We start from the raw sequence: 57,671 nt of genomic DNA on the forward strand, positions 1-57,671 counted from the left end.
TTCCCTCGGCGTGTCCTGCACCGGTGAGAGGGGCGTACGCGTCGTCACGAACGTTGGGTGCGGGATGCGATGGACGCCTTGGCATCAACTGACGAGTGATGCGCAGGCGGACGGCGAAGTCGTGTGGTCCTGATGCCCCGACGCTGGCATCAAGTTCGCGGGTAGTGACCCGCTGACGACGGTGGCAAGAAAGCCCGGTCACCGGGGAGAGCACGAAGGAAGCCGTTAAAACCAATCGCGCAGGGAAGGCCGGACTGTTTCGGTTGAACCTGTGGTGACTAACTCGTGTGCTTTTTAATTGCGCACGAGGCCGCGGGTGCAATCGGCACCTGGCTTTCCCTGCGCCCTCCACGACGAGGGACATGAAAGATGCAGGACCCGGACGCGACGAGCGCCGCGGGAATGCGAAGTCGCGCGCCCTGTCGACGTGATTGCGCGGGACGCCGCCGCGCGGAGCCGGGGAGCTCGCAATGACTGACCAGGGCTACAAATCGAAGCCGAAAGAATGGTCCAGATAGTAGCCGCGGTGCCTGCGGTCGCGCCGCGGCGGATAGGCTCTGGCGCCGGCGAAATAGGGGTTGACGATGCATTGCGCGGCGCGACCGGACGCCGAGAGGTTACATTGCGGCATCGACGTGTAGCGGCATTCGTAATAGTTCAGCGGGCCCCAGACCTGCAGGCAGATCGGATAGTTCGGGCCGTAGGTCTGCGCGCTGGCCGGCGCAGCCGCGCCAAGCGTCGCGATCACGGGAACGGCGAGGGCGAGGATGCGCATGAGAATCTCCTGGGACAAAGCTTTGACGGCACCTCAACCGCCCCGGAGGTCTTGCGTCAACTCACGTTCATGCGGGGCCGCGGGCGCTCAAGAGCGTGGAAGGGGCGGGTCGCGGGGCGCGGGCCGCGAAAGGCCGTGGTTTCCACGGACGTCCGGATCGTCGTTCTCGCCGATGAAACAGGGCTGCGGATGCGGGAGAAAAGACACTCCCGTACCGTACCGCGACCCGATTTAACCATGAACGCGGGCGCCTCCGAAGCCCGTCTCAGCCTCGCTTGACTCTTGGAACAAAATAAGAACAATGTTCTCTCTATGTTCTAGTCCGAGGAGGCGTTCATGTTGAGGGTTTTCGTGGAAGAGGCGGCTGCACTGACTTCGCTGGCGCTGTTCGTCGGGATGATCGCGGTCTGGGCCCAGCTCATCACCCAGCTCTGATCAGGGCGCCCGGCCGGGGCTGGGGAAAAGCCGGAGGAGGCGCGCCAGGGGCGCCCCTCGCGTGGACACCCAGGCTACAAGGCGGCAGCATTGCGGGTGCGAGTCGGGTTCCTCCGGCAGCTTCCGCAGCCTAGAGCCCGCCCACCTTCCAGTCATTCAGCGTGCCCATGTCCAGCGCCGGTTTCGTCCATCTCCACGTCCATTCCGCCTATTCGCTGCTGAAGGGCTCGATCAAGATCGCCAAGCTCGGCGAGCTCGCGAAGGCCGACCGCCAGCCGGCGCTGGCGCTCACCGACACCGACAACATGTTCGGGGCGCTGGAATTCTCCGACAAGATGGCCGGCTACGGCATCCAGCCGATCGTCGGCTGCGAGCTCGCGATCGATTTCGGCGACCAGGACCCGAACGCGAGGAATGCGCATTCAGCTGCGCCGGCCCACGTCGTGCTGCTGGCGGCGCGCGAGATCGGCTACCGCAATCTGATGCGCTTGAACTCGCGGGCGTTCCTGGAAACGCCGGTGCATCAGGCGCCGCACATCAAGGTCGATTGGCTGAAAGACAATGCGGAGGGGCTGATCGCCCTGACCGGCGGCCCGGACGGGCCGCTCGCGCTGGCGCTGCGCGCCGGCCATGACGCGCTGGCCGCCGCGCGCTGCGAGCAGCTCGCCGGGGTGTTCGGAGACCGCCTCTATATCGAATTGCAGCGCCACGGGCTGGACAAGGAGCGCCGCGTCGAGGGCGGGCTGATCGATCTCGCCTATGCCAGGGGCCTGCCGCTGGTCGCGACCAACGAACCCTATTTCGCCAGCAACGACGATTATGAAGCGCATGATGCGCTGCTCTGCATCGCCGGCGGCCATCTGATCGCCGAGACCGAGCGCACCCAGCTCACCACCGACCACCGCTTCAAGACCCGGGCCGAGATGGCCGTGCTGTTCGCCGACATCCCGGAGGCGCTCGCGTCCACGATCGAGATTGCCGAGCGTTGCGCTTACCGGCCGATGACCCGCAAGCCGATCCTGCCGCGCTTCACGGTCGGCGCAGGCGCAAGCGCCGCCGACGCGCAGGCCGAGGAGGCGGCCGAGCTGCGCCGCCAGGCCGAGGAGGGGCTCGCGCGGCGGTTGAAGGTGCACGGCCTGTCGCCTTCGACCACGGAGGAGGACTACAGCAAGCGGCTCGCCTTCGAGCTCGACGTCATCACCCGCATGAACTATGCGGGCTACTTCCTGATCGTTTCCGACTTCATCAAATGGGCGAAGGCGCACGGCATTCCGGTCGGTCCGGGCCGCGGCTCCGGCGCCGGCTCGCTGGTCGCCTGGTCGCTCACCATCACCGATCTCGATCCGATTCGTTTCGGGCTGCTGTTCGAGCGCTTCCTCAATCCCGAGCGCGTCTCGATGCCGGACTTCGACATCGACTTCTGCCAGGACCGGCGCGGCGAGGTGATTGAATATGTTCAGCAGCGCTACGGCCGCGACCAGGTCGCCCAGATCATCACCTTCGGCACGCTGCAGGCGCGCGGCGTGCTGCGCGACGTCGGCCGCGTGCTGCAGATGCCCTATGGCCAGGTCGACAAGCTGACCAAACTGGTGCCGCAGAATCCGGCAGCGCCGGTGACGCTCGCGGCCGCGATTGCCAGCGAGCCGAAGCTGCAGGCTTTCCGCGACGAGGATCCCGTGGTGGCGCGGGCCTTCGACATCGCGCAGCGGCTCGAAGGCCTGACGCGGCACGCCTCCACCCATGCCGCCGGCATCGTGATCGGTGACCGACCCTTGAGCGAGCTCGTGCCGCTCTACCGCGATCCGAAGTCCGACATGCCGGTGACCCAGTTCAACATGAAATGGGTCGAGCCGGCGGGCCTCGTCAAATTCGACTTCCTCGGGCTGAAGACGCTCACCGTGCTCGATGTCGCGGTGAAGCTGTTGAAGCAGCGCGACGTCGACGTCGAGCTTGCGACCCTGCCGATCGACGACGCGCCGAGCTACCAGATGCTGGCGCGGGGCGATGTGGTCGGCGTGTTCCAGGTGGAAAGCCAGGGCATGCGGCGGGCGCTGATCGACATGCGCCCGGACCGCTTCGAGGACATCATCGCGCTGGTTGCGCTCTATCGCCCCGGCCCGATGGCCAACATCCCGACCTATTGCGCGCGCAAGCACGGCGACGAGGAGCCGGAATACCTGCATCCGATCCTGGAGCCGATCCTCAAGGAGACCTTCGGCGTCATCATCTACCAGGAGCAGGTGATGCAGATCGCGCAGCAGATGGCGGGCTACTCGCTCGGCCAGGCCGACCTGCTGCGCCGCGCGATGGGCAAGAAGATCCGCGCCGAGATGGAGAAGCAGCGCGAGGTTTTCGTCGCCGGCTCGGTGAAGAACGGCGTGCCGAAGGGGCAGGCCGACACCATCTTCGAGCTTCTCGCCAAGTTCGCCGACTACGGCTTCAACAAGAGCCATGCCGCGGCCTACGCGCTGGTGTCCTACCACACCGCCTACATGAAGGCGCATTATCCGGTGGAGTTCATCGCGGCGTCGATGACGCTCGACCTCAACAACACCGACAAGCTCAGCGAATTCAGGGCCGAGGCGCAGCGGCTCGGCATCAAGGTTGAAGCCCCGAACATCAACCGGTCCGGCGCCACCTTCGAGGTCGGCGACAACACCATCTACTATGCGCTTGCCGCGCTGAAGGGGGTGGGCTTGCAGGCGGTCGAGCAGATCGTGGAGGCGCGCAAGAGTAAGGGCGCCTTCACTTCGCTCGCGGACTTCGCCGCCCGCGTCAATCCGCGCGCCATCAACAAGCGCATCATCGAGAGCCTCGCCGCCGCCGGCGCGTTCGACACGCTCGAGCCCAACCGCGCCCGGGTCTTCGCAGGGGCGGATGCGGTCCTCGCCGCCTGCCAGCGCGCGCATGAGGCCGCGACCATCGGCCAGAACGACATGTTCGGCAATGCGGCTGATGCCCCGACCATCATGCTGCCGCAGATCGAGCCGTGGCTGCCGGCCGAGCGGCTGCGCCGGGAATATGACGCGATCGGCTTCTTCCTTTCAGGTCATCCGCTCGACGATTACGCGACCGTGCTGAAGCGGCTGCGCGTGCAGTCCTGGGCGGAATTTTCCCGCGCGGTGAAGACCGGCGTCACCGCGGGAAAGGTGGCCGCGACCGTGGTGTCGCGGATGGAGCGGCGCACCAAGACCGGCAACAAGATGGGCATCATCGGCCTGTCCGATCCGACCGGCCATTTCGAGGCGGTGTTGTTCTCGGAGGGGCTCGCGCAGTACCGCGAGCTGCTGGAGCCGGGCGCCGCCGTGCTGTTGCAGCTCGGCGCCGAATTGCAGGGCGAGGACATCCGCGCCCGCGTGCTGCATGCCGAGCCGCTGGACGATGCCGCCGCCAAGACCCAGAAGGGCCTGCGCATCTTCCTGCGCGACACCAAGCCGCTGGACTCGATCGCCAGGCGGCTCAACATGCCGGAGAGCCAGCCGGCGGCCGGAGCCGCTGCCGCTCGCGGAACGCCGGCCAAGCCGGCAGCGCCGCCGCCTGCGGGAGCCGACGGCGAGGTGTCGCTCGTGCTCATGCTGGATCTCGAGACCGAGATCGAGATGAAGCTGCCGGGTCGCTTCAAGGTCTCGCCGCAGATCGCCGGCGCGCTGAAGGCGGTCTCGGGCGTCGTCGACGTGCAGACGCTCTGATGCCCTGAACTCCAGGCGGGCTGGCGCGTTATTCCCGGGCGCCTCGCCAGCGCGCCGGTCTTTTGCCGGGCTGCCATGCGCCCTGCCTTGTTGGCAACGTATTTCGTTCAAAGGATGTTCAGACAGCACGGCTCTGAATGCCCAAAACCCGTGTTCCCAAGCAACAAGGCGGAACGCCCATGCGACTGGTCAAGATCCTCTCATTCTGTTCCGTTTGTCTGCTCGTGCTTTCGGGATCGCTGAGCCCGGCCGCCGCCCAGCAACAGGAAAAGCGCATCGCGCTCGTCGTTGGCAACGGCGCCTATGCCAAGTCGCCGCTCGCGACCGCGGCCAATGACGCCGGCCTGATCGCCCAGAGCTTGCAGGCCGCTGGCTTCGACGTGGTCGGGGCGCGCGACCTCGACGCCGATTCGCTGCGCAAGACGTTCCGCGACTTCATGCAGAAAGTGGAGAGCGATCCCGCCAACACGGTCGCGATGGTGTATCTCGCCGGTTACGGCGTGCAGCTCGCCGGCGAGAACTACTTCATTCCGGTCGATGCCACTGTTAACCGCGACACCGATATTCCGATCGAGGGGCTGCGGGTCAGCGACTACACGCGCGAATTCGCCTCGGCGCCTTTGAAAGCCAGTGTCTTCGTGCTCGATGCCGCGCGGCAGCAGCCCTTCATCGAAGGCGGAAACTCGATCGCGAGCGGCCTTGCCCTCGTTGATCCCGCGCCGAACTCGCTGATCGCGTTCAACGCCGCGCCCGGCACCGTCGCGCCGACGGAGCCTGGTCCCTACGGCGCCTATGCCCAAGCGCTGGCTGAAATGATCCGCACCGGCGGATTGTCGCTGCCGGAGGTTTTCGATCGCGTGCGCCTGCGTGTCAGCGAGAACACCAAGGGCGCGCAAATCCCCTGGGATGCCCAGAAGATCCAGGCGCAGTTCGCCTTCTTCGATCGCGCGCCGGACGCACCGCCCGTGCAGGGCACGCCCGATCAGGTCGCCGCGATCCGCGAGCGGCCGATGCGCGATCTCGGCGCGCAGGAGGCGTTCACCGCGGCCCTCGCACGCGACACGATGCAGGGCTACGAGGATTTTCTCGTCGCCTATCCCGGCGATCCCCTGGCAAAGCGGGTGAGGGCGATCGTCGCCGCGCGCCGTGAGGCCATTACGTGGCGCCGCACCTATCTCGCCGATACGCCGGACGCCTATTGGTCCTATTTGCGGCGCTATCCGCGCGGGCCCCATGCGTGGGATGCGCGGCGACGCCTGACGATCCTGTCCGCGGCGCTGGAGCCACCGCCGTCATTTGCGATGATCGACTACGACCTGCCGCCGCCGCCGCCGGACGAGATCGTCTATGTCGACCGTCCGGTGCTCTATTTCGGCGATCCGGATTTCGACTTCGCGCCGCCGCCCCCGCCGCCGGTCTTCTTCCTGCCGCCGCCGCCGCCGGATTTCGTGGTGCTGACGCCGCCATACGCGCCGGTCGGGTTGTTCATCCTGCCGCAGCCGGTTTTCGTGCCGATTCCGGTGTTCTGCCAGCCGCCGGTCTATGTCGCGCCGCCGCCGAACAACATCATCTACAACAACATCCACAACACGACGATCATCAACAACACCATCAACGTTGCGCCGACGACGCAGAACAATATCGTGACCGCTGCCGCCAACAATCAGACCGGCGCGGCGCCGCCGATATCGAAGTCGCTGCAGATGAAAGCCGCGGCGATCAACTCGGGCCAGGCGCCGGTACCCCAGCACGCGCTCATCAACACGAACGCAAAGACCTCGACCAAGGCGGTCTTTCCGACCAATGCGACGTCCACGACCGCCACCACGACGCCGCCGCCGCAGGTAGCCGTGACGAAGCCGGGAACCGCGACCCAGCAGGGAATGGGCACCCGGCCTGCCATCGGGACCCAACAGGGAACGGCGAACCTCAAGCCAGGCAATGCTCTGCCTGGCAGCCCGAGCGGAACGGCGCTTCCTGTTCAGGCCGGCAAGGGCAATGAGGCGAGCAAGGGCGGCGCGCCGGGGACGACCGGCCCCGGCGGATTGACGCCCAACACGAAGCTGGGCACGACGCAGCCGGGTGCTCCGGGGACGGGTTCGAATACGGCGAACCCCAACCGGCCCGGGGGAACGTCGACAACGCCTGGCGTCAACGCCAAGTCCGATGCCAAGTCCGGCGTCTCGCCGCCGGCCAATGCCAAGCTCACGCCTCAGACGACGACGCCGACCACCACGTCGCCCACGGCGGCGCACTCGAACGCTCAGGAGCGCGCCAACACGGTCAATCCGGCGAATACGGCCAATACGGCCCCGGCAAAGCCCGGCGAGACCAAGTTGACGCCGCCTTCGCAGTCGCCTTCGCAGTCGCACGCCAATGTGCAGCCGGCCCAGCGCGAGAAGCTGACGCCTCCGGTGCAATCGAGGCCGGTGACCCCGGCAATGCGGCCGGCCGCCCAGCCGCAGATCAGGCCTGAGGCGAGGCGGGTCGCTCCGCCACCGCCTCCGCCGCCCCCCGTTCGCCAGCCCCAGGTGACCCGGGTCGCCCCGCCGCCCCCGCCGCCACGGGCGGCCGCGCCGCCGCCCCCGCCGCGTCCGGCGCCCCAGATCGCGCGGCCGGCGCCACCTCCGCCGCCCCGGCCGGCGCCACCTCCGCCGCCGCGCCCGGCCGCGCCGGCTGCCGCGAAGAAATGCCCGCCGAACGTCGCCAAATGCTAGGTGATCGGCCGGTCAGGCCCCCGATTCCGACGGCCTGACCGGCGCCCGGCGGGGTCTCGATCAGGCCGTATTTCCTTGCTTCCTGGGAAAATACCGCTATATAGCCGGCCATCTCACACGGAAACTTGGCTGAAAAGGCCGTCCGGTGGCAACCGGGCCGAAAAGGCTCGTTTGCTCACACGTTTCCGGAGGAACCAACCGGAGAATTAGACCATGGCGCTACCCGACTTCACTATGCGTCAGCTGCTCGAGGCTGGCGTGCACTTCGGCCATCAGGCCCACCGCTGGAATCCGAAAATGGCGGAGTACATTTTCGGTGCCCGCAACAATATCCACATCATCGACCTCGCCCAGACCGTGCCGATGCTGCACCGGGCGCTGCAGGCTGTCAGCGACACCGTTTCCAAGGGCGGCCGCATCCTGTTCGTGGGCACCAAGCGCCAGGCGCAGGACGGCGTCGCCGATGCGGCCAAGCGTTCGGCGCAGTATTTCGTCAATTCGCGCTGGCTCGGCGGCACGCTCACCAACTGGAAGACGGTTTCCGCCTCGATCAAGCGGCTGCGCCAGCTCGAGGAGATGCTTTCGTCCGGCGAAGGCGCCCAGTACACCAAGAAGGAGCGGCTGACGCTGCAGCGCGAGCGCGACAAGCTCGACCGCTCGCTCGGCGGCATCAAGGACATGGGCGGTCTTCCCGACATGATCTTCGTGATCGACACCAACAAGGAAGACATCGCGATTGCGGAGGCGCGGCGGCTCAACATCCCGGTCGCCGCCATCGTCGACACCAACTCCGATCCGAAGGGCATCACCTATGTGGTGCCGGGCAATGACGACGCCGGCCGCGCCATTTCGCTCTATTGCGACCTCGTGGCGCGTGCTGCGATCGACGGTATTTCCCGCGGCCAGGGCGATGCTGGCATCGATATCGGCGCTGCCGCCCAGCCGATGCGGGAGGATCTGCCGGCGGTATCGACCGCCTCGGGCTTCCAGGGGCTGGCGGGTCCGCGCGGCACCGCCGACGACCTCAAGAAGCTGCCTGGTGTTTCGGGCGCGATCGAGAAGAAGTTCAACGACCTCGGCATCTTCCACTACTGGCAGCTCGCCGAGCTCAACCACGATACCGCCCACAAGATCGGCGAAGAGGTCGGTCTTCCGAGCCGGGCCGATGCCTGGGTGGCCAAGGCCAAGGCGCTCACGGCCGAAGCCGAATAGATTTGCGCGAATGGCCGGACCGGTTCCGGCCTTCACCCTGTTTTGCATTTCCCGATGGCAGGCGTTGCGGCGATTCCTGATCCCGCGACGCGGCCGGCCAGCGGGCATAGAGGACATTCACGATGGCTACGATCACTGCAGCGATGGTCAAGGACCTGCGCGAATCCACCGGCGCGGGCATGATGGATTGCAAGGCGGCGCTCACCGAAACCGGTGGCGACATGCAGGCCGCCCAGGACTGGCTGCGCAAGAAGGGCCTCTCCAAGGCGGCCAAGAAGGCCGGTCGGGTTGCGGCGGAGGGCCTGATCGGCGCGTTGACCGCGGGCACCAAGGGCGTGGTCGTCGAGGTCAATTCCGAAACCGATTTCGTTGCGCGCAACGAGCAGTTCCAGGGTCTCGTCAAGATGATCGCGCAGGTCGCGCTCGAGGCCGGCGCCGACGTCGAGAAGATCAAGGCGGCCAAGGTCGGCAGCGTGACGGTCGAGGCCGCCATTTCGGACGCGATCGCGACCATCGGCGAGAACATGACGCTGCGTCGCGCGGCCGTGCTGCGGGTCGATAAGGGCGTGGTATCGAGCTATGTGCACAACGCCGTGGTCGACGGCGCGGGCAAGATGGGCGTGATCGTGGCGCTCGAATCGGCCGGCAAGGCCGACGAACTCGCCCAGCTCGGCCGCCAGCTCGCCATGCATGTCGCGGCCGCCAATCCGCTGGCGATCGACCCGGCCGGGCTCGATCCGACCCTGATCAAGCGGGAGAAGGACGTGCTGGCCGACAAGTACCGCCAGCAGGGCAAGCCGGAGAACGTGATCGAGAAGATCGTAGAGTCCGGCCTGAAGACCTTCTACAAGGAAGTTTGCCTGCTGGAACAGGCCTTTATCCATGACAGCGGCAAATCGGTTGCCCAGGCGGTCAAGGAAGCTGAGGGCAAAATCGGCGGAGCAGTGAAGATCGCCGGCTTTGTGCGCTATGCTCTCGGCGAGGGAATCGAAAAGCAAGAGTCCGATTTCGCGGCCGAGGTCGCTGCCGCCAGCGGCAAGAAGTAACCCGCCGGACTGTCCTGCTCCGGCGTGCCAAGCACGCCGGCCGCGTGCGGGGAAGGGAAGCAGATCGCAATGGCCGAGCCTGTCTACCGTCGGGTGGTGATCAAGCTGTCTGGGGAATACCTTGCGGGCAGCAAGGGCTCCGGCATCGATCAGCCGACCGTGGACCGGATCGCAGGCGATCTGATCGCCGCCCGGGCGCTTGGTGCCGAGGTCGCTGTCGTGGTTGGCGGCGGCAACATGGTGCGCGGGGTCGAAGTGTCCTCGCGCGGCGTGTCGCGCCCGACCGGCGACACCATGGGCATGCTGGCGACCGTCATGAACTGCCTTGCGCTGGAGGCTGCGATCGAGCGCAAGGGAACGCCGGCGCGAACGCTGTCGGCGTTTGTCATGCCCGAAATCTGTGAGCTTTTCACCCGCGCTGCGGCGCACAAATACCTTGCCGAGGGCCGTATCGTGCTGCTCGGCGGCGGCACCGGCAATCCCTTCTTCACCACCGACACCACGGCGGTGCTGCGCGCCGCCGAGATCGACGCGCAAGCGGTGTTGAAAGCCACCAATGTCGACGGCGTCTACAGCGCCGATCCCAAGAAGGACCCATCCGCCAAGCGGTTCGACCGTTTGACGCATTCCCAGGCCATCGCGGGCGGTTACAAGGTTATGGACGCGACGGCATTCGCGCTTGCCCGTGAAACGTCGCTGCCTATCATCGTGTTCTCGATCGCCGAGCCGGGCTCGATCGGCGCCATCTTGCGCGGCAACGGCCACGGCACGATCGTCGCTGGCTGACCGGCGCCGCGGTTCCGAACCGGCCGGGCGCGTCGAGGAGCCGTATCAGGAGGAAGAGCGTTATGGCCACGGGTAATTTTGATATCAACGAATTGAAGCGCCGGATGCAGGGCGCGACCCAGGCGCTCAAGCACGAACTCGGCGGCCTGCGTACCGGGCGCGCTTCAGCCTCCATGCTGGAGCCGGTGCAGGTCGACGCCTATGGCAGCCACATGCCGCTGAACCAGCTTGCGACCATCTCGGTGCCGGAACCGCGCCTGATCTCGGTGCAGGTGTGGGACAAGTCCATGGTCAAGGCGGTGGAGAAGGCGATCGTCGATTCCAATCTCGGTCTTTCGCCGGCGACCGAGGGCCAGGTGCTTCGCCTGCGCATCCCCGAGCTCAACGAGGAGCGGCGCAAGGAGCTCGTCAAGGTCGCGCACAAATATGCGGAAGCGGCCAAGGTCGCGGTACGCCATGTGCGCCGCGACGGTCTCGACGTCGTCAAGAAGCTCGAGAAGAACCACGAGATTTCCGAGGACGACCAAGAGCGTTTCGCCAACGAGGTCCAGAAGGCGACCGACGGCATGATCGCCGAGATCGACCAGCTGCTCGCGGCCAAGGAAAAGGAAATCCTCACCGTCTGATCGGCGGTGAGATTGTCCGGGATTGATTGATGTCGAATGCTGCCGTGCCAGCCAGCCAAGCATCGGATCGCACCGACGCTCCGTTGCACGTGGCCATCATCATGGACGGCAACGGCCGCTGGGCGGCCGCGCGCGGCCTGCCGCGGGCGGAAGGCCATAGGCGCGGTGTCGAGGCGCTGCGGCGCGTCGTGCGTGCCGCGCATGAGCTCGGCATCCACCATCTCACCATCTTTTCGTTCAGCTCGGAAAACTGGTCGCGTCCGGCGACCGAGATCGGCGACCTGTTCGGTCTCCTGCGCCGCTTCATCCGCAACGATCTCGCCACCCTGCACCGTGACGGCGTCAGGGTGCGCGTGATCGGCGAACGCGCCGGCCTCGATGCGGACATCTGCTCGCTCCTGACCGAGGCCGAGGAGCTGACGCGCAACAACACCCGCCTCAACCTGATCGTCGCCTTCAACTACGGATCGCGCCAGGAGATCGCCCGCGCGGCGCAGCGCCTTGCGCAGGAAGCCGCCGACGGCAAGCGCGATCCGTCGTCGATCAACGCCGACGCGCTCGGACAATATCTCGACGCGCCCGACATTCCCGACCCCGATCTCATCATCCGCACCAGCGGCGAGCAGCGGCTGTCGAATTTCCTGATGTGGCAGGCCGCCTATAGCGAGCTTGTGTTCGTGCCGATGCATTGGCCGGATTTCGACAAGGCGGCGCTGGAAAGCGCGATCGCCGAATATGCCAGACGCGAGCGCCGGTTCGGCGGTCTGGCGGCGAAAACCGGATCGTGAGCGAAAGCGAGGCAGCAGCACCCGGGCAGGGCTCGCGCAACCTCGTTGTGCGCGCTACTGCTGCTCTCGTTCTGGCGCCGCTTGCCATCGCGATCGCCTATGCCGGCGGATGGCTGTGGGCGGTGCTGGTTATACTGGCTGCTGCTGGCCTCTATCTGGAATGGGCGATGGTCGTCGGCGTTGCGCGCGAACGGCGCGTGCTCGTCGCCGGGATCGTCGCGCTCGTGGCCGCCGGCATTGCGCTTGCGGCAGGGTGGCCTGGCGCAGCGCTGCTTGCCGTCGTGGTCGGGCTTGCCGCCGTCGCCGCTATCGGCGGCGAGAGGCGCGTCTGGATCGCCGCGGGGTTTTGCTATGCGGCCGCCGCCGAGATGGCGTCGGTGCTGGTTCGCCGCGATCCGGTGGAAGGTTTTGCGGCGCTGCTGTTCGTCCTGCTGGTCGTCTGGGCCGCCGATATCGGCGGCTATTTTGCCGGCCGCGGTATCGGCGGCCCGAAACTCTGGCCGCGCATCAGCCCAAAAAAGACCTGGGCCGGGGCAATCGGCGGCTTCGTCGCGAGCCTCATGGTCGCCGCCGGCTTTGCCGCGTTTGACCTTGGCAAGGCGGCCGCGCTGCTGCCATTGGGGGCGGGGCTGTCGATCGTCTCCCAGCTCGGTGATCTCCTTGAATCCGCGGTCAAACGCCGCTTTGGCGTCAAGGACTCGAGCCACCTGATTCCTGGCCATGGCGGCCTGATGGACCGCCTGGACGGCTTCGTGGCCGCCATCGTTGTGGCGGCAATTTTCGGTTTTTTGCGGGGCGGCGCCGATGGCGTCGGCCGCGGTCTTATGGTTTGGTGAAGAGATGAGCGCTGTTCCGTTGCGTAACAACAAGGCCGCTCCGTCCGCCGTGCGCACGGTGACGGTGCTGGGAGCCACCGGATCGATCGGCGACAGCACGATGGATCTGCTGCGCGCCGCGCGTGAGCGCTACCGGGTCGAGGCCCTGACGGCGAACGGCAATGTGCAGGCGCTGGCCAAGCTCGCGAAGGAATTCGACGCGCGCTTCGTCGCGATCGCCGATCCCAGCAGGCTAGCCGAGCTGAAGCAGGCGCTCGCAGGGACGCGCACCGAATGCGGTGCCGGCGAGAGCGCGATCATCGAGGCGGCTGCGCGGCCGGCGGATTGGGTGATGGCGGCGGTCTCGGGCGCAGCCGGCCTGAAGCCTGCGCTGGCGGCGGTAGATCGCGGTGCCACCGTCGCGCTCGCCAACAAGGAATGCCTGGTGTGTGCCGGCGACTTCTTCATGGAGCGCGCGCTCAAGGCCAATGCCTGCATCCTGCCGGCTGATTCCGAGCATAACGCGCTGTTCCAGGCTCTGAGCTCGGGCAATCGCGAGGAGCTCGTCCGCGTCATCATCACCGCCTCCGGCGGCCCGTTCCGGACCTGGGCGCCTGCCGATATCGAGCAGGCGACGCTTGCGCAGGCGCTCAAACATCCCAACTGGAGCATGGGGCAGAAGATCACCATCGACTCCGCGTCGATGATGAACAAGGGCCTGGAAGTGATCGAGGCTTCGTACCTGTTCGCGCTCGCGCCGGAAGAAATCGATGTGCTGGTGCACCCGCAATCGATCGTGCACGGCATGGTGGAGTTTTCCGACCGCTCCGTGGTCGCGCAGTTGGGCGCGCCGGACATGCGCACGCCGATCGCGCATTGCCTGGGGTGGCCGGATCGAATCAAGGGACCGGCGGCCAGGCTCGATCTCGCCAAGATCGGACAGCTCACCTTCGAGGCGCCGGATTTCGAGCGCTTCCCGGCGCTGCGGCTGGCCTACGACGCGTTGCGGACGGGACGCGGCGCGACCACCGTGTTCAACGCCGCCAACGAGGTTGCGGTGGCGGCGTTCATCGCGGGCAAGATCAAGTTCGGCGCCATCGCCCGCCTGGTCGAGGCGACGATCGAAGCCTGGATTCGCGCTGGCAATCTGGCGCCGCTTTCATCCGCCGACGACGCCATCGCCGTTGACCATAGCGCGCGAAATAAGGCTGCCTCCCTCTTGCCTCAAATTGCCTTAAAGGCATCTTAGATCGTTAGGGAATGGGGCCTCCGGCTCTGCGTGAGGAGAATCGGATGTCCGAGTTTTTTCTGCATAGTTTCAATGCCTTGAGCCATGGGCTCATTGGCTACGTGGTTCCGTTCCTGTTCGTCCTGACGATCGTCGTGTTCTTCCACGAACTCGGCCATTTCCTGGTCGCGCGCTGGGCTGGCGTCAGGGTGTTGACGTTCTCGCTGGGCTTTGGCCCGGAACTCATCGGTTTCAACGATCGGCACGGCACCCGCTGGAAGATTTCGGCGGTGCCGCTTGGCGGGTACGTCAAGTTCTTTGGCGATGACACCGAGGCCTCGACGCCATCGCCGGAATTGCTTGCCAACATGAGCGCTGAAGAGCGGGCGGGCAGCTTCCACCATAAGCGGGTCGGTGCGCGGGCGGCGATCGTCGCGGCGGGACCGATTGCGAATTTCCTGCTCGCGATTGTCATTTTCGCTGCGCTCTTCACCTTTTTCGGCAAGCCGAGCACCTCGGCGCGGGTCGACAAGGTCGAGGCAGGCAGCGCCGCCTCGGCCGCCGGCTTCCAGGTCGGCGACATCGTGCTCGCCATCGACGGCACCAAGATCGAAAGCTTCTCCGACATGCAGCGGATCGTCGGCGTGCGCGCCGGCGAGAAGCTGAACTTCACGGTCAAGCGCGGCACCGAGACGGTTCAGTTGCAGGGGACGCCGGAGCAGCGCGAGATGAAGGATCCCTTCGGCAACGTGCACCGGCTCGGCGTGCTCGGCATCACGCGGCAGACCGCGGCCGGCGACGTCGTCACCGAGCGCGTCGACCCCGCGACCGCGTTATGGCTGGGCGTGAAGGAAACCTGGTTCGTGATCGAGCGTACGCTCGCCTATATCGGCGGGGTTTTCACCGGGCGCGAAGCCGCCGATCAGGTCGGCGGGCCGCTCCGGATCGCCCAGATCTCGGGCCAGGTGGCGACCATCGGAATCGCCGCCCTGGTGCATCTTGCGGCCGTGCTTTCGGTATCGATCGGGCTCCTCAACCTGTTCCCGGTACCGCTGCTGGATGGCGGTCACCTTTTGTTCTATGGGGTAGAGGCCATCCGAGGCCGTCCGCTGTCGGAGCGGGCGCAGGAGATGGGCTTCCGAATCGGCTTGGGGTTGGTGCTGATGTTGATGGTGTTTGCAACCTACAACGACATCCTGCATCTCGCGGCATCTTGACCGCGGCTTTTTTATGACGTTGCCGATGGGCAACGTCTTGGAATGAAAATGAAAACGCACCGCCATCCGGCGTTTGCCCCCCTTCCGAAATTGGCTACAAGCGGAACAGCGAATGAGAATCTGTCGGCTCGTGGGGTTTGGGCCGCCACCGTAACGATAAGGGCGCGTTGCGCATGAAGTTTGGAATGCGAGTCCGGGGGGGCCTGCTTGCCGCCCTGATCCTGTTTGCTGCACCAGTGGCGGTTCCATTGGCGGCGGTCCTTTCGTCCGTTCCGGCTGGGGCCCAGGGCGTCAACGTCAATTCGATCGCGGTCGAGGGGAACCGGCGCGTCGAAGTGGAAACCATTCGTTCCTATTTCAAGCCGGGCCCCGGCGGTGCGCTCGACCAGGGGCGGATCGATGACGGCCTCAAGGCGCTGATCGAGACCGGGCTGTTCCAGGACGTCCGAATCAGGCGCGAGGGCGGCCGGCTGGTCGTCACCGTGATCGAGAACCCCGTGATCGGCCGCATTGCCTTCGAGGGCAACAAGAAGGTCAAGGACGACCAGCTCTCGTCCGAAATCCAGTCCAAGCCGCGCGGCACGCTGTCGCGTCCGATGGTGCAGTCCGACGTCCAGCGCATCGTGGAGATCTACCGCCACTCCGGCCGCTACGATGTCACCGTCACGCCCGAGATCATCGAACAGCCCAACAACCGCGTCGACCTGATCTTCACCGTCGTCGAAGGGCAGAAGACGGGAATCAAATCGATCGAGTTCGTCGGCAACGTCGCCTACTCGTCCTATCGCCTGCGCGACATCATCAAGACCCGCGAATCGAACCTGCTGAGCTTCCTTGGCGGCGCTGACGTCTATGATCCGGACCGCGTCGAGGCCGACCGCGACCTGATCCGCCGCTTCTACCTGAAGCATGGCTATGCCGACGTGCAGGTGGTGGCCGCGCTCACCGAATACGATCCCGAGCGCAAGGGCTTCTACGTCACCTTCAAGATCGAGGAAGGCCAGCAATATCGGGTCGGCTCGGTCGACTTCAAATCGAGCATTCCGACGCTCGACGGCAGCTCGCTGCGCAGCTTCTCGCGCGTCTCGGTCGGCTCGACCTACAACGCGGAAGCGCTGGAGAAGTCGGTCGAGGAGATGCAGATCGAGGCGTCGCGCCGCGGCTACGCCTTCGCCGTGGTGCGCCCGCAGGGCGACCGCAATTTCGACGCGCACACCGTCGCGATCGTGTTTGCGATCGACGAGGGCCCGCGCACCTATATCGAGCGCATCAATATTCGCGGCAATACCCGCACTCGCGACTACGTGATTCGCCGCGAATTCGACGTGTCGGAAGGCGACGCCTACAACCGTGCGCTGGTCGATCGCGCCGAACGCCGGCTCAAGAACCTCGACTTCTTCAAGGAAGTGAAGATCACGACCGAGCCTGGCTCGTCGAGCGACCGCGTCATCCTCAACGTCGTTCTCGAGGAGAAGTCGACCGGCGACTTCTCGGTGTCCGGCGGCTATTCGACCACCGACGGCGCGCTCGGCGAAGTCAGCATCTCCGAACGCAACTTCCTCGGCCGCGGCCTGTATGCCAAGGCGGCGCTGACCTACGGTCAGTACGCCCGCGGCGCCTCGCTGTCGTTCGTTGATCCCTATCTGCTGGATTACCGTGTCGCCGGCGGTCTCGATATCTACTATCGCCAGCAGTTGCCCAACAGCTACATCTCCTACGGCACGCAGACGTTGGGCTTCAGTCCGCGCCTCGGCTTCGCCTTGCGCGAGGACCTGTCGCTGCAGCTGCGCTACTCGCTGTACGAGCAGAAGATCACGCTGCCGTTCTACCTGGACAATTGTAACAACACTGTTGGCAACCCGACGCTGCCGTTCAATCCGTCGCCCGCGTTCGTCAATACGCCGGCCGGCGCGGCTGCCGTCGCGGCCACCGGCGCGACCGATCCATCGGGCATCGGCCTGTGGTGCTATAGCGACGGCGAAGCTTCGCTGCCGGTCCGCAAGGAGCTCGCCAACGGCAGGGCGTTGACTTCGGCGCTCGGCTACTCGCTGAACTACAACACGCTGGACAACAACCGGAACCCGACCGACGGTCTTCTGATCGACTTCCGGCAGGATTTCGCCGGTGTCGGCGGCGACGTCACCTATCTGAAGTCCACGATCGACGGCAAATACTACACCCCGCTGGTCGCCGATATCGTCGCCCTGACGCATTTGCAGGCCGGCATGCTGAACCAGATCGGCAACAACCAGATTCGCATGCTCGATCACTTCCAGATGGGCCCGAATCTCGTCCGCGGCTTTGCCCCGAACGGCATCGGCCCGCGCGATATCAATCCGTTCGGCACGATGGACGCGCTTGGCGGCACCCAGTACTGGGGCGCATCGTTCGAACTGCAGATGCCGTTCTGGTTCCTGCCGAAGGAAGTGGGCCTGAAGGGTGCGATCTACGCGGACGCCGGTGGCCTGTACGACTACAAGGGACCGACGACGTGGGCGCAGACGGGCGAACTCACTACGCCGCAAAACTCGGGCTGCATTCCGCCGAACCCGAAGGTCAATCCGACCTTCGCCGGAACCTGTACCGGATTGGTGTTTGACAGCAGCAACGTCGTCCGGAGTTCGGTGGGTATCGGCTTCATCTGGGCCTCGCCGTTCGGACCGCTCCGCTTCGACTACGCGGTTCCGCTCACCAAGGGTCCGTATGACCGGGTCCAGCAGTTCAGGTTCGGCGGCGGCACGTCGTTCTGAGGCGGCTGCCGGGCGGCGGAGCGACCGGCGTCGGCGGCGGAAAACGTGCCGGCGAACGAGACAAGGATACCGGTTCTGATCTATCAGGGCTGACCGGCCGGAGCGTTCGCTCTCCGGCCGGATGCGACGGATGGGATGGCGCAGCCGATCTTCTTTGAACAACCGCCCTTGTCGACGCTTGCCGAGATCGCGGCGTTGACCAAGGCCACGCTGGTCGATGCCTCGCGCGGCGGTCAGAAGGTGAAAGGGCTGGCTTCGCTCGACGAAGCCGGGCCGATGCACCTGACATTCTTCGACAACCTGAAATATGCGGATCAGCTCGCGGCGACGCGGGCCGGCGCTTGCCTGGTCAGCGCACGGTTTGAGGCCGATGTGCCCGCCCACGTCGCCGTGCTGCGCTCGGCACAGCCGTTCCGCGATTTTGTCCGGGTTGCGCGCGAACTACACCGCGACGCGCTCCGGCCGCAGTCCTGGGTCGGCAATGCCGGCATCGCAGCCTCCGCCATCATCGATCCCACCGCCCGCCTGGAGGATGGCGTCGTCGTCGACCCGCTCGCCGTGATCGGTCCGCATGTCGAGATCGGTACGGGCACCGTGATCGGCGCTGGCGCGGTCATCGCTGCCCATGTCAAGATCGGCCGCGACTGCAATGTCGGCGCGCGCTGCGCGATCCAGTGCGCGCTGATTGGCAACAACGTGCTGATCCATCCGGGGTGCAGCATCGGACAGGACGGCTATGGCTTCGTCTTCTTCGGCCCGGAAGGCCACGTCAAAGTCCCGCAGACCGGCCGGGTGCTGATCCAGAATGACGTCGAGATCGGCGCCGGCACCACGATCGATCGCGGCAGTCTGCGCGACACCGTGATCGGCGAGGGCACCAAAATCGACAACCAGGTCCAGATCGGCCACAATGTCACGATCGGCCGGCGCTGCCTGCTGGCAGCCCAGATCGGGCTCGCGGGCAGCCTGACCATCGGGGACAATGTGGCGCTCGGCGCCAAGGTCGGTATCAACAATCACCTCAAGATCGGGGATGGGGCGCAGGTGACGGCGATGAGCGCGGTCAAGGACGATATTCCGCCCAACGGGCGCTGGGGCGGCCATTTCGCCAAGCCGACCAAGCAATGGTTCCGCGAGATCATCGCGGTGGAACGCCTTGTGCGCGACGGCGGCGCCGACAAGGACAAGGGGCAGGAATAATGGAAGAGGCGCCGATCCGCTTTGCGGTTGTCGATATCAACGACATCCTCAGCACGTTGCCGCACCGCTATCCGATGCTGCTGATCGACCGCGTGATCAACATCCGGACCGACCACAGCGGCATCGGCATCAAGAATGTCACCTTCAACGAGCCGGCCTTCACCGGGCATTTTCCCGAGCGTCCGGTCTATCCCGGCGTGATGATGATCGAAGCCATGGCGCAAACCGCCGGCGTGATCGGCATCAAATCGGTCGACGGCACCGAGAAGCCGCGCGCGGTCTATTTTCTCACCATCGACAAGTGCAAGTTTCGGAAACCCGTGTTGCCTGGCGATACCATCGAATATCACATGCGCTCGATCGGCCGTCGCAAGACCATGTGGTGGTTTCACGGTGACGCCAAGGTGAATGGCGTGGTGGTCGCCGAGGCCGATGTCGGCGCGATGCTGACGGACTGACCGCCATGCGCTCCAGGGCCGCGCTCCTGCTGCTGGCGAGCCTGCTCTGCGCATGCTGTTGGGTGGGCGTGGTGGAAGCGCAGATCGTCGCGCTTGGCGCCAGCAACATTGCGGGACGCGGCGTCAGCAGCTCGGAGGCGTTCCCTGCGCAACTCGAGCGCATGCTCGCCGCCAAAGGCTACAATGTGCATGTCGCGAACGCCGGCGTTAACGGCGACACCAATGCCGGCATGCTCGGCCGGCTCGACCAGGTGGTGCCTGACGGGACCAAGATCGTGCTGCTCGGTACGCGCGGCGGCTCGTTCAACGCGCGGCGCCTGGGGCAGGGCGAGCAGAAGGCGGAATTCGCCGCGATCATCGCGCGCCTGCGCAGCCGGGGTGTCACCGTCATCCCCGTGACGGGAAACGGCATCGGCCGAAAATACCTGCAAGCCGACGGCATCCATCTGTCGGCCGAAGGGCACGCCGTCCTCGCCGCCCAGGTTCTTCCCGCCGTCGTCCGGGCGCTCAGGCGTTAACGACGTCGAGGGCGTCTCGAAACGCTGCGGCAACGAAACACGGCGAAACCATACGTCACTGGACAGCTCCGGCGTCGCGCGCTAACCACTGCAAAATCAAGTACATCCGGCAAGAATTGAAGAATCGGTGGCAGGCACGATGAGCATGATCGATCCCACCGCACGCGTTGCGGACGGCGCTGTGATCGGCGAGGGCACGACGGTCGGGCCCTATTGCATCATCGGCCCGCATGTCGTCATCGGCCGCAACTGCAATCTGGTCGCCCATGTGCATGTTGCGGCCCAAACCACGATCGGTGACGGCTGCACCATCTATCCCTTCGTCTCGCTCGGCACGCCGCCGCAATCGCTGAGCTATCGCGGCGAACTCACCAGGCTCGAGATCGGCGCCGGCTGCACCATACGCGAATCCGTGACCATGAACGCCGGCACCGTGGCCGGCGGCGGCATCACCCGCGTCGGCGAGCGCGGCTACTTCATGAACTGCAGCCATGTCGGTCACGACTGCCAGGTCGGCAACGACGTGATCTTCGCGACGTCAGCGACCCTTGGCGGCCATTGCGAGATCGGTGACTACGTCTTCATCGGCGGATTGTCAGCCGTGCATCAGTTCACGCGGGTCGGGCCCCAGGTCATGGTCGGCGGCGTCTGCGGCGTGCGGGGCGACATCATCCCGTTCGGCCTCGTCAACGGCCAGTACGCCGCGCTCGAAGGTCTCAACATCGTTGGAATGAAGCGCCGCAAGTTCACGCGCGAGCGGCTCGCCACGGTGCGCTCGTTCTATCAGAAGCTGTTTCACGGGCCCGGCGTGTTCGCCGAGCGGCTCGAGCGCGTGCAGCCGCTGGCAAGCGAGGATCCCGCCATCGCCGAGATCCTCGCCTTCATCGCGGCCGCCAAGCACCGCGCGCTTTGCCTTCCCGCCGATGAGCGGCGGCCCTGATCATGGAAGTGCCCGGCCAGGCCCTGCAGCTTTCGTCGCCGGTCGGAATCATCGCCGCCGGAGGCGCGATGCCGTTTGCGGTCGCGGACTCGTTGAAAGCGCGAGGCATCGAGCCCGTGCTGTTTGCGCTGAAAGGCGCCTGCGATCCCGACCGCGCCGAACGCTTTCGCCATCACTGGATTTCTGTCGGTCAGCTCGGCCGCGCCACCCGCCTGTTCCGCGACGTGGGATGCCGTGACCTCGTCTTCATCGGCTCATTGGTGCGGCCGGCGCTGTCGGAGATCCGCCTCGACTGGGGCACGCTGCGCGTGATTGGACCGGTGCTCGCAGCATTCCGCGGCGGCGACGATCATCTGCTCGTCGGCATCGGCCGCATTCTCGAGCGCGACGGCTTCCGCATGGTCGGGATCAAGGATGTCGCGCCCGACCTGCTGGCGCCGGAGGGCAACCTCGCCCGTGCGGCGCCCGATGCCGCCGCGATTGCCGACATGGCGAGGGGGCGCGAGGTGATCGCCGCGCTCGGCCCCTTCGATGTCGGCCAGGCCGTGGTCGTGATCGACGGCCATGTGGTCGGGATCGAGGACATCGAGGGAACCGATGGATTGCTTCAGCGGATTGCACGCTTGCGCGAGCAGCGCCGCATCCGCGCGCCGTTGCGGCGCGGCGTGCTGGTGAAGGCGCCCAAGCGCGGGCAGGACCTGCGCTTCGATTTGCCGACGGTCGGTCCGAAGACGGTCGAGGGTGTGGCCGGAGCCGGATTGGCGGGGATGGCGGTCATGGCCGGCCACACCATTTTGGCCGAGCCGCAAGCCATGGTGCAGGCGGCCGACAGAGCCGGCCTGTTCGTCCAGGGTTGGTCGGCCTGATGGCCCGCCCAGCCACCCATGTCGCGCGCCGCATCTTCCTGATCGCGACGGAAGAATCCGGCGATCGGCTCGGCGCGAGCCTGATGAAGGTGCTGCGCCAGCGGCTCGGTGGTGCCGTTCAGTTCGATGGCGTCGGCGGGCTCGCCATGGCGCGGGAGGGGCTGACATCGCTGGTTCCGATCGAGGAACTGTCGATCGTGGGGTTCACCGCTGTCATCAAGCAATTGCCGAAGCTCCTGTCCCTGATCCGGCAAACCGCCGATGCCGTGATCGCGGCGTCGGCCGACATTCTCGTCATCATCGACAGCCCTGACTTCACCCATCGCGTTGCCAGGCGCGTGCGCGCCCGCGACCCGCGGATTCCGATCGTCGATTACGTCTCCCCTTCGGTCTGGGCCTGGCGGCCGGGCCGTGCACGCGCGATGGTGCGCTATGTCGATCACGTGCTGGCGCTGTTGCCGTTCGAGCCGGAGGCTTACCGGCGGCTCCATGGGCCGCCCTGCAGCTATGTCGGCCATCCCCTGATCGAGCAACTCGCCACGCTGCGACCCGATGCGCAGGAGCGGAAACGCCGTTATGAAGACCGGCCCGCGCTGCTGGTGCTGCCGGGAAGCCGCCGCAGCGAAGTGCGGCACCACCTCGATGTCTTTGGCGCCGCGCTCGGCCTGTTGCACGGCGAAGGCATCGCCTTCGACCTGCTGCTGCCGACCACGGCGCATCTGGAGCCGGCGGTGCGCGAAGGCGTGAAGGGCTGGCCGGTACAGCCGAAAATCGTGATCGGCGAGGTCGACAAGCGGGCGGCGTTCCGGGTCGCGCGGGCCGCGCTCGCCAAGTCGGGCACCGTGACGCTGGAGCTTGCCCTGTCGGGCGTCCCGATGGTGACGGCCTATCGCATGACCGAGCTGGAAGCCTTCATCCTGAAGCGGGCGATCAAGGTGCAGTCCGTGATCCTAGCCAACCTCGTGCTTGGCGAGGAGGTCGTGCCGGAGTTCCTGCAGGAGGCGTGCACACCGCAGAACCTGGCGCGGGCCTTGCGCGAAATCGTCGCGGACACGCCGGCAAGGCAGCGCCAGCTCGATGCGTTTGCCGGGATCGACGCCATCATGTCGACCGGCAACCAACCGCCCAGCGTGCGCGCTGCCGACATCGTGCTGGCGACGATGCGGAAATCGCGGCAGGGCAACTAGCGCGGAAAACGAAAGCGCCGCCAGCCTCAAAGGGCTGACGGCGCTCGCTCGCTGTCTTCGTTTGACGTGGTTACTTCCGCTTGTCCATCTGGATATAGTCGCGCCGCGTGACGCCGGTATAGAGTTGACGCGGCCGGCCGATCTTCTGCTGCGGATCCTCGATCATTTCGCTCCACTGGCTGATCCAGCCCACGGTGCGGGCAACGGCAAACAGCACCGTGAACATCGAGGTCGGGAAGCCCATCGCCTTCAGCGTGATGCCCGAATAGAAGTCGACGTTCGGATAGAGCTTGCGGTCGATGAAATACTGATCGTGGAGCGCGATCTTCTCCAGCTCCAGCGCGACCTTCAGCATCGGATCGTCGCCATGGCCGGTCTCCGCCAGCACCGCGTGACACATCTTCTGCATGATCTTGGCGCGCGGATCGTAGTTCTTGTAGACGCGATGGCCGAAGCCCATCAGGCGGACTTCGCTGTTCTTGTCCTTCACGCGCTTGATGAAGTCGGGAATCTTGTCGACCGTGCCGATGCTCGCGAGCATGGCAAGCGCCGCCTCGTTGGCGCCGCCATGCGCGGGACCCCAGAGGCAGGCGATGCCGGCGGCGATGCAGGCGAACGGATTGGCGCCGGAGGAGCCGGCGATGCGGACCGTCGAGGTCGAGGCGTTCTGCTCGTGGTCGGCATGCAGGATGAAGATCTTGTCGAGCGCATCCGCCAGCACGGGGTTGATCTTGTATTCCTCGCAAGGCACGCCGAAGCACATATAGAGGAAGTTTTCGGCGAACTTCAGCGAGTTCTTCGGATACATGAAGGGCTGGCCGATGGTGTATTTGTAGGCCATCGCGGCCAGCGTCGGGATCTTCGCGATCATCCGCATCGAGGCGATCATGCGCTGCTGCGGATCGTTGATGTCGGTGGAGTCGTGATAGAACGCGGCGAGCGCGCCGACGGCGGCGACCATGATCGCCATCGGATGGGCGTCGCGGCGGAAGCCCTGGAAGAAGCGGGCCATCTGCTCATGCACCATGGTGTGGTGGATGACGCGGTAGTCGAAGTCCTTCTTCTGGGCCGCGGTCGGCAGCTCCCCGTAGAGCAGCAGGTAGCAGGTTTCCAGGAAGTCGCCGTGCTCGGCGAGCTGCTCGATCGGATAGCCGCGGTATTCGAGCACGCCGGCGTCGCCGTCGATATAGGTGATCTTGGACTGGCAGCTTGCTGTCGAGGTGAAGCCCGGATCGTAGGTGAACATCCCGGACTGGCCGTAGAGCTTGGCGATATCGATGACGTCAGGCCCGACGGAGCCGCTGAGAATCGGCAAATCGAAGTTCTTGTTGCCGACCGTGAGCGTGGCGGTTTTGGTGGATTTTGCGTCCATCGTGATGTCCCCGATGAGGTCGTTGCGCGAGCCGGTGCCGCCGCCTTGAGGCTCGTTTTTCAACGAACGCGGGGACAGGCCAACTTGTCTAAAAGTGTCGCCCGAATGGGTATCTTATTGCCCTGTGCGCTGCAAGATGGACGCGGGCGCGGACTTCAAATCGCCGGTATCATACATGGTATGCAGGTGCTTAACCGCTGGCCTGATCGGCGAGCCGGCCCAGGCACTCCTCCCGCCCGAGCACCGCGAGCACGTCGAAGATGCCCGGGGAAGTGGTACGCCCGGTCAACGCCGCGCGCAGCGGCTGGGCCACCGCGCCGAGCTTGAGGTTGTTCGCCTCGGCATAGGCGCGCATCGCGGCTTCCGTGGTTTCGGCGCTCCAGGGCGCCACCGTCTCGAGCGCCGCACGCAATTTGGCAATCAGCGCACGGTTTTCCGGTGTCAGCAGCGCCGCCGCCTTGGCATCGAGCTGTAGCGGCCGCTCGGCGAAGATGAAATAGGCGCCGTCGATCAGCTCGATCAGGGTCTTGGCGCGCTCCTTCAGGCTCGGCATCGCCTTCAGGAGCTGGGCGCGGGTGGTGTCGTTGAGCCTGGCCTTGACCTCGGCGCCGCCAGGAAGGTGATCCAGCACGTCCTCAAGCTGGGTCACAAGAGATTGATCGTCGGAGTTGCGGATGTAGTGGCCGTTGAGGTTTTCCAGCTTGGCGAAGTCGAAGCGCGCCGCCGAGCGGCCGACGCCCGACAGATCGAACGCCTTGATCATCTCATCGGTCGAAAAGATCTCCTGGTCGCCATGGCTCCAGCCGAGCCGGACCAGATAGTTGCGTAGCGCTGCCGGCAGATAGCCCAGGGCGCGGTAGGCGTCGACGCCGAGCGCGCCATGGCGCTTGGACAGTTTCGAGCCGTCTGGGCCGTGGATCAGCGGAATGTGCGCCATGCTGGGGATCGGCCACTCCAGCGCGTCGTAGATCTGCTTCTGGCGCGCGGCGTTGATCAAGTGATCGTCGCCCCGGATGATGTGGGTGACGCCCATGTCGTGATCGTCGACCACGACGGCGAGCATGTAGGTTGGCGTGCCGTCGCCACGCAGCAGCACGAGGTCGTCGAGGTGCTCGTTCTGCCAGACCACGCGGCCCTGAACCTGGTCCTCGATCACGGTCTCTCCCGTGAGCGGGGCACGCAGCCGGATCGTCGGCTTCATGCCGGATGGCGCCTCGGCTGGATCGCGATCCCGCCACAGGCCGTCATAGAGCCGGGTGCGGCCCTCCGCGCGCGCCTTCTCGCGCATCGCGGCGAGCTCCTCCGGCGTGGCGTAGCAGCGATAGGCCCGGCCCGCGGCAAGCAGCTCTTCGACGACCTCGCGATGACGCGCGGCGCGGCTGAACTGGTAGATGACGTCGCCGTCCCAATCGAGCCCCAGCCATTTGAGGCCGTCGAGGATGGCGTCGATCGCTTCCCGGGTCGAGCGCTCGCGGTCGGTGTCCTCGATCCGGAGCAGCATCCGGCCAGCGCGGCCGCGCGCATAGAGCCAGTTGAACAGCGCCGTCCGCGCCCCTCCGATGTGGAGGAAGCCGGTCGGCGAGGGGGCAAAGCGCGTGACGATGGGATCGGTCATGATGTGGCGAGGCGTATGTGGGAATGGCGCTGGTATATAGCAGGAACCGGACATAACTAAAGCCTCGGTTGCGACGGCGGGCTTGGCGGACGGGTGCTAATTTGGCAGAAGGTCCGCAGACATCGATGGATCCGGACCTGAAAATGACGGCAGAAACGGCGACGGCGGAAGCGGGACGCGACTTCATTCGCGACATCGTTCAGGCCGACCTCGCTTCCCACAAGTACAACGAGATCGTCACCCGGTTTCCGCCGGAACCGAACGGCTACCTGCATATCGGCCATGCCAAGTCGATCGCGCTCAATTTCGGCATCGCGCAGGAGTTTGCCGGCCACTGCAACCTGCGGTTCGACGACACCAATCCGACCAAGGAAGAGCAGGAATATATCGACGCGATCCAGGCGGATGTGCGCTGGCTGGGCTACCAGTGGGCCGGCCAGCCGCTCTTTGCGTCGGACTATTTCGACCGCCTGTACGAATGGGCTGAGGGCCTGATTCGAGCCGGCCTCGCCTATGTCGACGATCAGTCGCAGGAGGAAATCCGCGCCAACCGCGGCACGCTGACCGAGCCCGGCAAGAACTCGCCGTTCCGCGACCGCTCGGTGGCCGAGAACCTCGACCTGTTCCGCCGCATGAAGGCCGGCGAGTTCCCCAACGGCGCCCGCGTGCTGCGCGCCAGGATCGACATGGCCGCCGGCAACATCAACCTGCGCGATCCCGTGCTCTATCGGATCCTGCATGCGCATCATCCGCGCACCGGCGACAAATGGTCGATCTATCCGAGCTACGATTATGCGCACGGCCAGTCGGACGCGATCGAGGGCATCACGCATTCGATCTGCACGCTGGAATTCGAGGACCACCGGCCGCTCTACGACTGGTTCATCGAGAAGCTGCCGGTGCCGTCCAGGCCGCATCAGTACGAGTTCGCCCGCCTCAATCTGACCTACACGGTCTTGTCGAAGCGCGTCCTGACCCAGCTTGTGCGCGAAGGCCACGTCGCGGGCTGGGACGACCCGCGGATGCCGACGGTTGCGGGCCTGCGGCGGCGCGGCGTGCCACCGGCCGCGATCCGCGAATTCGTCCGCCGCATCGGGGTTGCGAAAGCCAACAGCGTGGTCGACGTCGGCATGCTCGAATTCTGCATCCGCGAGGAGCTCAACCGCACCGCGCTGCGGCGCATGGCGGTGCTGCGGCCGCTCAAGGTCGTGATCGAGAACTATCCGGAAGGGCAGGTCGAGGAGATCGAGGCGGTCAATCATCCCGACGATCCGTCGCGCGGCACGCGAAAGCTCGCATTCGGGCGCGAGCTCTATATCGAGCGCGACGACTTCATGGAAAATCCGCCGAAGAAGTTCTTCCGCCTGTCGCCCGGCAACGAGGTGCGGCTGCGCTACGCCTATTTCATCAAGTGCACCGGCGTTACGAAGAATGCGGCCGGCGAGATCACGGAGCTGCGCTGCACCTACGATCCCGCGACCCGCGGCGGCAATGCGCCCGACGGGCGCAAGGTCAAGGCCACCATGCACTGGCTGCCGGCGGCGCAGTCGATCGCAGCCGAAATCCGCCTCTACAACCAGCTTTTCGCAAAGCCCAGTCCGGATGCGGCGAATTTTGCCGCCGACCTCAATCCGCAGTCGCTGGAAGTGCTGGCCGATGCGCGGGTCGAGCCCGCGATTGCGGAGGCCAATTCGCCGGAGCCGATGCAGTTCGAGCGGCAGGGCTATTTCGTCCGCGATCCCGACTCGACGGCCGACCGTGTGGTGTTCAACCGCACCATCGGGTTGCGCGACACCTTCGCCAAGGAAGTCGGCAAACGCTGACGCCGCCGGCTGAGGTACCTGGAGCTTCCTCCGTATTCTGCATCTGTTCTGCTGTTCGCCCCATCAGCAAGCCGACCGTGATGGCGGTGGGTACGCCCGCGTTTTAGGGTCGCTGGTTGCCAAGGAAACAGGCGCCAAGGCGCTCTCGCTCAGATGTCATAGTAGAGATGGAACTCGTAAGGATGAGGGCGCAGCCGGATGGCGTCGACCTCCTTTTTTCGCTTGTAGTCGAGCCAGGTTTCGATCACGTCCGCGGTGAACACATCGCCGCGTAGCAGGAATGTGTGATCGCGTTCGAGGGCGTCCAGCGCCTGGTCCAGCGACCCCGGCGTCGACTTCACCTCCTTTGCCTCCGCAGGCGGGAGGTCGTAAAGATTCTTGTCGATCGGGCTACCCGGGTCGATCCGGTTGTTGATGCCGTCAAGGCCCGCCATCAGCATCGCGGTGAAGGCCAGGTAGGGATTGCAGGAAGGATCCGGCGAACGAAACTCGACGCGCTTTGCGCGCGGGTTCGGCGAATACATCGGAATCCGGCAACAGGCCGAGCGATTGCGCTGGGAATAGACCAGGTTGATTGGAGCTTCGTAACCCGGCACCAGACGCCGATAGGAGTTCGTGGTCGGGGCGCAAAGCCCACATAACGCCCAGGCGTGGGTTAGCAATCCGCCGATGTAGTAGCGGCCGAGCTTGCTCAGCTCGGCATAGTCCGCTTTGTCGTAGAACAGATTGGTCTCGCCCTTCCATAGACTTTGATGAACGTGCATCCCCGAGGCGTTGTCCTCGAACAGCGGCTTTGGCATGAACGTGGCAGTCATGCCGTGTTGATGGGCGGTGTTCTTGACCACGTATTTGTAGATCATCAGGTTGTCGGCCATGCGGGCGAGCGTGGTGAAGCGCATGTCTATTTCGTTTTGGCCGCCTGTCGCTACTTCGTGGTGATGGGCTTCGATAGCAATTCCCAGTGACTCCATCGTCAGCACCATTTCGGTGCGGAGAGCCTGCATGCTGTCGGTCGGGGGAACGGGAAAGTATCCCTCTTTCGGGCGTGGCTTGTGGCCCAAATTCGGCTCTTCGTCCTTGCCGGTGTTCCAGCTGCCTTCGCTGGAATCGATTTCGTGAAAGGCGTAATTGATGTCTTGTCCGTAGCGGACATCGTTGAATACGAAGAACTCGGCCTCCGGGCCGAAGTAGCTCGTATCGGCGTGGCCGGTGCCCTTCAGGTAGGTCTCGGCCTTTTGAGCGATGTAGCGCGCATCGCGGCTATAGGATTGACCGGTCACGGGGTCTCTGATGTTGCAGATCAGGACCAGCGTCCTCGCCGGGCTAAATGGGTCGAAGAAGGCCGTCGTTGGATCCGGGACGACCAGCATGTCGCTTTCCTGGATCTCCTGGAAGCCGCGGATCGAGGAGCCGTCGAATCCAATGCCTTCGCTGAGAGCATCGACATTCGCTGCGCTGGGCGGGACGGAAAAATGCTGCCACACGCCGGGCAAGTCGGTGAACCGCAAATCGATCATCTGGACTTTCTCGTCCTTGATCGCCTTAACGAGATCTTCGGCTGTCGTACAATTCAAAACCATGGCTTCACTCCCGTTGTGGAGAGGAGAAGAGAGCGCCTTGAGTTCGTGTAGCCCTTCGGGGGCTTGAGATTTTTGTCCACGTTGCAAGTGCAGCGGCGCTATGCCGGACCAGCCTCGATCCTGCATGGCAGCGTCCGCATTCAGGCCGACAGGTTAGCTTTGGTGCGGCCCGCGCATGAGCTTCATGGCGTCCTCGATGTGCCGCCAGGTCCTGGCCAGCTCCACCTCGCCTTTTGCTTCGAGATCGATGGCATTCTGGGCAGCTTCCGCAATGGCTTTGGCGCCGTGGGCTTCCAGCAACTGCCGCGCATAGCTATGGATTTCGATTTCTCGCATGGCGTCATCCTCCTCTTGCTCCAAGCAGCGCGGCCGTGAACTCCGGTCGGGCTGAGGACTGCAGATGTTGACACCTGTCAAGCGCTCCTAGTCTGCCTCCTGGTGAGGCGCACTTGCAAGAGCCCCTCCCGATGATGGGCCGCCAAGACCGGGTACCAGTAAGCAGGCCCGCTCGCCCTGGGCTTCGCCGGGGAGGAGGTCTGGCAAACCATCATACCAGTGGAGCAGATTTGACGTTCGCTACCCATTTGCCGCGATTTCCTCTTGCGAACGTCAAATCCAAAGCTCCACTGGCATCAACAGCTTGCTAGTGGTCCTTTCATTCTAACATTCGCAAACGTGCCTCCCAAATGGGATGCGAATGTTAGAATCGGACCACTAGGCTCAGACCTTGGTTGCCGGCGTGCGCTTGCTGCTCTGGCGCGCGATTGGGGCAATGGCTTTCCTTCGTCTGGCAGGCGGAGCGCCGACGCGGGATCAGGCCTGTGCACGCTTGCCCCACATTCTGCATCTGTTCTGCTGTTCGGCTCATGACACCTTGCGGTAGCCTCAAGTCGCCGAGGGTCATGCAGGGTGTATCCGTATGGCGGAGCGGGAGAGGCCGCATCGCGCGCCGGGATTTGCGGGCGGCATCGCCGGCACGTGGCCGCCGCGTGGCGCGACGCTGGCCGGCGGTTTCGCGCCGGCCGGCCTTGGCCTCTGGCCCGCGCTGGTCGAGACGCTGCGGCAATGGGTGCGCGCCGAGGCCGGTGCCGGCCGCCTGCTGCCATGGGTCCCGGTCGCCTTCGGCACCGGCATCGCGCTTTATTTCGCCGCCGATCATGAGCCCGTGCTCGCGGCCGCCATTGTCGCTGCCGCAGTGCTCGTGCTGGCGGCGTTCCTGTTGCGGCGGAGCCGGCTGTTTCCCGCCGCACTTCTGATCGCGGCCGCGGCCTGCGGCTTTGCGGTCGCAACCGCCAAGACCGCGCGGGTCGCGCACGCCGTGCTGGCGCGGCCGGCTTTTGGGGTGTCGCTCTCGGGCTTTGTCGAGACGCGCGACATCCGCGAGCGCACCGATCGCTTCGTGCTGCGGGTGAGGGACATGGATGGGCCGCGCCTGTCGGCGAAGCTGGAGCGCGTGCGGCTTTCGGTGCGCAAAGGCACCGCGCCCGACGTCGGCAGCTTCGTCGAGCTGAAGGCGCGGCTGCAGCCGCCGCTCGCGCCGCTGCGGCCGGGCAGCTACGATTTCGCCCGCGACCTCTATTTCCAGGACATCGGCGCGACCGGCTTCGTGACCGGCGCGATCAAGATCGTTGAGCCACCGGTCTCCGGCGGCCTGGCGCTGCGCTACGCGGCGTTCATGCAGGGCCTGCGCGACGCGATCGATGCGCGCATCCGCACCGTGCTCGACGGCGACAAGCGTGCGATCGCGACCGCGCTTCTCACCGGGCGGCGCGATGCCATCAGCGAGCCCGTCAACGACGCGATGTTCATCTCGGGGCTCGGCCATGTGCTGTCGATCTCGGGCTACCACATGGCGGTCGTGGCCGGCGTCGTGTTCTTCGCCGTGCGCGCGCTGCTTGCGCTGGTTCCGGGACTGGCGGTCGGTGCGCCGATCAAGAAGTGGTCAGCGGCGGCAGCGCTCGTTGCGGCCGCCTTCTATCTGTTGCTCTCGGGCGCGGAGGTTGCGACCCAGCGGTCGTTCTTCATGACGGCCGTAGTGCTGATCGCCGTCATGGTCGACCGTCGCGCCATCACCTTCCGCACGCTGGCGGTCGCAGCGCTGATCGTGCTCGCGATCGCGCCGGAAGCGCTGGTACATCCGAGTTTCCAGATGTCGTTTGCGGCAACGCTTGGCCTGGTTGCGCTGGTGCAGATCGGGATGCCGCGCCTGCTCGCGACGCCGGAGAGCTCTGCGACCGCGCGCGTTGCGCTGTGGGGCGGGCGCGAGCTCGTCATGCTGGTGCTGGCCTCGCTGGTGGCGGGACTGGCGACCACGCCTTACGCCGCTTTCCACTTCCACCGCGTCACCCCTTACGGCCTCCTCGCCAACCTTCTGGCGATGCCGGTCGTCTCGGCGCTCGTGATGCCGGCGGGCCTGCTCGGGCTCGCGGCGATGCCGTTCGGCTTCGACGGCCTGTTCTGGTGGCTGATGGGGATCGGGATCGACTGGATGATCGTGGTCACGCAATGGGTCGCGGCGCTGCCCGGCGCGATCGGCCGCATGGCGGCGTTCGGCATCGCTCCGGTCATCGTGGCGAGCCTTGGCCTCATCCTGATGGGCCTGTTGCGCTCGCCGCTGCGCTGGTCGGGCGCGGTTGCGCTGGCCGCAGCTATCGTCTGGGCGGTCGCGACGCCGCTGCCCGACGTCCTGGTTTCCGGCGACGGCCGCAACGTCGCCGTGCGTGGTCGGGACGGGCGGCTGCACCTGATGAGGACGGCGAAGGACGCGTTTCTGGTGAAGGAATGGCTGGCCGCGGACGCCGACCCGCGGCCGCCGGTCGATGCCAGCCTTGGCGAGGGGGTGTCCTGCGACGAGGCCGGCTGCGTGGCCGCGATGGCCGATGGCGGGCTCGTCACGCTTGCCGATCATGCCGCGGCGCTTGGAGACGACTGTGCGCGTGCAGCGCTGGTCGTGACGGCACGGCAGGCGCCGGCGCAATGCGAGGCCGCAACCATCGACCGCGCGCGCCTGCAAAGGCAGGGCACGCTGTCGGTTCGCCGTACGCGCCAGGGATTTTCCATCGGCGCGGTCAAGCCGCAGGGCTTCGACCGCCCATGGTCCCTGGCAATCGCTGGCGAGGGCGAGGTGGACGTCTCACCTGTTCTCAGGTCACCGCAAACCGCTCCGCGCGATGCGACACCGGCGGAGACCGATTTGCAGGCGGACGACTAGCGCGGCGCGCTCAACCCACGGGCTGCCGTCGCGGTGCCGGCGTCTCCACGGCAGGAGCTGCCTTCTCCGGGGTTCGCTGCGTCACCGGGAGTTGCAGCACCCGCGCACGCTGGCCTTCGCACAGTTGCGTCACCAGCACGAAGCTGCCATCCGGAAATTCGATCGCGTCATGGTGCCGTTCGGGCACGAGCGGATCGATCTTGCCGAACTTGCCGACGCGCGAGTTGATCGTCTTGGTCCAGATCCACCGGCTGTCGTATCTGACATCGGCGGCGAAGGCCAGCTCGGTACCGGGAAGCAGGCAAACCGCGACGCCTGGTTCGCGCTCGCTTGCGAAGCCGCGTGTCGAAGTCCCGCGGAAGGACGTTGTGATCAGTTCTTCGCCGACCTCGGCGGGACGGGACGCCACGGCATGCAGACTGTAGTCACACATCGGGTTGCTCCTCGTTCGAGATAGCGACCCGTGCCTGTGTGCGTGTCCCTGAGCATGCTCGCCGCACAATGCCTTTCGCCTGTGCCGCGAGGAGACCGATTGTTGTTTGTCGATCTTGCTGCGGGAGGCGCGGGCCCTATCAAAGTGGACGATAACGCCAACCCTTGGCTTCCTTGTAGGCAATTCTGCGACTCGCGGCCTGCGCGGCCATCACAAATTAGTTTGGCGTGAAGCGCAGTTTCTTTGGAACAAAAATGGCCTCTCGCGCATAGGCAGGGGGCTTCTGTCCGAGCAATGAGGACAGCGCGCGCGTTTTCCCGGCTGCCCATTTTCTTGTCACGTTTCCTGTCACGCGCTTCGCCTTATAAGCATGAGCGCGCTTGCGCTGTTGTCGCTGGCTCGTTGCTCCGTTTGGCATGCGAGCCTTGCAACGCGCGACAACACCACACGCGGCCGAGGCGGCGTTCAACCGCCGCGACCGTCCTGTACGCGGTGCCACTCAGTACTTCCGATACAGCCCGATCAGCTTGCCCTGGATCTTGACGCGGTTCGGCGGGAGTATCCGGACCTCGTAGGCCGTGTTGGCCGGCTCCAGCGCAATGGAAGCACCTCGGCGGCGAAAACGTTTCAGCGTCGCTTCCTCGTCATCGATCAGCGCGACGACGATGTCGCCGGTGTCGGCACTCTCGTTGCGCTGGATCAAAGCCATGTCGCCGTCGAGGATACCGGCATCGACCATGGAGTCGCCGCGCACCTCGAGCGCGTAGTGCTCACCGGAGCCGAGCATGTCGGGCGGCACGCTGATGGTGTGGCTGCGGGTCTGCAGTGCCTCGATCGGTGTGCCGGCGGCGATGCGGCCCATGACGGGCACCGCGACCGGACGCTCACCGTCATCGGCGGTGGAGCTGGCGCTGCGGCCCTTGCCGAGATTGCCTTCGATGACGCTCGGGGTGAAGCCGCGGCGGCTGCCGCCGCCGCTTGCGGAAAGCTCGGGCAGCTTGATCACCTCGATGGCGCGGGCGCGGTTGGGCAGGCGACGGATGAAGCCGCGTTCTTCCAGTGCGGTGATGAGGCGGTGGATGCCGGATTTCGAGCGCAGGTCGAGTGCGTCCTTCATCTCGTCGAACGAGGGCGGGACGCCGGCCTCTTTCAGCCGTTCATTGATGAAACGCAGAAGTTCGTACTGTTTGCGCGTGAGCATCTCGAGCAAGTCCCCCGGTTGATGGTGCCGATTGATGCGACCACGGGAGCGCGGCTCCCATTCTCGGCATCAAAGTAGATACCAGCACTCGAAACAAATCATGAACGGACACTATATGTTCGATATGTGTTCCGCAACCACTTAATTTCCGGTGAACGCGCTCCGAGGGCGCGGAACCGCTGCCCGATCGCCTCAGTCAGGCAGTCGCAGCACGTCGCAAGACGCGCCCGCTTTCGCCGCCGGCGCAAATGGCGGACGGATCAGAAGTGCCTGTGCCGCAGCGAGATTCGCAACCAGCGAGCTGTCCTGGTGATTGACCGGCGTGGCGATCAGCGTGCCGTCGTCGCGCTCGTCGAGCCGCGCGCGCAAGTAATCCTCGCGCTGATCGTTGGCGCCGACGTCGCGGCCGAGCAGGGCGGTTTCACGTGCATGGTGAATCACCGAGCGACCCGAAAGCGCGCGAATCAACGGCACCAGAAACAGGAAGGCGCAGACATAGGAGGAAACCGGATTGCCGGGCAGGCCGATCACCCGGAGCGCGCCGAGCCGGCCGTGCATCATCGGCTTGCCCGGGCGCATCGCAATGCGCCAGAACGCCATGGTCACGCCTTCTGCCCGAAGCGACCGGTGCACCAGGTCATGGTCGCCGACCGAGGCGCCGCCGGTCGTGATCAGGATGTCGGCGCCGGAATCCCGGGCGCGGCGGATGCCCGACGTGGTCGCTTCCAGCGTGTCGGCGGCGACCCCGAGATCGATCGTGTCGGCGCCCTCGGCGCGCGCCAGCGCGCGCAGCGAATAGCCGTTGGAATAGACGATCTGGCCCGGGCCGGGCGTTGAGCCGGGCATCACCAGCTCGTCGCCGGTCGCCAGGATCGCGACCTTGGGCCGGCGCCGCACCGGAAGGTTGGGGTGATTCATGGCGGCCGCGAGCGACAGATGACGGTCGCCAAGCCGGGTGCCTCCTTGCAGCAGCACCTCGCCCTGCCTGAAATCGATGCCGGGGCCGCGGATATGGCGGCCGACGCTGGCCGCCTCGGTGATGCGGATGGTGTTGCCGTCGGCCTCGGTGTCCTCCTGGATCACCACGGCATCGGCGCCGTCGGGGATGACGCCGCCGGTGAAGATGCGCACGGCCTCGCCTTGCCCGACCCGTCGTTCGAACGGGCGGCCGGCTGCGACCTCGCCGATCACGGTCAGCCGCGCGCCTGCCTGCGCCGCATCCGCCGCGCGCACCGCGTAGCCGTCCATCGCCGACATCGCCTGCGGCGGCTGGTTGCGCAGCGCAGCGACATCGCGCGCCAGCACGCGATGGTAGGCGGCATCCAGCGCCACCATTTCCTGTTCCAGCGGTTCGCTGTCTGCGAGGATCGCGGCCAAAGCGTCGGCAACCGGCATGAGGGCCACAGCGAAAACTCCTAAAATTCCTAGATCCCGAGTGCCTCGAGCGCGTCGGCGACGTCGCGCGACGATCGCACCTCGACCGCCTGCAGGCCGCAGGCCCGCGCACCCTCGATGTTTTCGGCGAGATCGTCGAAGAACACAATGCGCGAGGCGGGCACCCCGATCGCTTTCACGACATGATCATAGGCGGCGGTATCCGGCTTGCGCAGGCCGATCGTCGAGGACAGGTAGATTTCGCGGAAATGGCCGAGCAGGGGGCCATAGGCTTTCGAGAAGTGCTCGACGTGCGGCCGGTTGGTGTTCGAGAAGGCATAGAGCGGCATGCGCCGCGCGGCGCGCGCCAGCAGGGGGGCGATGCCGGGCATCTCGCCGGCGAAGATCGCGTTCCAGCCTTCGAGGAACTGGGCGTCGGAAATGGTGATCCCCAGCATCGCGCGCAGGCTGTCGAAATAGGCGGCATCGCTGATGGTGCCCACCTCGTGCTGCCGGTAGCTCTCGTCGCGCACGAAACGCGCGACCAGCTCTGCCGGCGCGCATCGGGCGTGGGTCGCCCAGCATGCGATCGCCTGGGAGAAGTCGATGTCGAGCACCACGCGGCCGAGGTCGAACAACAGGGCGTCCGCGGCGCCGGGGGAGAGCCGGGGTGAGGTCATCGCGCTCGAAACACCTACCAAGCGGCTCATCAGTAACGATAGGGCTCGATGTCGAGCAGCGGAAAGGCGCTGAACACGCCGGGCGGATTGGTCGCGGTCGCCGGATGCAGGCAGCTCTTGTCGAGCTTGGCGAAGGACGTGGCGCCGAGCAGGCCGAGGGTGCGGACCACCTCGTCCTCCAGCAATTCCAGCATGCGCAGCACGCCGGCCTCGCCGGCTGCGGCCAGCGCCCAGCATTGCAGGCGACCGATGCCGACGAGGTCGGCGCCGGCCGCGATCGCCTTGACGACGTCGCTGCCGCGGCAGAAGCCGCCATCGACCATGATCTTGGCGCGGCCCTTCACGGCATCGACGATCTCGGGCAGCACGTGCATGGCGCCGCGCCCGTGATCGAGCTGGCGGCCGCCGTGATTGGAGACGTAGATCCACTCGACGCCGTGGTCGAGCGCGATCTGGGCATCCTCGGCGGTGGCGATGCCCTTGATGACGAGCGGAATTTTGAACTTGTCCTTGATCAGCTTCACCGTGCGCCAGTCGAGCGCCTTCTGGTAGTCGCCGCCGGTGGCGCGCAGCCGGCTCTCGCGCACGTAGCGCTTGGCGATGTCGCGCTCGCGCCGGCTGTAATGGGCGGTGTCGACCGTGAGGCAGAAGGCGGCATAGTCGTTGGCGATCGCCCGGCTGACCACGTCCTCGACGAAGGCGTCGTCGCCGCGCACATAGAGCTGATAGAGACGCAGCGCGTTCGGCGCGGCTTCCGCGACCTTCTCGAGGCCGGGGTCGGAGACCGAGCTCAGCATGTGTGCCGCGCCGAACCGGCCGGCGGCGCTTGCCACGCTCGCCGCTGCACCCGGCTCGAAGACTTCGAGCGCGCCGACCGGGGCCAGCATGACCGGAAGGCGCATCGTGCGCCCGAAGCGCTCGACCGATGCATCGATGCGCGAGACGTCCCGCAGCACGCGCGGGCGGAAGGCGATCTCGTCGAGCGCCATGCGGTTGCGGCGCATCGTGGTCTCGGTCTCGGCCGCCCCGATGATGTAGTCCCAGGCGTTCTGGTTGAGGTTGGCGCGCGCCTTGCGGATGAACTCGTGCAGGTTCTGGAACGGCTCCTCGCTCGCACCAAGCTCGACATTGCGCGCTGGCCTGATTGCTTCGTTCATCTCTTCCTCCCGGGCATTTAGGCTTGTCTCTTCGCCTATCGCTTCCGAAGGGCGGGCGCTATCCCAAAAAATGCATGGCTTTAGACGGATGGATTTTCCCGGCGGGGCGCGCGAGGGCGCCGGCCGGCACCGTGAAATTCCGGCTTTGCGGCCGGCCCGCGCCATACCTATGTCGTCAGCATGCCCGCGCGACGGCGTGAGCCGTCTCGTCGGGGATTTGATTCGCGGCGCGGCCGGTCCGGCGCGCAATGAGCGTAGGGGTGGAAAGCGAGCCGGCGGGACTGACTTGCCTCGAAATTGGGCAGGAAAACCAAGGTACAGCGTGCACGGCGACCGGCCCGCGTCTTGGACCGGCCTTGAAGAAACCTGAAAGCTATTGTGATTTCCCGGTTTGATTTGCCCGGCCCATAATGGGTCGATCGAACGCAAAAAGGCCCGCGATGCGGAAGAATCTCCTGTTTCTCTGTGGTGCGCTCACGGGAACGTGCCTGACGCTCCTCGTCACCCTGCCCGAAGGCAGCCATCTGGTGGCGGCAGCGCGAGCGGCCGCCAATGCTGTGGATACCTATTCACAGCTTAACCTGTTCGGCGAAGTGTTCGAGCGCGTCCGTGCCGACTATGTCGAGAAGCCCGACGACACCAAGCTGATCGAAGGCGCCATCGACGGGATGGTGACCTCGCTCGATCCGCACTCGCGCTACATGAACGACAAGGCCTGGCGCGAGATGCAGGAGACGACGTCGGGCGAGTTCGGCGGGCTCGGCATCGAGGTCACCATGGAAGACGGCCTCGTCAAGGTCGTCTCGCCGATCGACGATACGCCCGCAGCAAAGGCCGGCATCATGTCCGGCGACCTGATCGCCCAGATCGACGGCGAGGCCGTGCAGGGCCTCTCGCTGGAGCAGGCGGTGAACAAGATGAAGGGCGCGGTCAACACCAAGACCAAGCTCCTGATCATGCGCAAGGGCAAGGACGCCCCGCTCGAGCTGACGATCACCCGCGAGATCATCCGCGTCCGCCCGGTCCGCTATCACACCGAGGGCGGGGACATCGGCTATATCAGGATCACCTCGTTCAACGAGCAGACCACGGAGAGCTTGCGCAAGGCGGTCTCCGCCATCGCCAAGGAGATCCCACCCGAGAAGCTCGCGGGTTACGTCGTCGATCTGCGCAACAATCCCGGCGGCCTGCTCGACCAGGCGGTGTCGGTGGCGAGCACCTTCATGGCGCGCGGCGAGATCGTCTCCACGCGCGGCCGCAATCCGGAGGAAACCCAGCGCTTCACCGCGCATGGCGGCGACCTCATCAAGGGCAAGCCGCTGGTGGTGCTGATCAACGGCGGCTCGGCGTCGGCGTCCGAAATCGTTGCCGGCGCGCTGCATGATCACAAGCGCGCAACCCTGATCGGAACCCGCTCCTTCGGCAAGGGATCCGTGCAGACCATCATCCCGCTCGGCGCCGGCAACGGCGCGCTGGCGCTCACCACGGCGCGCTATTTCACCCCGTCGGGCCATTCGATCCAGGCCCAGGGCATCACGCCCGACATCGAGGTGCTGCAGGATGTGCCTGACGAGCTGAAGGGCCGCGCCGACACTAAGGGCGAGGCGTCAATGCGCGGCCATCTCTCGGGCGAGGGCGCCGAGCAGACCGGCTCGCAGTCCTACGTGCCGCCGGAGGACAAGGACGACAAGGCGCTGGGCGCGGCCTACAATCTGCTGCGCGGCGTCACCGTCAACGCCAATGTTCCACCGCCGGCCAAGGCAGTGGTGCCGAACTAGTGGAGCGGATTTGACGTTCGCTACCCGCCTGCCGCGATGGGATGCGAATGTTAGAATCGGACCACTAGCATCTCGGGAAAGATTCAGGCGGCGCCCGACAGCGGACGCCGCCGCTGCACCTGACCTGCCGCCGGCGCCGTCAGGCGCTCGCGATGCGCGCGGAACAGGGGCTGCAGCTCGGCCGCGGGCAGCGGTCGACTGAACAGATAACCCTGCATTTCCGAGCAGCCGAGCATGCGCAGGAGCCGCTGCTGCTCGGCGGTCTCGACGCCTTCGGCCGTCGTCGTCATGCTGCGCGCAGCTGCGATATTGACCACCGCCTGCACGATGCTGGAGGAACCGCCCGGCTCGGCGATATCGTCGACGAAGTAGCGGTCGATCTTGATCTTGTCGAACGGGAAGCGCTGCAGGTAGCTCAGCGAGGAATAGCCGGTGCCGAAATCGTCGAGCGCGATGCGCACGCCGATGCCGCGGAGCTGGTGCAGGATCGCAAGCGCCGTCTCGTCGTCGCGGATCAGGACAGCCTCGGTGATTTCCAGCTCCAGCCGGCTCGCCGGTAGGCCGGATGCCGCGAGCGCCGCCATGATCTTCAGCGCCAGCGTCCCGCTCTTGAACTGGATCGGCGAGACGTTGACCGCAAGGCGAATGTCGTCAGGCCAGCTTGCGGCCTCCTTGCAGGCGGTCGCCAGCACCCACTCGCCGAGCTGGTTGATGAGGCCGGTGTCCTCCGCGATCGGAATGAACTCCGCGGGTGAGATCATGCCGCGCTCGGGGTGGCGCCAGCGCACCAGCGCCTCGCAGCCGGTGATGTCGTTGCTCTGCAGGCCGAGGCAGGGCTGGTAGTACACTTCGAGCCCGCCGCCGGCGATGGCCTGGCGCAGATCGCTCTCCAGCCGGTGGCGCGCCTTGACCTGGGCATCCATGTCCGGCTCGAAGAAACGGTAGGTGCGCCGTCCAGCCGATTTGGCGGCATACATCGCAAGGTCGGCGTTCTTCAGGATCTGGTCGAGCTCGGTGCCGTGCTCGGGCGCGAGCGCGATGCCGATGCTGGCATCGGCGGTGAGCTGGTGGCCGAGGCAGTCGTAAGGCTGGCGGACCGCGTTGAACACCTCGTTGAGGAGGTCGGTGATGTCGTCGACGTTCCGGACCCCGGTCTGGACGATGGCGAACTCGTCGCCGCCGAGCCGCGCGACGAATCCGGCCTGGCCGACGCAGCGGGCGAGGTTGACCGCGAGCGACTTCAGAAGCTCGTCGCCGACCAGATGGCCGAGCGAGTCGTTGACGCCCTTGAACTCGTCGATGTCGATGTAGCAGACCGCGGTCTGGCGGCCCGCAGGAATTTGCGCAAGCTCCTGCTTCAGCCGTTCGTGGAACAGCGTCCGGTTCGGCAGGTCGGTCAGCGCGTCGTAGTGCGCCAGATGCATGATGCGCTGCTCGGCGCGCCTGCGCTCGGTGACGTCTTCATGGGTTGCGAGCCAGCCGCCATCGGCGAGCGGCTCGTTGATGATGTGGATGGAGCGGCCGTCCGGCGTGTCGATGACGTAGCTCTTCTCGTGGCCGATGCCGCGCAGCACGGTGGTGATGTATTCGTTCTCGTCGCCGACAAAGGAGCCGGTCGCCTTGCGATGCTCGATCACCTCGCGGAAGGTGCAGCCCGGCCGCACCACCTCGGCCGAGAGCCCGTACATGTCGAGATAGCGCTTGTTGCAGACGATCAGCCGGGCCGAGGCGTCGAACATCAACAGGCCCTGGGTCATGTTGTTGATGGCCCGGTCCAGCCGCTGCTTCTCCAGTCGCAACCGCTGCTCCGACAGGCGGTGCTGTTGCGACAATTTGCGAACCACCAGCAGGATGAGCGCGGCGATCGCGAGCACCGAGCCGCCGGCCACCACGGTCAGCATCCTCGTCTGCGCCCGCCAGTCGACAAGCGCGGCGGCGGTGGTCGTCGTCGCCACGATCACGATCGGGAAGTTGGTCAGCGCCCGCGACGCGATCAGCCGGTCCTGGCCGTCGATCGGGCTGGTGAGGCGGCCGGTAAAGCTCGGCTCGCCGAACACCCTCTGCTGGCCCGCGGAACCGCTGTTGAAATTGTGCCCGATCAGGCCTTCGACATGGGGGTAGCGCGCCAGCAGGGTGCCGTCGCGATGATGCATGCTGATCGTCGCGCCCGAACCGAGCGCGAGCGAGGCGAAGAATCTTTCGAAATTGGCGGGCTCGATGCCGCGTCCGACGACGCCGAGCAGTTCGCCATGCGACCCCGTCATCTTGCGCGCAATCACCGTGGTCCAGATGCCGCTGACCCGGCTGTGGACCGGCTCGATCACCATTTCCGGCGTGCGCGGATCGGTCCTGAAGGCCTGGAAGTAGGGACGGTCGCCGATCTGGACCAGCGGAGCCGGCCAGGCTTTCGAGGTGTTGATCAGGACGCCGTCGGCGTCGAAGATGTTGATGTCGCCGACATAGGACACCGCGCTCAATTTCGATTTCAGCATGAGATGGATGTCGCGGCCCGACATCCGCTGCCGATATTCGTCCGCGGTCGCGATGCCGCTCGCGCGCATCAGCGCGATGATGTCCTTCTGGATGACCTGGAAGTCCTCGAGCTGCTGGTCGAAATGGCGCGCCAGCAGCAGCACGGTGTTTTCAAGCTCGCGCTCGCTGTTGCGCAGCGCGCGCTCGCGGAAGTTGGCAGCCGTGAGTGCGGCGCCGATCGCGATCGCCGCGATCAGCACGGCGCCGCCCAGCAACAGCCAGCGGATGGGGTTGTCGCGGACGGACGTCTTGGCGTCGATGAACGTTCTGCCGATCGTCATGGCTGCTGATTCACCGCCCCTGGCCAGTGGAGCGGATGTGACGTTCGCGGCCCTTCCGACCGAGCCTCCCCGAAGCGAACGTCAAATCCGAAGCTCCACTAGGGACAATAGTTGTCGGCGGTCCCTTGATTCCAGCATTCGCAAAAGTGCCCGCCGCGACGGGATGCGATGCTGCAATCGGACCACCAGTGCCGAGGTCAGTCCCATGCACCCGGCCGGTATTTCTACTTAAGGGCGCGAGATGGAGTGGAGGTTAGGAATCTAGGTTAATGGTGGCTTAACGCTGATCCGCGACGTCACGATCACGATCAGGGCGGCGACGATGTTCGCCGCGGCGCTGGCGAGGATCGGCAACGTGTAGCTGTGGTTGAGGTCGAACGCGAAGCCGGCGGCGGCAGGACCGATCAGCGTGCCGAAGGCCACGCTGGTGTAGAGGATGCCGATCAGGCCGGAGACGTTGCGGCCGCCGAAATAGTCCATGACCACGGCCGGCAACACCGCGACCCAGCCGCCATAGAAGACGCCGAAGATGAAGGCGAAGGCGACCAGCAGCGACAGGTTCCCCGAGACCGCCCAGATCGAGAGCGCGAGCGCCATTCCGGCGAACATCATCAGCAGTGACTTCTCGCGCCCCATGCGGTCGGCGAGGCCGCCGAGGAAGAAACGGCCCATCGTGCTGCCGACGCCGATCACCCCGAGCAGCAGGACGGCGACCGGCGGCGCAATGCCGAGATCCCGCGCGAAAGGAACGAGGTGGACGAAGGGCACGAAGACCCCGAAGGCGCAGATCAGGCAGGCCGCGTAGAGGCTGATGAACTGCGCTGAGCGGATCGCGGTGCCGATCGTCGCGCCTTCCGCGCACGGGCTCAGCGCGACGCTTGCCGGCGGATCGCCGTCCGGCGCCAGCCCGCAGCCGCGCGGATCGTTCTCGATCAGCAGCGCAAGGCCGCCGCCGATTGCGGCGGCGATGGCGCCGAGCGCGAAATAGGCGCCGCGCCAGCCGAGTTCGCCGATCAGCAGCGCGGCCAGGGGCGGCATCACGAGCGTGCCGACGCCGATGCCGCTGACCGCAAGCCCCGATGCAAAGCCGCGGCTGCGGACGAACCAGCGCTGCACCGCGCCTACCGCCGGCACATAGGCAAGCCCGACGCCGAGCCCGACCCCGAGGCCGTAGGCCGAATAGACCTCGACGAGGCTGCGGGCGGCGCTTGCGGCCACGAAGCCGAGCCCGGTGAGCAGCATGCCGATGACGGCAAGCGGGCGCGAACCGAAGCGATCGGCGAGCGGACCGCTGACGACGCCGAGGCCGAAATAGAGAAAGCCGGCGAGCGAGAACACCAGCGACACCGAGCCGCGCGAGGCGCCGAATTCACGCTGCAGCGCCTCGACGAATGTGGAGAAGGTGTACGCGCAGCCGAAGCCGACGAAAGTCACCGCGAAGGCGGCCGCGACAACGAACCAGCCGTAGAACACGCGTGGCCGAACTGCCTGATCGGTCATGGCGGATCTCCTGCTGCTGTCGACACATGTAAAATGCTTTTACCGGTGTCTCTTGACAAAACCAGTAAAAGTATTTTGATGGTGTCGAACGGAACGAAAAATGTCGAAGCTTTCGCGCAGGTTCAAGGTTCCTGACGGGCTGGCCGATCTGTTTGATTTCGCCAACACGCTCGACGACAGGCATTTCGTCCATCACGGCGTGCGCCATCCGCGCTCCGACGAGCTCGCGACGCCGCAGCAGCTCGGCGCCTGGCTTTCGGAGCACGGCCTCGCCGCGGCGGACGCGAAGATCACGCCGGCGCTGCTGGAGACGGCGCTGACCCTGCGCGGCGCGGTGCGGGCCTATCTGCAGTGCGATCCCGCCCAGCGCCGCCGCAATCGCGAGGTCACGCGAACGCTGAATGCGGCGCTGCAGCCGTTCCTCCTGACCGTGGAGGTCGGCACCGGCGGCGGGACGCTGGTGGCTGCGTGCAACGATCCGCTCAACGGATTGTCGGCCGTTGTCCGCGAGCTCTATGACGGATCGCTCAACGGCAGCCTGGACCGGCTGAAGATGTGCGCTTCGGAGGAATGCCGGCGGGTGTTCTTCGACCGCTCCAAGCCGGCGACGCGGCGCTGGTGCATGTCGACGCTATGCGGCAACCGGATGAAGACCCGCGCCTGGCGCGAGCGGCAGCGCGAGGGCGCCTGAAACTCAGCCGCTGTTCGGTCGCTGTGGTTGGCCGGCAGGATTGCCGGAGCCTATTGGGGACGCGCCGCGGTGGCACGCGTGCGCGGCCGGCGCTGCGGCGCCACCCCGACCGTCGTGCCATCGGCCCAGCCTTGCCAGCCCTGGGCCTGATTGCGATGGAAGTTCGGATCGGTATAGGGGTTGCCTGGCCCCTTGTTGTTGCAATTGGCGTTCGGATAGAAGAACGCGCAATAGCCGGGCTCCTGGATCACCGGCTGCGCCGGCGCAGCGGTGACTGCCGCAATCGAGATCACGAGGGCGGCCGTAGCGGTTTTGACGATCGGCATCGCTTTCCTCCGGGTGGGGTGCGTGGCGGCGCTCACGCGAACAACAACACCAGAGCGGCCGCGCTCTTCCTGCGACGGCCGATCACTCGGCCGTGAGGTGGGCCGCCATTTCGCTTCGTCAGGCGCGATAGTGCCCGGACTTGCCGCCCTTTTTCTCAACGAGGTGAATGCCTTCGATGCGAATCCCGCGCTCTGCGGCTTTCACCATGTCGTAGATCGTGAGGCAGGCGACCGACACCGCGGTCAGCGCCTCCATCTCGACCCCGGTCGGGCCGGTCACCTTGACGGTTGCGCGCACGACGCAGCCGGGCAGCGCCTCGTCGGGCGTGATGTCGAGCACGACCTTGGACAGCGCCAGCGGATGGCAGAGCGGGATCAGCTCGGCGGTACGCTTGGCGGCCATGATGCCGGCGATGCGCGCGGTGCCGAGCACGTCGCCCTTCTTGGCATTGCCTGAGACGATCAGTTCCAGCGTTTCCCTGGCCATGACGACGCGCCCCTCGGCGACCGCGACGCGCTCGGTCGCGGGCTTTTCCGAGACGTCGACCATGCGCGCTTCGCCGCGGGAATCGATGTGGGTGAGGGCGGGGCGGTCGCCTGGAGCCTTGCGCGCCATGTTATCGCGTGCCGGTCGCCCGCGGCGTCTCGCGCGCGAGCAGCGCGCGCGTTGCCGCGGTGACGTCCGCCTGCCGCATCAGGCTCTCGCCGACCAGGAAGGTCGAGATGCCGACCCGCGAAAGCCGGGCCAGATCCGCCGGCGCAAAGATGCCGCTCTCGCCGACGATCGCGCGGTCGGGCGGGATCAGCGACGCCAGCGCCTCGCTGGTCTCGAGCGTCGTCTCGAAGGTGCGCAGGTTGCGGTTGTTGATGCCGATCAGGGGGGAACGAAGCCTCAGCGCGCGGTCGAGCTCGGCGCGGTCGTGGATCTCGACCAGCACGTCCATGCCATGCGCGAAGGCGGCGGCCTCGATGTCCCTCGCCGCGCCATCGCCGAGCGCGGCCATGATGATCAGGATGCAGTCGGCGCCATGGGCGCGGGCTTCCGCCACCTGGTAGGTGTCGAACATGAAGTCCTTGCGCAGCACCGGGAGGTTCGTGGCGGCGCGCGCGGCTACCATGAAATCGAGATGGCCCTGGAAGGAGGGCGCGTCAGTCAGGACGGAGAGGCAGGCGGCGCCGCCGGCCTCGTAGGCCCTGGCGAGCACGGGCGGATCGAAATCGGCGCGAATAAGCCCCTTGGACGGTGAGGCCTTCTTCACCTCGGCGATCAGCGCATAGTCGCCGGCCGCGAGCTTTTCCCTGATCGCCCTGAGGAAGCCGCGCGGCGGGGGCTCCGCCCGCGCCAGCGCCTCGACCTGCGAAAGCGGATGCGCGCGCTTGGCGGCGGCGATCTCCTCCCGCTTGTAGGCCTCGATCTTTGCCAGAATGTCGGACATCGCGCGGTGCCTTTGGCCGGTCAGCTATTGGAGATGGCGATCAGCTTCTTCAGGCGCGCCGCCGCAGCACCCGTGTCGAGCGATTTGGCGCCGATCGCCACGCCTTCCTTCAAGTCGCTGGCGCGGTTGGCGACGACCAGCGCCGCCGCGGCGTTCAGCAATGCGACATCGCGAAAAGGGCCGGGCTTGCCGTCCAGCACGCCCTGCAGCGCGACCGCATTGGCGTCGGCATCGCCGCCCTTCAAAGCCTCGCTACCGCAGCGGGTGAGACCCGCCTCCTCGGGGGTGACCTCGAAGCTCCTGATGTTGCCGTTCTCCAGCACTGCGACAAAGGTGGGCCCAGTGAGCGTGATTTCGTCCAGCCCGTCGGACCCGTGCACCACCCAGACCGATTCGGCGCCGAGGTTCTTCAGAACCTGGGCCAACGGCTGCACCCATTGCCGCGAGAACACGCCGACCATCTGCCGCTTGACGCCGGCGGGATTGGACAGCGGCCCGAGCAGGTTGAAGATGGTGCGCGTGGCAAGCTCCAGGCGGGTCGGATTGACGTTCTTCATCGCCGGATGATGCGCCGGCGCGAACATGAAGCCGATGCCGGCTTCCTTCACGCAGCGGCCGACCTGATCAGGGGCAAGGTCGATCTTCACTCCGAGCGAGGCCAGCACGTCGGCCGCGCCCGAGCGCGAGGACAGTGCCCGGTTGCCGTGCTTGGCGACGGGAACACCGGCGCCCGCGACGATGAACGAGGCGCAGGTCGACACGTTCACCGAGCCCGAGCCGTCGCCGCCGGTGCCGACGACGTCGACGGCATCAGGCGGCGCGGAGACGCGCAGCATCTTGGCGCGCATCGCGGAGACCGCGCCGGTGATCTCCTCAACGGTTTCGCCGCGCACCCGCAGCGCCATCAAAAGCCCGCCCATCTGCGAGGGCGTGGCCTCGCCGGACATCATGGCGTCGAAGGTCACCGCCGCTTCTTCACGCGACAGCGTGGCGCCGGTTGCGACTTTGGCAATAATCGATTTGAGGTCGTCCATCGCGTGCCTTCAGTTGCTGCTGGCGCCCGTGACCTGCGCGAAGGCGGCCTCGTTGATGCTGGTGCCGATGTTCTTTTCGAGCCGGGTGACGTATTCCGCGACCTGCTCGTCCGTCATCGATCGCGTCAGCGCATCCTTGAGCTTCTTCATCTCGTCGGAAGCAAGATCGGCAGGCGGCACGGTGACGTCGGTGACGCGGAACACGATCCATTGACCGCCACCGGCTGCGGGCGTCTGTCCGGCGGCGTCCTTCGCCGTCCGAAACGCGGCGGTGACTGCGGCTGCGGGCACGCCCGCGGGCGAGGAATCGCGCTTCAGGCCGGTTGCAGTCTCGACCTTCACGCCGATCGCCGACGCCTCGTCGGCGAGCTTGCCGCCCTGTTCGAGCTTCTGCGCCATCTCGGTCGCTTTCGTCCGCAAGCGGCTCGCGATCTGGTCATCGCGCCATTTCGCCTCGACCTGGTCCTTGACCTCGTCGAGGTTGCGCTCGCGCGAGGGCGTGATGCCGACCACGTCGTACCAGACGTAGCCGCCCTTGTAGGAGATCGGGTCGTTGTCGACGCCGACGTCGCTGTTGAAGGCCTGCGAGACGACATCTAGCCCCTCGGGAATGCCGTTCACCGGCTGGCCGTTCGGCCCGCGTCCGGAGCGGTCGACGGCTTCGAGGGTGACGGGATTGAGCCCGAGCTTCTTGGCGGCTTCGACGACGCTCGCGCCGCCGCCGCGCTCGTCTTCCATCTTGTCGCGCAGGGTTGCCACCTGGGTGCGGCCGCGCTCGATCGCGATTTCCTTTTTCAGGTTGCCGGCGATGCTCTCGTAGTTCGGCTCGACGGCGGGCTCGATCTTGCCGATCTTGACCAGAGCTGTGCCGAACTTGCCGCTCACGGGCTGGCTGATCTCGCCCGAGGGCAGCGAAAACGCCGCGTTGGCGATGTCAGGATCGAGGATCGCGGATTTCGCGACCATGCCGAGATCGTAGTCGGAAGCCGACAGCCCGCGCTCCTTGGCGAGGTCCTCGAACGACAGGCCGCCCGTGATACGGGCCCGCGCGGCCTGCGCCTCTTCCACGTTCGGGAACGTGATCTGCTCGACGGCGCGCCGCTCCGGCGAGCCGAGCTGGTCGCGGCGCTGCTCGAACAGTTTCTTGGCGTCCTCGTCAGAGACGTCCGTCCACTTGCCGAGCTCTTCCGGCGTGAGGGCCACGAAGGAGACCTTGCGGTATTCGGGCGCGCGGAACTGGGCCTTGTGATCCTCGAAATAGGCGGCCAGCGCCTCAGGCGAGGGCGGATCGATGGTGCCGGCCTGCGCCGCGTCGAGCTTGACGTATTCGATCGCGCGTTGCTCGTTCTGGTAGCGGCTCAGCGCTTCGAGCAGCGTCTTGGGCGGCTCGAGCCCGGCCGCGATCGAGCCTGCGATCTGGCGGCGGAGCGAGACGCGGCGCTGGTCGGCGATGTAGCGCTGCTCGCTGTAGCCGAAATTGCGGATCATCGCCTGGAAGCGGGCGGGATCGAACTTGCCGCCCAGCCCCTGGAAGTTCGGGTCGGCGACGATCAGGCGCATGGTCTCCTCGTCGGACTGGCCGAGCCCGAGCCGGCGCGTATCCTCGTCAAGGGCTGCCTCGGCGAGCGTCTGCTGCAGCACCTGGCGGTCGAAGCCGAAGGCGCGCGCCTGGTCCATGGTCAGCGGCCGGCCGACCTGGCGGCCGATCTGCTGCAGGCGGTCCATGTAGAGCTGGCGGAACTGGTTCTGCGAAATCTCGGTGCTTCCGACCTTGGCGACCGTCGATTGTCCAAATCCCCTGAAGATGTCGGCGATGCCCCAGATGCCGAAACTGACAATCAATACGCCCATCACGGTGGCCATAATGGTCTTGCCGAGCCAGTTTGATGAGGCTTTGCGCATTCCTCGAAGCATGGGTCCAATCTGTCTTTAGGAGGAAAACCGGTGATCGCCTCGAGGCGGTCAGCGAAGGGCGTCACCGAGTTGATATGCCATCATAAAGTGACGAAAAGCCCCGGGCAACCTCAGGGAAGGCGCCGCGTTGAAGCGGTTAACCTCTGGCTGGAACTGTTCGCGCGCCTCTGCTAGCGCATCACGATCCTTTGGCAACCCCCTGGCAACTGGAATTCGACATGACGAACGCCATTCGGCCGCTGATTGCGGGCAATTGGAAGATGAATGGGCTGAAAGCTTCCGTGGCTGAATTCGACGCCATGGCGAAGGGCGCGGCCGCAATCGCCGCGAAGGCCGACCTCCTGGTCTGCCCGCCCGCGACGCTGATTGCGGCTTTCGCCGAACGGGCCAAGGGCATAGCGGCATTTTCGGTGGGCGGCCAGGATTGCGATCCCGAGCCGTCAGGGGCGCACACCGGCGACATATCGGCAGAGATGCTGGCCGATGCCGGCGCGACGGCCGTGATCGTCGGCCATTCCGAGCGCCGCGCCGATCATGGCGAAACCGACGCGCTGGTGCGACGGAAAGCGCAGGCCGCCTGGCGCGCGGGCCTCACCGCCATCGTCTGCATCGGCGAGACGCGCGGGCAGCGCGATGGTGGCAAGACGCTTGATATCTGCGGCGGCCAGCTTGCGGGATCGCTCCCCGACGGCAGCACGGCCGGTAACCTGGTGGTGGCCTACGAGCCGGTCTGGGCGATCGGCACGGGTCTCACCCCCACCACCGCGGATGTCGAGCAAGTTCATCGCTTTATCCGGGATTCCCTCAAGGGCAGGTTCAAGGGGGAGGGCGACAGGATTCGCATCCTCTATGGGGGCTCGGTGAAGCCCGGCAATGCCGCCGAGCTGCTGTCGGTCGCCAACGTCAACGGTGCGCTGGTCGGCGGGGCGAGCCTGAAAGCGGCCGATTTCCTTGCGATCGCAGGTAGTGCCCCGGATCCGAAGCTCGCCTGAACTCGCAGCAGGCCGGGAGCGACCTTCGGATCCAAAAGGGCACTACCAAATTTTTGATTTCAGTGTGGTTTTGGTTCGGAAGTTCTCTAAATAAGCTGCTGAGAGGGTGTAGAGAACTTCCGAACCACCACACTGGGATGTCCCTAGCTAACCGTTGGGCGAGCCGGGCGCGCATCGGGGGTGACAATGCCGGGTCCGATCGTGTAACACCCGCGCAACCCGAAAAACCCCGCAAGCCCGCGTCTCGCGGCCGGAACCCGGCAGGTTTGCGACCGGAAGGCTTTTTAGATGCAGACTGTCATTATCGTCATCCACCTCATGATCGTGGCGGTCCTGATCGGCGCCGTGCTGCTGCAGAAATCGGAAGGCGGCGGACTCGGTATGGGCGGCGGTGCCGGCTTCATGTCGAGCCGCGGCACCGCGAACCTGCTGACGCGGACGACCGCCGTGCTGGCGGTGGGCTTTTTCGCCACCAGTCTCCTTTTGTCCTGGCTCGCCAGCTACGACCGCAAGCCGAGTTCCATCATCGGCGCGCAACCGGCCTCGCAATCGCAGCCGGCAGGCGGCGGGGCGACCCCGATCGCGCCTCCGACCTCCGGCGGCATCCTGGACACCCTGAAAAAGGCCGACGAGCAGCAGAACCAGCAGGCTCCGGCCGCGCCGCAGGCGCCACGCTCGCAATAAAGCAGGGTGGCCATGCGGGACAGATGCTGGCATCCCGCGTCAGGAACCCCCATTAAGGGGCTGACAAAGCTTCCAATTCCAGCTCACCCACAGCCCGGCGCCGCAATCGCCGGGTTACGCGTTTAACTTTGGCGAATCGCCTCCCAGGCGTTAAAGGTTAATTCCCATGGCGCGGTACATCTTCATCACCGGCGGCGTGGTTTCCTCGCTCGGAAAGGGTCTGGCTTCAGCCGCGTTAGGCGCGCTGCTGCAGGCGCGTGGCTACAAGGTTCGGCTCAGGAAGCTCGATCCCTATCTCAATCTCGATCCCGGCACGATGTCGCCGTATCAGCACGGCGAAGTGTTCGTGACCGACGATGGTGCCGAGACCGATCTCGATCTCGGCCATTACGAGCGCTTCACCGGGCGTCCGGCCACCAAGGCCGACAACATCACCACCGGGCGCATCTACCAGGATATTCTCACCAAGGAGCGGCGCGGCGACTATCTCGGCGCCACCATCCAGGTGGTCCCGCACGTCACCAACGCGATCAAGGATTTCATCGTCTCCGGCAATGACGAGTTCGATTTCGTGCTGGTCGAGATCGGCGGCACGGTCGGCGACATCGAGGGCCTGCCGTTCTTCGAGGCGATCCGCCAGATCAAGAACGACCTGCCGCGCGATCACGCCATCTACATCCATTTGACGCTGCTGCCCTACATCCCGAGCGCCGGCGAGTTGAAGACCAAGCCGACCCAGCACTCGGTGAAGGAGCTGCGCTCGATCGGCATCCAGCCGGACATCCTGCTCTGCCGCACCGACCGGGAAATTCCCAAGGAGGAGCGGCGCAAGCTCGGCCTGTTCTGCAACGTGCGCGAAAGCGCCGTGATCGAGGCGCGCGACGTCGACAACATCTACGCGGTGCCCGAGGCCTACCATGCCGCCGGCCTCGACGACGAGGTGCTGGCCGCGTTCGGCATCACGCCCAAGGTGCCGCCGGCGCTCAAGAGCTGGCACACCATCAACGAGCGCATCCGCAATCCCGAAGGCGACGTCACCATCGCCATCGTCGGCAAATATACCGGCATGAAGGATGCCTATAAGTCGCTGATCGAGGCGCTGTCGCACGGCGGCATCGCCAACAAGGTGAAGGTCAACCTGGACTGGATCGAGAGCGAGGTGTTCGAGAACGAGGACCCCGCGCCGTTCCTCGAGCACGTCAACGGCATCCTGGTGCCCGGCGGCTTCGGCCAGCGCGGCGCCGAGGGCAAGATCAGGGCGGCGCAGTTCGCGCGCGAGCGCGACGTCCCCTATTTCGGCATCTGCTTCGGCATGCAGATGGCCGTGATCGAGGCCGCGCGCAATCTCGTCGGCGTCGAGCAGGCGAACTCGACCGAGTTCGGCCCGACGCCGGAGCCGGTAGTTGGCCTGATGACGGAATGGCTGCGCGGCAATGAGCTCGAGAAGCGCTCGGGGAACGGCGACCTCGGCGGCACCATGCGGCTCGGCGCCTATCCCGCGATCCTCAAGCGCGGCAGCAGGGTGTCGGAAGTCTATGGCGGTGCCACCGAGATTTCGGAACGTCATCGCCATCGCTACGAGGTCAACACCGCCTACAAGGACCGGCTCGAGCAGCATGGGCTGAAATTCTCAGGGCTTTCGCCCGACGGCGTGCTGCCCGAGATCGTCGAATATGAGGACCATCCCTGGTTCATCGGCGTGCAATTCCATCCCGAGCTGAAGTCGCGGCCGTTTGAGCCGCATCCTCTGTTCGCTTCCTTCATCCAGGCGGCCATGGTGCAGAGCCGCCTGGTGTGAGGCCCATCCGTCCTAAAGCGCGATGGAATAAGGTTTGATCGCCATCGCGCTTTGGGTTTTTGATGGAGCATGATCTCCGCGCAAACGCGTTCCCGCGTTTGTCGCGAGGGATCATGCTCTAGACGGTGCAGGCGCTCAGCGTCGTGCGTCGATCGGCGGGCGCTGCCGCGTCGTTGTTGCGCACGATCAGTCGGCATTGCGGCCGTCGCGTGAGGCGGTAGACCGCGGCCGGCGGCACGTTGCTCAGGGCGCGATCCACCAGCGTCGCCTTCAATCCAAGCCGGTCGAGCACCGGCCGCGGCACCGGACAGCGCATGCCATAGGTGAACTGGTAGAACGCGCCACCCGGCCGCAGATAGCTGAAGGCGCCGCCCAGGATCGAGATCACTTTCCGCGTCGACATGTTGAGCAGCGGCAGGCCGCTGATCACGGCGCCGACCGGCGCGCCGTCATAGAGCCGCTCCTCGGCGAGCCGCGCCGCATCCATCCAAAGCACGCGCGCGCCGGGGAAGCGCACCTGCAACAGCCGCATGAAGTCCGAGCCATATTCGACCAGCGTCAGGTCCTGCGGATGGACGCCGCGCTCGAGCAGGCGGTAGGTGAAGACGCCGGTGCCCGGACCGAGTTCGAGGACCGGGCCGCTCGCCGGGGTGATGTCGCGCGTGATCAGGTCGGCGAGCGCAGCGCCTGACGGCGCGAGTGCGCCGACGCGGCGGGGGGCGGATGCCCAGGCGAGGAAGAAGGACAGGACGTCGTTTGGCATGCGTGCTCCGGCGTTTTCTTGCAGCGGCGGCGCCGCTGGCGAGGAAGACCGCGATCGATTCGATCGCGAGACACGCGGATGATCGCGTCGCTGCCTTGCATCAGCATGGCGTGTGGTGCCGTCGGTGAAGCATGACGCCGATGTGATGTCTTTGAGGGGAGGCTTCGGCGTCGGTGCCGCGCGATGCGCTTCGCTCACGCCGTCGGCGGCAGCGCCATGCGGAAGCAGGCGCCGCCATCGGTGCTGTCGATCACCGTGATCTCGCCGCCATGCAGATGCACGATCTCGCGCACCATGTTGAGGCCGAGCCCTGCGCCGCGGTCGAGCGGATGCACCCGGTAGAAGGGTTCGAAGATCAGCGCCTGCTGCTCCTCGGGAATGCCGTCGCCCTGATCGCTGACCTCGATGGTCGCCGGATGGCTCACGCGGATGCTGATGGTGCCGCGGCGGCCGCCATGCTGGATCGCGTTCTGCACCAGGTTGGTCAGCGCCCGCTCCAGCGCCATCTGGTCGCCGCGCGTTGCGATCCGCGCGTCGGCGGCATCGAATGCGAGATCATAGCCGGCGGCGATCGCAAGCGGCGCCAGATCGGCAGTGACGCGGCGGCCGAGGCCGACCAGATCGATTGTGGTGAAGGGATTGCGGTGCTGGTCGAGCCGCTGGATGTCGAGCAGCTGCTCGGCGAGGGTGGCGAGCCGTGCGGCGTCCTCGGCAAGCCGCGTCTTGTCCGCGCTCGGTGGCAGCGATTCCAGCCGCGTGGTCAGGATCGCGATCGGCGTGCGCAACTCATGGGCCGCATCGGCAATGAAGCGCTGATGCCGCACATAGCCATCGTCGAGCCGCTTCAGCGCGTCGTTGACGGCGGTCACGAGCGGGGTCACTTCAGCGGGCACACCCTGGGTCGGCAATCGCGTGCCGCGCTTGTGGATGTCGATCTGGCGGGCCTTGCTCGCCGCCGCGTCAAGGCCCGCCAGCGCCCGCCGCACCACGATGGGCGTGGCGAGGAAGGTGGCAAGCGTCATCAGGGCAAGGCTCGGCAGCGCGAAGCTGACGAAAGCGATCGAGGTCGCGAGCAGGGCCTTGGTGAACGACATCGGGCCCTGCGTCGCGGTCAGGATCAGCACGGTGCCCGCGGCGGTGGACACGCGTTTCATCCGCGCGGCCGGCTTGCGCGGATCGTCGTCGAACATCTGCCAGCCGAGGCGGGCCTGGCTGATGTCGTCGAGCGCATCGCCGATCTTGCCGAATTCCGCCGGCACCATGCCTTCAGAGATCGAATGGCCGCGCCGGTCGCGGACCAGGAACCAGAGGTCGGGCGTCTCTGCGCGCAGCTTCTGGAGATCCCGGGTCGGTCGCAGCATCAGCCCGCCGCCGACATCGCGCGTGACGGCCTGCGTGACGACGTCGATGGCGTGTTCCTCGTCGCGGTCGTCGAGCAACAGCCCGGTCAGAAACAGCGTGCTCATGACGAGCAGCGTCAACAGCGCGAGCAGTCCTGCCTGCAGCGGCACCAGCCAGCGGATCAGGCGCGAGCGCAGCGAATGGGCGGCGGCGCTTCCGCTCATGCGGTCTGCTTCAGGAGATAGCCGACACCGCGGATCGAGTGAATCTCGACGCCGGTCTCGGCCTCGGCGAGCTTGCGGCGGAGCCTCGAGATGTGGGTGTCGAGCGCGTTCGGCTGCACCTCGTCGTCGAAATTGTACACCGCCTCCTCGAGCGCGCTTCGCAGCACGGTGCGGCCGAGCCGCCGCAGCAGCGTTTCCAGCACCAGAAGCTCGCGGCGGGGCAGGTCGAGCGGCTGGCCCGCGACGTCGGCCTCGCGATGGTGAAAGTCGAAGGTGAGGCGACCGGCCTTGACGAAGTCCGAGCGCATGTCGGCCGGCCGGCGCAGCACCGCGCGCAGCCGGGCCATCAGTTCCTCGACCGCGAAGGGCTTTGCCAGATAGTCGTCGGCGCCGCCGTCGAGTCCGGCGATGCGGTCAGCAAGCTCGCCGCGCGCGGTCAGCACGATGATCGGCACGCCCTCGGCCTTGGCCCGCAGCGTCGGAATCAGCGAAAGGCCGTCGCCGTCGGGGAGCTGGCGGTCGAGCAGCACCGCGCGATGCAGGTCGCCGGAAATCACGTCCTTCGCCTCGGCCAGCGTCGGGACATGGTCGACCACCATGTCATAGCCCTTCAGGGCCGAGGTGAGCGCCGCGGCCATTCCGGTTTCATCTTCGACGAGCAGAATTCGCATGCGAGGCATCCAGGTTCCTGCGGCCAGTCCTAGCGGCCTAGCATTGCGGCTACCTTGCGGGAAAGCCCCGGCGAGTTGCGGCACGTTCACCGCGCGGAGCAGGGGTCTGCGATGCTGTTTCGGCCTTTGACGGGGGAGGGAATTGTTGCGACAAAGCGCCGCTTGCCGCACCATGGACACAATCAGGGAGGCTGCCGATGATCTACGAAATGCGTGTCTATCGTTGTCTGCCGGGCCGTTTGCCGGCGCTGATCAAGCGCTTCGACACCATCACGCTCAAATTGTGGGAGAAGCACGGCATCAAGCAGGCCGGGTTCTTCACCACGATCGTCGGTGACTCCAACCAGGAACTGACCTATTTGCTCGCCTGGGAGTCGCTTGCCGAGCGCGAGAAGAAATGGACCGCGTTCCAGAGCGACCCGGAATGGATCGCGGCGCGCGCCAAGACCGAGGAAGACGGCCAGATCGTCGGCAACATCGTCAACCAGTTGCTGGCCCCGACGTCGTTCTCAGCGGTGAAATGAGGCTCCGCAACCCTGACATTCCCGGCTGAAATGGGCTTGATCGGCAGGATTCCACCGATATGGTCGCGGCCGAAAAAGGAAGCCGCCTCGTGAGCTCAACCCCGTCAGCAGCGCCGGTCGTGAACGTCGGATCGGTCAGGTTCGGCAACGATCTGCCGATATCGGTCATTGCCGGTCCGTGCCAGCTCGAGAGTCGGGCCCACGCGCTGGAGGTCGCCGCGGCGCTGAAGGAGATCGCGGCCAGGCTGAAGATCGGGCTCGTCTACAAGACCTCCTTCGACAAGGCCAACCGCACCAGCGCCTCCGCCGCGCGCGGGCTCGGCCTTCACGCGTCGCTGCCGATCTTTGCCGAAATCCGTTCCTCGCTCGGCCTGCCCGTGCTCACCGACGTGCACGAGGCCGTGCAATGCGCCGAGGTGGCGGAAGCCGTCGACGTGCTGCAGATCCCCGCCTTCCTGTGCCGCCAGACCGACCTGCTGGTTGCGGCGGCGGCGACCGGCCGGGTCGTCAATGTCAAGAAGGGGCAGTTCCTCGCGCCGTGGGACATGGCCAATGTCGTCGCCAAGATCACCGGCGGCGGCAACGCCAACGTGCTCGTCACCGAGCGCGGCGCTTCCTTCGGCTACAACACGCTCGTGTCAGACATGCGGGCGCTGCCGATTCTCGCGCGCACCACCGGCGCGCCGGTTATCTTCGACGCGACGCATTCGGTGCAGCAGCCGGGCGGCAAGGGCGCCTCGTCCGGCGGCGAGCGCGAATTCGTGCCCGTGCTGGCGCGCGCCGCGGTCGCGGTCGGCGTCGCCGGCGTTTTCATCGAGACCCATCCCGATCCCGACCACGCCCCCTCCGACGGCCCCAACATGGTGCCGCTGCGCGAGTTCGAGGGGCTGCTGCGCCGCCTGATGGCATTCGACGCGCTCGCCAAGAAGGCGGGCTGATGCATCAGGCGACGCCCGGCGCGCGCGACCAGCGCCTGCCGCCGGTTCTCAATATCATTGCGCTGGCGACCTTTGCGGCAAGCCTGTCGGCGCGTGCGCTCGATCCGGTGCTGCCGCATGTCGCGGACGATTTTTCGGTGAGCATCGCGACCGCCGCGAGCTTTGCCGCCGTGTTCGCCTTCACCTTCGCGGCCGTGCAGCCGTTGATCGGGGCGGCCGCCGACCTGTTCGGCAAGGCGCGGCTGATGATCATCTGTCTCGTGCTGCTCGGGCTTGCCAACATCCTCGGCGCGCTCTCGACCTCGTTTCCGCTTCTGTTCGCGACCCGCATCCTTGCGGGCGTCGGCGCCGGCGGCGTCTTCCCGGTCTCGCTCGGGCTGACCAGCGACCTCGTCGGTGCGGAGAAGCGCCAGGTCGCGATCGGGCGGACGCTCGCCGGCGCGATGACCGGAAACCTGCTCGGCGCGTCGGCCTCCGGCCTGATCGGCGACTGGCTCGGCTGGCGCGGCGTGCTCGCGGTGCTCGGCGCTCTCGTCGTTCTCTCC

47 protein-coding genes (1 of these 47 running past the window's edge) are annotated in these 57,671 nt (G+C 66.0%); 27 read left to right on the forward strand and 20 right to left on the reverse strand.

From position 1 onward, the window contains the following. Positions 1–484: 484 nt before the first annotated feature. On the reverse strand, positions 485–775 hold the full coding sequence (locus tag QOU61_RS17755) for a DUF3551 domain-containing protein (RefSeq protein WP_289661043.1): 291 nt from the start codon (positions 773–775) through the stop codon (positions 485–487). Positions 776–1,377: 602 nt separating this feature from the next. Here QOU61_RS17755 and dnaE point away from each other — a divergent pair. From dnaE to lpxB, 17 genes are all read left to right on the forward strand, one after another. After that, positions 1,378–4,899 (forward strand): DNA polymerase III subunit alpha, encoded by a 3,522-nt coding sequence (gene dnaE, locus QOU61_RS17760; protein WP_289661045.1) that lies wholly within the window; start codon positions 1,378–1,380, stop codon positions 4,897–4,899. 179 nt (positions 4,900–5,078) lie between these two features. Then, on the forward strand, positions 5,079–7,616 hold the full coding sequence (locus tag QOU61_RS17765) for a caspase family protein (protein WP_289661046.1): 2,538 nt from the start codon (positions 5,079–5,081) through the stop codon (positions 7,614–7,616). 213 nt (positions 7,617–7,829) lie between these two features. Beyond that, the gene (locus QOU61_RS17770; RefSeq protein WP_289661048.1) at positions 7,830–8,828 is read left to right on the forward strand and encodes a 30S ribosomal protein S2; all 999 of its coding nucleotides are present in this window, start codon (positions 7,830–7,832) and stop codon (positions 8,826–8,828) included. Between the two features lie 122 nt (positions 8,829–8,950). Beyond that, positions 8,951–9,874, forward strand: a complete 924-nt coding sequence (gene tsf / locus QOU61_RS17775) for a translation elongation factor Ts (RefSeq protein ID WP_289661051.1) — start codon at positions 8,951–8,953, stop codon at positions 9,872–9,874. Between the two features lie 69 nt (positions 9,875–9,943). Then, positions 9,944–10,660, forward strand: coding sequence for a UMP kinase (pyrH, locus tag QOU61_RS17780; protein ID WP_289661053.1), 717 nt, complete (start codon positions 9,944–9,946; stop codon positions 10,658–10,660). 62 nt (positions 10,661–10,722) lie between these two features. Beyond that, positions 10,723–11,286 (forward strand): ribosome recycling factor, encoded by a 564-nt coding sequence (frr, locus tag QOU61_RS17785; protein ID WP_289661055.1) that lies wholly within the window; start codon positions 10,723–10,725, stop codon positions 11,284–11,286. A 29-nt stretch (positions 11,287–11,315) separates the two neighbouring features. Further along, on the forward strand, positions 11,316–12,074 hold the full coding sequence (locus tag QOU61_RS17790; protein ID WP_289661056.1) for an isoprenyl transferase: 759 nt from the start codon (positions 11,316–11,318) through the stop codon (positions 12,072–12,074). Next, entirely contained in the window at positions 12,068–12,910 is an 843-nt protein-coding gene (locus QOU61_RS17795; RefSeq protein WP_502876964.1) for a phosphatidate cytidylyltransferase, read from the forward strand. The genes QOU61_RS17790 and QOU61_RS17795 overlap by 7 nt, the downstream gene beginning before the upstream one ends. 4 nt (positions 12,911–12,914) lie before the next feature. Next, complete coding sequence (gene dxr / locus QOU61_RS17800) at positions 12,915–14,138, forward strand: 1-deoxy-D-xylulose-5-phosphate reductoisomerase (RefSeq protein WP_289661060.1); 1,224 nt, start codon at positions 12,915–12,917, stop codon at positions 14,136–14,138. Positions 14,139–14,182: 44 nt separating this feature from the next. Further along, a complete protein-coding gene (rseP, locus tag QOU61_RS17805; protein WP_289661062.1) occupies positions 14,183–15,334 on the forward strand; it encodes an RIP metalloprotease RseP in 1,152 nt (383 codons plus the stop codon). Between the two features lie 173 nt (positions 15,335–15,507). Continuing rightward, entirely contained in the window at positions 15,508–18,084 is a 2,577-nt protein-coding gene (gene bamA, locus QOU61_RS17810) for an outer membrane protein assembly factor BamA (protein WP_289661063.1), read from the forward strand. Between the two features lie 135 nt (positions 18,085–18,219). Then, positions 18,220–19,284: a UDP-3-O-(3-hydroxymyristoyl)glucosamine N-acyltransferase gene (lpxD, locus tag QOU61_RS17815; RefSeq protein ID WP_289661064.1), complete on the forward strand. Its 1,065-nt coding sequence runs from the start codon at positions 18,220–18,222 to the stop codon at positions 19,282–19,284. Beyond that, on the forward strand, positions 19,284–19,742 hold the full coding sequence (gene fabZ / locus QOU61_RS17820) for a 3-hydroxyacyl-ACP dehydratase FabZ (protein WP_289661065.1): 459 nt from the start codon (positions 19,284–19,286) through the stop codon (positions 19,740–19,742). The genes lpxD and fabZ overlap by 1 nt, the downstream gene beginning before the upstream one ends. Before the next feature lie 5 nt (positions 19,743–19,747). Then, positions 19,748–20,260: a GDSL-type esterase/lipase family protein gene (locus QOU61_RS17825; RefSeq protein WP_289661066.1), complete on the forward strand. Its 513-nt coding sequence runs from the start codon at positions 19,748–19,750 to the stop codon at positions 20,258–20,260. A 139-nt stretch (positions 20,261–20,399) separates the two neighbouring features. After that, positions 20,400–21,200 (forward strand): acyl-ACP--UDP-N-acetylglucosamine O-acyltransferase, encoded by an 801-nt coding sequence (gene lpxA / locus QOU61_RS17830; protein WP_289661067.1) that lies wholly within the window; start codon positions 20,400–20,402, stop codon positions 21,198–21,200. A gap of 2 nt (positions 21,201–21,202) precedes the next feature. Beyond that, positions 21,203–22,066 (forward strand): LpxI family protein, encoded by an 864-nt coding sequence (locus tag QOU61_RS17835; protein WP_502876935.1) that lies wholly within the window; start codon positions 21,203–21,205, stop codon positions 22,064–22,066. Continuing rightward, on the forward strand, positions 22,066–23,253 hold the full coding sequence (lpxB, locus tag QOU61_RS17840; protein WP_289661069.1) for a lipid-A-disaccharide synthase: 1,188 nt from the start codon (positions 22,066–22,068) through the stop codon (positions 23,251–23,253). Before QOU61_RS17835 ends, lpxB begins: the two co-directional genes overlap by 1 nt. A 70-nt stretch (positions 23,254–23,323) precedes the next feature. Here lpxB and gltA read toward each other — a convergent pair whose 3' ends face one another. Beyond that, complete coding sequence (gltA, locus tag QOU61_RS17845; protein WP_289661071.1) at positions 23,324–24,625, reverse strand: citrate synthase; 1,302 nt, start codon at positions 24,623–24,625, stop codon at positions 23,324–23,326. Between the two features lie 190 nt (positions 24,626–24,815). Then, positions 24,816–26,240 (reverse strand): glutamate--tRNA ligase, encoded by a 1,425-nt coding sequence (gltX, locus tag QOU61_RS17850; RefSeq protein ID WP_289661073.1) that lies wholly within the window; start codon positions 26,238–26,240, stop codon positions 24,816–24,818. A gap of 143 nt (positions 26,241–26,383) precedes the next feature. Between gltX and QOU61_RS17855 the strand changes: the two genes are divergently transcribed. Beyond that, a complete protein-coding gene (locus tag QOU61_RS17855) occupies positions 26,384–28,063 on the forward strand; it encodes a glutamine--tRNA ligase/YqeY domain fusion protein (RefSeq protein ID WP_289661074.1) in 1,680 nt (559 codons plus the stop codon). A 149-nt stretch (positions 28,064–28,212) separates the two neighbouring features. On the opposite strand, the gene glnA is transcribed toward QOU61_RS17855, so the two are convergent. Then, positions 28,213–29,643 (reverse strand): type I glutamate--ammonia ligase, encoded by a 1,431-nt coding sequence (gene glnA, locus QOU61_RS17860; RefSeq protein WP_289661585.1) that lies wholly within the window; start codon positions 29,641–29,643, stop codon positions 28,213–28,215. 153 nt (positions 29,644–29,796) lie between these two features. Then, positions 29,797–29,979: a hypothetical protein gene (locus QOU61_RS17865; protein ID WP_289661077.1), complete on the reverse strand. Its 183-nt coding sequence runs from the start codon at positions 29,977–29,979 to the stop codon at positions 29,797–29,799. 583 nt (positions 29,980–30,562) lie between these two features. On the opposite strand from QOU61_RS17865, the gene QOU61_RS17870 reads away from it, so the two are divergent. Beyond that, positions 30,563–32,854, forward strand: coding sequence for a ComEC/Rec2 family competence protein (locus tag QOU61_RS17870; protein WP_289661080.1), 2,292 nt, complete (start codon positions 30,563–30,565; stop codon positions 32,852–32,854). A gap of 10 nt (positions 32,855–32,864) precedes the next feature. Here the strand turns inward: QOU61_RS17870 and QOU61_RS17875 are convergent, their stop codons facing one another. From QOU61_RS17875 to QOU61_RS17895, 5 genes are all read right to left on the reverse strand, one after another. Then, positions 32,865–33,287, reverse strand: coding sequence for a hypothetical protein (locus QOU61_RS17875; RefSeq protein ID WP_289661082.1), 423 nt, complete (start codon positions 33,285–33,287; stop codon positions 32,865–32,867). Between the two features lie 499 nt (positions 33,288–33,786). Continuing rightward, entirely contained in the window at positions 33,787–34,488 is a 702-nt protein-coding gene (gene lexA, locus QOU61_RS17880; RefSeq protein ID WP_289661084.1) for a transcriptional repressor LexA, read from the reverse strand. Positions 34,489–34,680: 192 nt separating this feature from the next. After that, on the reverse strand, positions 34,681–35,892 hold the full coding sequence (locus QOU61_RS17885) for a molybdopterin molybdotransferase MoeA (protein WP_289661086.1): 1,212 nt from the start codon (positions 35,890–35,892) through the stop codon (positions 34,681–34,683). Between the two features lie 20 nt (positions 35,893–35,912). Then, positions 35,913–36,542 carry an HAD-IA family hydrolase gene (locus tag QOU61_RS17890; RefSeq protein WP_289661087.1) on the reverse strand — a complete coding sequence of 210 codons (630 nt, stop codon included), beginning with the start codon at positions 36,540–36,542 and terminating at the stop codon, positions 35,913–35,915. Positions 36,543–36,571: 29 nt separating this feature from the next. Beyond that, a complete protein-coding gene (locus tag QOU61_RS17895; RefSeq protein ID WP_289661089.1) occupies positions 36,572–37,699 on the reverse strand; it encodes an alpha-hydroxy acid oxidase in 1,128 nt (375 codons plus the stop codon). 440 nt (positions 37,700–38,139) lie between these two features. Between QOU61_RS17895 and QOU61_RS17900 the strand changes: the two genes are divergently transcribed. Continuing rightward, a complete protein-coding gene (locus QOU61_RS17900; RefSeq protein WP_289661091.1) occupies positions 38,140–39,477 on the forward strand; it encodes a S41 family peptidase in 1,338 nt (445 codons plus the stop codon). Between the two features lie 83 nt (positions 39,478–39,560). Here the strand turns inward: QOU61_RS17900 and QOU61_RS17905 are convergent, their stop codons facing one another. Continuing rightward, positions 39,561–42,290 (reverse strand): bifunctional diguanylate cyclase/phosphodiesterase, encoded by a 2,730-nt coding sequence (locus QOU61_RS17905; RefSeq protein ID WP_289661093.1) that lies wholly within the window; start codon positions 42,288–42,290, stop codon positions 39,561–39,563. 261 nt (positions 42,291–42,551) lie between these two features. Next, on the reverse strand, positions 42,552–43,790 hold the full coding sequence (locus tag QOU61_RS17910) for an MFS transporter (protein WP_289661096.1): 1,239 nt from the start codon (positions 43,788–43,790) through the stop codon (positions 42,552–42,554). A gap of 100 nt (positions 43,791–43,890) precedes the next feature. On the opposite strand from QOU61_RS17910, the gene QOU61_RS17915 reads away from it, so the two are divergent. Next, complete coding sequence (locus QOU61_RS17915; RefSeq protein WP_289661098.1) at positions 43,891–44,481, forward strand: CGNR zinc finger domain-containing protein; 591 nt, start codon at positions 43,891–43,893, stop codon at positions 44,479–44,481. 50 nt (positions 44,482–44,531) lie between these two features. Here the strand turns inward: QOU61_RS17915 and QOU61_RS17920 are convergent, their stop codons facing one another. The 5 genes from QOU61_RS17920 to QOU61_RS17940 all read right to left on the reverse strand — a co-directional run bounded on the left by QOU61_RS17920 (position 44,532) and on the right by QOU61_RS17940 (position 49,191). Beyond that, positions 44,532–44,807 carry a hypothetical protein gene (locus QOU61_RS17920; RefSeq protein ID WP_289661101.1) on the reverse strand — a complete coding sequence of 92 codons (276 nt, stop codon included), beginning with the start codon at positions 44,805–44,807 and terminating at the stop codon, positions 44,532–44,534. 118 nt (positions 44,808–44,925) lie between these two features. Beyond that, complete coding sequence (moaC, locus tag QOU61_RS17925; RefSeq protein WP_289661103.1) at positions 44,926–45,423, reverse strand: cyclic pyranopterin monophosphate synthase MoaC; 498 nt, start codon at positions 45,421–45,423, stop codon at positions 44,926–44,928. A 1-nt stretch (position 45,424) separates the two neighbouring features. Continuing rightward, positions 45,425–46,243 carry an indole-3-glycerol phosphate synthase TrpC gene (trpC, locus tag QOU61_RS17930; RefSeq protein WP_289661105.1) on the reverse strand — a complete coding sequence of 273 codons (819 nt, stop codon included), beginning with the start codon at positions 46,241–46,243 and terminating at the stop codon, positions 45,425–45,427. A gap of 20 nt (positions 46,244–46,263) precedes the next feature. Continuing rightward, complete coding sequence (gene trpD, locus QOU61_RS17935) at positions 46,264–47,277, reverse strand: anthranilate phosphoribosyltransferase (RefSeq protein ID WP_289661108.1); 1,014 nt, start codon at positions 47,275–47,277, stop codon at positions 46,264–46,266. A 9-nt stretch (positions 47,278–47,286) separates the two neighbouring features. Continuing rightward, a complete protein-coding gene (locus tag QOU61_RS17940; RefSeq protein ID WP_289661110.1) occupies positions 47,287–49,191 on the reverse strand; it encodes a peptidylprolyl isomerase in 1,905 nt (634 codons plus the stop codon). A 218-nt stretch (positions 49,192–49,409) separates the two neighbouring features. On the opposite strand from QOU61_RS17940, the gene tpiA reads away from it, so the two are divergent. The 3 genes from tpiA (at position 49,410) to pyrG (ending at position 52,665) form a co-directional block, all read left to right on the forward strand. Further along, complete coding sequence (tpiA, locus tag QOU61_RS17945; protein WP_289661112.1) at positions 49,410–50,183, forward strand: triose-phosphate isomerase; 774 nt, start codon at positions 49,410–49,412, stop codon at positions 50,181–50,183. Positions 50,184–50,471: 288 nt separating this feature from the next. Further along, positions 50,472–50,867 carry a preprotein translocase subunit SecG gene (gene secG, locus QOU61_RS17950; RefSeq protein WP_289661114.1) on the forward strand — a complete coding sequence of 132 codons (396 nt, stop codon included), beginning with the start codon at positions 50,472–50,474 and terminating at the stop codon, positions 50,865–50,867. A gap of 166 nt (positions 50,868–51,033) precedes the next feature. Further along, positions 51,034–52,665 (forward strand): CTP synthase, encoded by a 1,632-nt coding sequence (gene pyrG, locus QOU61_RS17955; RefSeq protein ID WP_289661116.1) that lies wholly within the window; start codon positions 51,034–51,036, stop codon positions 52,663–52,665. 118 nt (positions 52,666–52,783) lie between these two features. On the opposite strand, the gene QOU61_RS17960 is transcribed toward pyrG, so the two are convergent. The 3 genes from QOU61_RS17960 to QOU61_RS17970 all read right to left on the reverse strand — a co-directional run bounded on the left by QOU61_RS17960 (position 52,784) and on the right by QOU61_RS17970 (position 55,664). Then, positions 52,784–53,428, reverse strand: coding sequence for a class I SAM-dependent methyltransferase (locus tag QOU61_RS17960; RefSeq protein WP_289661118.1), 645 nt, complete (start codon positions 53,426–53,428; stop codon positions 52,784–52,786). Positions 53,429–53,622: 194 nt separating this feature from the next. Then, entirely contained in the window at positions 53,623–54,993 is a 1,371-nt protein-coding gene (locus QOU61_RS17965) for a sensor histidine kinase (protein ID WP_289661119.1), read from the reverse strand. Next, positions 54,990–55,664 carry a response regulator transcription factor gene (locus QOU61_RS17970; protein ID WP_289661121.1) on the reverse strand — a complete coding sequence of 225 codons (675 nt, stop codon included), beginning with the start codon at positions 55,662–55,664 and terminating at the stop codon, positions 54,990–54,992. The genes QOU61_RS17965 and QOU61_RS17970 overlap by 4 nt, the downstream gene beginning before the upstream one ends. Positions 55,665–55,861: 197 nt before the next feature. Here QOU61_RS17970 and QOU61_RS17975 point away from each other — a divergent pair, with 197 nt between their 5' ends. The 3 genes from QOU61_RS17975 to QOU61_RS17985 form a co-directional block, all read left to right on the forward strand. Next, positions 55,862–56,188 carry an NIPSNAP family protein gene (locus QOU61_RS17975; RefSeq protein WP_289661123.1) on the forward strand — a complete coding sequence of 109 codons (327 nt, stop codon included), beginning with the start codon at positions 55,862–55,864 and terminating at the stop codon, positions 56,186–56,188. An 89-nt stretch (positions 56,189–56,277) separates the two neighbouring features. Next, positions 56,278–57,126 (forward strand): 3-deoxy-8-phosphooctulonate synthase, encoded by an 849-nt coding sequence (gene kdsA / locus QOU61_RS17980; protein WP_289661125.1) that lies wholly within the window; start codon positions 56,278–56,280, stop codon positions 57,124–57,126. Beyond that, positions 57,126–57,671 carry the 5' end (the start) of an MFS transporter gene (locus QOU61_RS17985; RefSeq protein WP_289661128.1) on the forward strand. The gene runs 681 nt beyond the window's last position, so 546 of the gene's 1,227 nt are visible here — the first part of the coding sequence; its start codon is at positions 57,126–57,128; its stop codon lies off the right edge, out of view. The genes kdsA and QOU61_RS17985 overlap by 1 nt, the downstream gene beginning before the upstream one ends.

The organism is Bradyrhizobium sp. NP1, from assembly GCF_030378205.1.
Classification (GTDB): domain Bacteria; phylum Pseudomonadota; class Alphaproteobacteria; order Rhizobiales; family Xanthobacteraceae; genus Bradyrhizobium.

What these genes read in the sequence shown, in the direction of transcription:
- QOU61_RS17755 (WP_289661043.1), bottom strand. Translation starts at nt 775, where the DNA reads ATGCGCATCCTCGCCCTCGCCGTTCCCGTGATCGCGACGCTTGGCGCG.
- dnaE (WP_289661045.1), top strand. Translation starts at nt 1,378, where the DNA reads ATGTCCAGCGCCGGTTTCGTCCATCTCCACGTCCATTCCGCCTATTCG.
- QOU61_RS17765 (WP_289661046.1), top strand. Translation starts at nt 5,079, where the DNA reads ATGCGACTGGTCAAGATCCTCTCATTCTGTTCCGTTTGTCTGCTCGTG.
- QOU61_RS17770 (WP_289661048.1), top strand. Translation starts at nt 7,830, where the DNA reads ATGGCGCTACCCGACTTCACTATGCGTCAGCTGCTCGAGGCTGGCGTG.
- tsf (WP_289661051.1), top strand. Translation starts at nt 8,951, where the DNA reads ATGGCTACGATCACTGCAGCGATGGTCAAGGACCTGCGCGAATCCACC.
- pyrH (WP_289661053.1), top strand. Translation starts at nt 9,944, where the DNA reads ATGGCCGAGCCTGTCTACCGTCGGGTGGTGATCAAGCTGTCTGGGGAA.
- frr (WP_289661055.1), top strand. Translation starts at nt 10,723, where the DNA reads ATGGCCACGGGTAATTTTGATATCAACGAATTGAAGCGCCGGATGCAG.
- QOU61_RS17790 (WP_289661056.1), top strand. Translation starts at nt 11,316, where the DNA reads ATGTCGAATGCTGCCGTGCCAGCCAGCCAAGCATCGGATCGCACCGAC.
- dxr (WP_289661060.1), top strand. Translation starts at nt 12,915, where the DNA reads ATGAGCGCTGTTCCGTTGCGTAACAACAAGGCCGCTCCGTCCGCCGTG.
- rseP (WP_289661062.1), top strand. Translation starts at nt 14,183, where the DNA reads ATGTCCGAGTTTTTTCTGCATAGTTTCAATGCCTTGAGCCATGGGCTC.
- bamA (WP_289661063.1), top strand. Translation starts at nt 15,508, where the DNA reads ATGAAGTTTGGAATGCGAGTCCGGGGGGGCCTGCTTGCCGCCCTGATC.
- lpxD (WP_289661064.1), top strand. Translation starts at nt 18,220, where the DNA reads ATGGCGCAGCCGATCTTCTTTGAACAACCGCCCTTGTCGACGCTTGCC.
- fabZ (WP_289661065.1), top strand. Translation starts at nt 19,284, where the DNA reads ATGGAAGAGGCGCCGATCCGCTTTGCGGTTGTCGATATCAACGACATC.
- QOU61_RS17825 (WP_289661066.1), top strand. Translation starts at nt 19,748, where the DNA reads ATGCGCTCCAGGGCCGCGCTCCTGCTGCTGGCGAGCCTGCTCTGCGCA.
- lpxA (WP_289661067.1), top strand. Translation starts at nt 20,400, where the DNA reads ATGAGCATGATCGATCCCACCGCACGCGTTGCGGACGGCGCTGTGATC.
- QOU61_RS17835 (WP_502876935.1), top strand. Translation starts at nt 21,203, where the DNA reads ATGGAAGTGCCCGGCCAGGCCCTGCAGCTTTCGTCGCCGGTCGGAATC.
- lpxB (WP_289661069.1), top strand. Translation starts at nt 22,066, where the DNA reads ATGGCCCGCCCAGCCACCCATGTCGCGCGCCGCATCTTCCTGATCGCG.
- gltA (WP_289661071.1), bottom strand. Translation starts at nt 24,625, where the DNA reads ATGGACGCAAAATCCACCAAAACCGCCACGCTCACGGTCGGCAACAAG.
- gltX (WP_289661073.1), bottom strand. Translation starts at nt 26,240, where the DNA reads ATGACCGATCCCATCGTCACGCGCTTTGCCCCCTCGCCGACCGGCTTC.
- QOU61_RS17855 (WP_289661074.1), top strand. Translation starts at nt 26,384, where the DNA reads ATGACGGCAGAAACGGCGACGGCGGAAGCGGGACGCGACTTCATTCGC.
- glnA (WP_289661585.1), bottom strand. Translation starts at nt 29,643, where the DNA reads ATGGTTTTGAATTGTACGACAGCCGAAGATCTCGTTAAGGCGATCAAG.
- QOU61_RS17865 (WP_289661077.1), bottom strand. Translation starts at nt 29,979, where the DNA reads ATGCGAGAAATCGAAATCCATAGCTATGCGCGGCAGTTGCTGGAAGCC.
- QOU61_RS17870 (WP_289661080.1), top strand. Translation starts at nt 30,563, where the DNA reads ATGGCGGAGCGGGAGAGGCCGCATCGCGCGCCGGGATTTGCGGGCGGC.
- QOU61_RS17875 (WP_289661082.1), bottom strand. Translation starts at nt 33,287, where the DNA reads ATGTGTGACTACAGTCTGCATGCCGTGGCGTCCCGTCCCGCCGAGGTC.
- lexA (WP_289661084.1), bottom strand. Translation starts at nt 34,488, where the DNA reads ATGCTCACGCGCAAACAGTACGAACTTCTGCGTTTCATCAATGAACGG.
- QOU61_RS17890 (WP_289661087.1), bottom strand. Translation starts at nt 36,542, where the DNA reads ATGACCTCACCCCGGCTCTCCCCCGGCGCCGCGGACGCCCTGTTGTTC.
- QOU61_RS17895 (WP_289661089.1), bottom strand. Translation starts at nt 37,699, where the DNA reads ATGAACGAAGCAATCAGGCCAGCGCGCAATGTCGAGCTTGGTGCGAGC.
- QOU61_RS17900 (WP_289661091.1), top strand. Translation starts at nt 38,140, where the DNA reads ATGCGGAAGAATCTCCTGTTTCTCTGTGGTGCGCTCACGGGAACGTGC.
- QOU61_RS17905 (WP_289661093.1), bottom strand. Translation starts at nt 42,290, where the DNA reads ATGACGATCGGCAGAACGTTCATCGACGCCAAGACGTCCGTCCGCGAC.
- QOU61_RS17910 (WP_289661096.1), bottom strand. Translation starts at nt 43,790, where the DNA reads ATGACCGATCAGGCAGTTCGGCCACGCGTGTTCTACGGCTGGTTCGTT.
- QOU61_RS17915 (WP_289661098.1), top strand. Translation starts at nt 43,891, where the DNA reads ATGTCGAAGCTTTCGCGCAGGTTCAAGGTTCCTGACGGGCTGGCCGAT.
- QOU61_RS17920 (WP_289661101.1), bottom strand. Translation starts at nt 44,807, where the DNA reads ATGCCGATCGTCAAAACCGCTACGGCCGCCCTCGTGATCTCGATTGCG.
- moaC (WP_289661103.1), bottom strand. Translation starts at nt 45,423, where the DNA reads ATGGCGCGCAAGGCTCCAGGCGACCGCCCCGCCCTCACCCACATCGAT.
- trpC (WP_289661105.1), bottom strand. Translation starts at nt 46,243, where the DNA reads ATGTCCGACATTCTGGCAAAGATCGAGGCCTACAAGCGGGAGGAGATC.
- trpD (WP_289661108.1), bottom strand. Translation starts at nt 47,277, where the DNA reads ATGGACGACCTCAAATCGATTATTGCCAAAGTCGCAACCGGCGCCACG.
- QOU61_RS17940 (WP_289661110.1), bottom strand. Translation starts at nt 49,191, where the DNA reads ATGCTTCGAGGAATGCGCAAAGCCTCATCAAACTGGCTCGGCAAGACC.
- tpiA (WP_289661112.1), top strand. Translation starts at nt 49,410, where the DNA reads ATGACGAACGCCATTCGGCCGCTGATTGCGGGCAATTGGAAGATGAAT.
- secG (WP_289661114.1), top strand. Translation starts at nt 50,472, where the DNA reads ATGCAGACTGTCATTATCGTCATCCACCTCATGATCGTGGCGGTCCTG.
- pyrG (WP_289661116.1), top strand. Translation starts at nt 51,034, where the DNA reads ATGGCGCGGTACATCTTCATCACCGGCGGCGTGGTTTCCTCGCTCGGA.
- QOU61_RS17960 (WP_289661118.1), bottom strand. Translation starts at nt 53,428, where the DNA reads ATGCCAAACGACGTCCTGTCCTTCTTCCTCGCCTGGGCATCCGCCCCC.
- QOU61_RS17965 (WP_289661119.1), bottom strand. Translation starts at nt 54,993, where the DNA reads ATGAGCGGAAGCGCCGCCGCCCATTCGCTGCGCTCGCGCCTGATCCGC.
- QOU61_RS17970 (WP_289661121.1), bottom strand. Translation starts at nt 55,664, where the DNA reads ATGCGAATTCTGCTCGTCGAAGATGAAACCGGAATGGCCGCGGCGCTC.
- QOU61_RS17975 (WP_289661123.1), top strand. Translation starts at nt 55,862, where the DNA reads ATGATCTACGAAATGCGTGTCTATCGTTGTCTGCCGGGCCGTTTGCCG.